51 protein-coding genes and 2 pseudogenes (1 of these 53 running past the window's edge) are annotated in these 57,671 nt (G+C 44.4%); 51 read left to right on the top strand and 2 right to left on the bottom strand.

Going from position 1 to position 57,671, the window contains the following annotated elements; genetic code table 11:
* Nucleotides 1-355: 355 nt before the first annotated feature.
* From ileS to holA, 5 genes and pseudogenes are all read left to right on the top strand, one after another.
* Nucleotides 356-2,901: pseudogene (gene ileS / locus ACOYW2_RS14490) on the top strand (isoleucine--tRNA ligase); the annotation flags it as partial.
* Nucleotides 2,890-3,231: a zinc finger domain-containing protein gene (locus tag ACOYW2_RS14485; protein WP_482771033.1), complete on the top strand. Its 342-nt coding sequence runs from the start codon at nt 2,890-2,892 to the stop codon at nt 3,229-3,231. The pseudogene ileS and the gene ACOYW2_RS14485, both read left to right, overlap by 12 nt.
* A gap of 889 nt (nt 3,232-4,120) precedes the next feature.
* Nucleotides 4,121-4,618: a signal peptidase II gene (gene lspA, locus ACOYW2_RS14480; RefSeq protein ID WP_482770885.1), complete on the top strand. Its 498-nt coding sequence runs from the start codon at nt 4,121-4,123 to the stop codon at nt 4,616-4,618.
* Entirely contained in the window at nt 4,618-5,394 is a 777-nt protein-coding gene (gene lgt / locus ACOYW2_RS14475) for a prolipoprotein diacylglyceryl transferase (RefSeq protein ID WP_482770884.1), read from the top strand. The genes lspA and lgt overlap by 1 nt, the downstream gene beginning before the upstream one ends.
* Entirely contained in the window at nt 5,387-6,793 is a 1,407-nt protein-coding gene (gene holA, locus ACOYW2_RS14470) for a DNA polymerase III subunit delta (protein WP_482770883.1), read from the top strand. Before lgt ends, holA begins: the two co-directional genes overlap by 8 nt.
* Before the next feature lie 516 nt (nt 6,794-7,309).
* Here the strand turns inward: holA and ACOYW2_RS14465 are convergent.
* A complete protein-coding gene (locus tag ACOYW2_RS14465) occupies nt 7,310-7,828 on the bottom strand; it encodes an O-acetyl-ADP-ribose deacetylase (RefSeq protein WP_482770882.1) in 519 nt (172 codons plus the stop codon).
* A gap of 167 nt (nt 7,829-7,995) precedes the next feature.
* Here ACOYW2_RS14465 and ACOYW2_RS14460 point away from each other — a divergent pair, with 167 nt between their 5' ends.
* The 4 genes from ACOYW2_RS14460 (at nt 7,996) to sppA (ending at nt 13,197) form a co-directional block, all read left to right on the top strand.
* Nucleotides 7,996-8,829 (top strand): cytidylate kinase family protein, encoded by an 834-nt coding sequence (locus ACOYW2_RS14460; protein WP_482415759.1) that lies wholly within the window; start codon nt 7,996-7,998, stop codon nt 8,827-8,829.
* Between the two features lie 319 nt (nt 8,830-9,148).
* Entirely contained in the window at nt 9,149-9,820 is a 672-nt protein-coding gene (cmk, locus tag ACOYW2_RS14455) for a (d)CMP kinase (protein ID WP_482770881.1), read from the top strand.
* A 104-nt stretch (nt 9,821-9,924) separates the two neighbouring features.
* Nucleotides 9,925-11,724, top strand: a complete 1,800-nt coding sequence (locus tag ACOYW2_RS14450) for a 30S ribosomal protein S1 (protein WP_180143487.1) — start codon at nt 9,925-9,927, stop codon at nt 11,722-11,724.
* Between the two features lie 717 nt (nt 11,725-12,441).
* Nucleotides 12,442-13,197 (top strand): signal peptide peptidase SppA, encoded by a 756-nt coding sequence (gene sppA / locus ACOYW2_RS14445; RefSeq protein WP_482770880.1) that lies wholly within the window; start codon nt 12,442-12,444, stop codon nt 13,195-13,197.
* Between the two features lie 259 nt (nt 13,198-13,456).
* Here the strand turns inward: sppA and ACOYW2_RS14440 are convergent, their stop codons facing one another.
* Nucleotides 13,457-14,065: an L-threonylcarbamoyladenylate synthase gene (locus ACOYW2_RS14440; RefSeq protein ID WP_482770879.1), complete on the bottom strand. Its 609-nt coding sequence runs from the start codon at nt 14,063-14,065 to the stop codon at nt 13,457-13,459.
* Nucleotides 14,066-14,547: 482 nt separating this feature from the next.
* Here ACOYW2_RS14440 and ACOYW2_RS14435 point away from each other — a divergent pair, with 482 nt between their 5' ends.
* The 42 genes and pseudogenes from ACOYW2_RS14435 to rfbD all read left to right on the top strand — a co-directional run.
* Entirely contained in the window at nt 14,548-15,702 is a 1,155-nt protein-coding gene (locus ACOYW2_RS14435) for a Wzz/FepE/Etk N-terminal domain-containing protein (RefSeq protein ID WP_482770878.1), read from the top strand.
* A 30-nt stretch (nt 15,703-15,732) separates the two neighbouring features.
* Nucleotides 15,733-17,004 (top strand): Vi polysaccharide biosynthesis UDP-N-acetylglucosamine C-6 dehydrogenase TviB, encoded by a 1,272-nt coding sequence (gene tviB, locus ACOYW2_RS14430; RefSeq protein WP_482770877.1) that lies wholly within the window; start codon nt 15,733-15,735, stop codon nt 17,002-17,004.
* 62 nt (nt 17,005-17,066) lie between these two features.
* Nucleotides 17,067-18,104, top strand: a complete 1,038-nt coding sequence (locus tag ACOYW2_RS14425) for an NAD-dependent epimerase/dehydratase family protein (RefSeq protein WP_482770876.1) — start codon at nt 17,067-17,069, stop codon at nt 18,102-18,104.
* A gap of 12 nt (nt 18,105-18,116) precedes the next feature.
* Nucleotides 18,117-19,448 (top strand): UDP-glucose dehydrogenase family protein, encoded by a 1,332-nt coding sequence (locus ACOYW2_RS14420; RefSeq protein ID WP_482770875.1) that lies wholly within the window; start codon nt 18,117-18,119, stop codon nt 19,446-19,448.
* 3 nt (nt 19,449-19,451) lie between these two features.
* Nucleotides 19,452-20,486: an NAD-dependent epimerase gene (locus tag ACOYW2_RS14415; RefSeq protein ID WP_482770874.1), complete on the top strand. Its 1,035-nt coding sequence runs from the start codon at nt 19,452-19,454 to the stop codon at nt 20,484-20,486.
* Between the two features lie 103 nt (nt 20,487-20,589).
* The gene (locus ACOYW2_RS14410) at nt 20,590-21,270 is read left to right on the top strand and encodes an acylneuraminate cytidylyltransferase family protein (protein WP_482770873.1); all 681 of its coding nucleotides are present in this window, start codon (nt 20,590-20,592) and stop codon (nt 21,268-21,270) included.
* A gap of 10 nt (nt 21,271-21,280) precedes the next feature.
* Nucleotides 21,281-22,309 carry an N-acetylneuraminate synthase family protein gene (locus ACOYW2_RS14405; protein ID WP_482771032.1) on the top strand — a complete coding sequence of 343 codons (1,029 nt, stop codon included), beginning with the start codon at nt 21,281-21,283 and terminating at the stop codon, nt 22,307-22,309.
* Between the two features lie 174 nt (nt 22,310-22,483).
* Nucleotides 22,484-23,311 (top strand): NAD-dependent epimerase/dehydratase family protein, encoded by an 828-nt coding sequence (locus tag ACOYW2_RS14400; RefSeq protein WP_482770872.1) that lies wholly within the window; start codon nt 22,484-22,486, stop codon nt 23,309-23,311.
* A 10-nt stretch (nt 23,312-23,321) separates the two neighbouring features.
* The gene (neuC, locus tag ACOYW2_RS14395; RefSeq protein WP_482770871.1) at nt 23,322-24,545 is read left to right on the top strand and encodes a UDP-N-acetylglucosamine 2-epimerase; all 1,224 of its coding nucleotides are present in this window, start codon (nt 23,322-23,324) and stop codon (nt 24,543-24,545) included.
* Nucleotides 24,542-25,604, top strand: a pseudogene (locus ACOYW2_RS14390) (nucleotidyltransferase family protein). Before neuC (ACOYW2_RS14395) ends, ACOYW2_RS14390 begins: the two are co-directional and overlap by 4 nt.
* Nucleotides 25,597-26,598, top strand: a complete 1,002-nt coding sequence (locus tag ACOYW2_RS14385) for a GDP-mannose 4,6-dehydratase (RefSeq protein ID WP_482770870.1) — start codon at nt 25,597-25,599, stop codon at nt 26,596-26,598. Before ACOYW2_RS14390 ends, ACOYW2_RS14385 begins: the two are co-directional and overlap by 8 nt.
* 53 nt (nt 26,599-26,651) lie before the next feature.
* A complete protein-coding gene (locus ACOYW2_RS14380) occupies nt 26,652-27,533 on the top strand; it encodes a surface carbohydrate biosynthesis protein (RefSeq protein WP_482770869.1) in 882 nt (293 codons plus the stop codon).
* 688 nt (nt 27,534-28,221) lie between these two features.
* Nucleotides 28,222-29,145 carry a hypothetical protein gene (locus ACOYW2_RS14375; RefSeq protein WP_482770868.1) on the top strand — a complete coding sequence of 308 codons (924 nt, stop codon included), beginning with the start codon at nt 28,222-28,224 and terminating at the stop codon, nt 29,143-29,145.
* A 260-nt stretch (nt 29,146-29,405) separates the two neighbouring features.
* A complete protein-coding gene (locus ACOYW2_RS14370; protein WP_482770867.1) occupies nt 29,406-30,080 on the top strand; it encodes a cytidylyltransferase domain-containing protein in 675 nt (224 codons plus the stop codon).
* A complete protein-coding gene (gene neuC / locus ACOYW2_RS14365; RefSeq protein WP_482770866.1) occupies nt 30,073-31,236 on the top strand; it encodes a UDP-N-acetylglucosamine 2-epimerase in 1,164 nt (387 codons plus the stop codon). The genes ACOYW2_RS14370 and neuC (ACOYW2_RS14365) overlap by 8 nt, the downstream gene beginning before the upstream one ends.
* Complete coding sequence (locus tag ACOYW2_RS14360; RefSeq protein WP_482770865.1) at nt 31,208-32,260, top strand: N-acetylneuraminate synthase family protein; 1,053 nt, start codon at nt 31,208-31,210, stop codon at nt 32,258-32,260. Before neuC (ACOYW2_RS14365) ends, ACOYW2_RS14360 begins: the two co-directional genes overlap by 29 nt.
* An 8-nt stretch (nt 32,261-32,268) precedes the next feature.
* Nucleotides 32,269-33,156 (top strand): NAD(P)-dependent oxidoreductase, encoded by an 888-nt coding sequence (locus ACOYW2_RS14355; protein ID WP_482770864.1) that lies wholly within the window; start codon nt 32,269-32,271, stop codon nt 33,154-33,156.
* Between the two features lie 11 nt (nt 33,157-33,167).
* Nucleotides 33,168-34,061, top strand: coding sequence for a glycosyltransferase family A protein (locus tag ACOYW2_RS14350; RefSeq protein WP_482770863.1), 894 nt, complete (start codon nt 33,168-33,170; stop codon nt 34,059-34,061).
* Between the two features lie 51 nt (nt 34,062-34,112).
* Nucleotides 34,113-35,102 carry a TIGR04372 family glycosyltransferase gene (locus tag ACOYW2_RS14345; RefSeq protein WP_482770862.1) on the top strand — a complete coding sequence of 330 codons (990 nt, stop codon included), beginning with the start codon at nt 34,113-34,115 and terminating at the stop codon, nt 35,100-35,102.
* Nucleotides 35,103-35,582: 480 nt separating this feature from the next.
* Nucleotides 35,583-36,332, top strand: a complete 750-nt coding sequence (locus tag ACOYW2_RS14340; RefSeq protein ID WP_482770861.1) for a class I SAM-dependent methyltransferase — start codon at nt 35,583-35,585, stop codon at nt 36,330-36,332.
* Between the two features lie 118 nt (nt 36,333-36,450).
* Complete coding sequence (locus ACOYW2_RS14335) at nt 36,451-37,440, top strand: SDR family oxidoreductase (RefSeq protein ID WP_482770860.1); 990 nt, start codon at nt 36,451-36,453, stop codon at nt 37,438-37,440.
* Complete coding sequence (locus tag ACOYW2_RS14330; protein WP_482770859.1) at nt 37,430-38,917, top strand: PfkB family carbohydrate kinase; 1,488 nt, start codon at nt 37,430-37,432, stop codon at nt 38,915-38,917. The genes ACOYW2_RS14335 and ACOYW2_RS14330 overlap by 11 nt, the downstream gene beginning before the upstream one ends.
* 18 nt (nt 38,918-38,935) lie before the next feature.
* A complete protein-coding gene (locus ACOYW2_RS14325) occupies nt 38,936-39,988 on the top strand; it encodes a nucleotidyltransferase family protein (RefSeq protein WP_482770858.1) in 1,053 nt (350 codons plus the stop codon).
* Between the two features lie 12 nt (nt 39,989-40,000).
* On the top strand, nt 40,001-40,441 hold the full coding sequence (locus ACOYW2_RS14320) for an SIS domain-containing protein (RefSeq protein WP_482770857.1): 441 nt from the start codon (nt 40,001-40,003) through the stop codon (nt 40,439-40,441).
* A gap of 371 nt (nt 40,442-40,812) precedes the next feature.
* The gene (locus tag ACOYW2_RS14315) at nt 40,813-41,943 is read left to right on the top strand and encodes an ABC transporter transmembrane domain-containing protein (RefSeq protein ID WP_482770856.1); all 1,131 of its coding nucleotides are present in this window, start codon (nt 40,813-40,815) and stop codon (nt 41,941-41,943) included.
* Nucleotides 41,944-41,963: 20 nt separating this feature from the next.
* Nucleotides 41,964-42,494 (top strand): ATP-binding cassette domain-containing protein, encoded by a 531-nt coding sequence (locus ACOYW2_RS14310; RefSeq protein ID WP_482771031.1) that lies wholly within the window; start codon nt 41,964-41,966, stop codon nt 42,492-42,494.
* A 54-nt stretch (nt 42,495-42,548) separates the two neighbouring features.
* On the top strand, nt 42,549-43,544 hold the full coding sequence (locus ACOYW2_RS14305) for a glycosyltransferase (protein WP_482770855.1): 996 nt from the start codon (nt 42,549-42,551) through the stop codon (nt 43,542-43,544).
* An 85-nt stretch (nt 43,545-43,629) separates the two neighbouring features.
* Nucleotides 43,630-44,946, top strand: a complete 1,317-nt coding sequence (locus ACOYW2_RS14300) for an O-antigen ligase family protein (RefSeq protein WP_482770854.1) — start codon at nt 43,630-43,632, stop codon at nt 44,944-44,946.
* A gap of 108 nt (nt 44,947-45,054) precedes the next feature.
* Nucleotides 45,055-46,215, top strand: a complete 1,161-nt coding sequence (locus ACOYW2_RS14295) for a hypothetical protein (RefSeq protein ID WP_482770853.1) — start codon at nt 45,055-45,057, stop codon at nt 46,213-46,215.
* A 109-nt stretch (nt 46,216-46,324) separates the two neighbouring features.
* Nucleotides 46,325-46,915 (top strand): hypothetical protein, encoded by a 591-nt coding sequence (locus ACOYW2_RS14290; RefSeq protein ID WP_482770852.1) that lies wholly within the window; start codon nt 46,325-46,327, stop codon nt 46,913-46,915.
* A 13-nt stretch (nt 46,916-46,928) separates the two neighbouring features.
* Nucleotides 46,929-47,408 carry a glycosyltransferase gene (locus ACOYW2_RS14285; RefSeq protein WP_482770851.1) on the top strand — a complete coding sequence of 160 codons (480 nt, stop codon included), beginning with the start codon at nt 46,929-46,931 and terminating at the stop codon, nt 47,406-47,408.
* Nucleotides 47,409-47,434: 26 nt separating this feature from the next.
* Nucleotides 47,435-48,277 (top strand): glycosyltransferase, encoded by an 843-nt coding sequence (locus tag ACOYW2_RS14280; RefSeq protein WP_482770850.1) that lies wholly within the window; start codon nt 47,435-47,437, stop codon nt 48,275-48,277.
* A gap of 394 nt (nt 48,278-48,671) precedes the next feature.
* The gene (locus ACOYW2_RS14275; RefSeq protein ID WP_482771030.1) at nt 48,672-49,064 is read left to right on the top strand and encodes a class I SAM-dependent methyltransferase; all 393 of its coding nucleotides are present in this window, start codon (nt 48,672-48,674) and stop codon (nt 49,062-49,064) included.
* Nucleotides 49,065-49,668: 604 nt separating this feature from the next.
* Complete coding sequence (locus ACOYW2_RS14270) at nt 49,669-50,541, top strand: glycosyltransferase family 2 protein (RefSeq protein WP_482770849.1); 873 nt, start codon at nt 49,669-49,671, stop codon at nt 50,539-50,541.
* A gap of 1 nt (nt 50,542) precedes the next feature.
* The gene (locus tag ACOYW2_RS14265) at nt 50,543-51,478 is read left to right on the top strand and encodes an NAD-dependent epimerase/dehydratase family protein (protein ID WP_482770848.1); all 936 of its coding nucleotides are present in this window, start codon (nt 50,543-50,545) and stop codon (nt 51,476-51,478) included.
* Nucleotides 51,478-52,470, top strand: coding sequence for an MraY family glycosyltransferase (locus ACOYW2_RS14260; protein ID WP_482770847.1), 993 nt, complete (start codon nt 51,478-51,480; stop codon nt 52,468-52,470). The genes ACOYW2_RS14265 and ACOYW2_RS14260 overlap by 1 nt, the downstream gene beginning before the upstream one ends.
* A 66-nt stretch (nt 52,471-52,536) precedes the next feature.
* Nucleotides 52,537-54,435: a polysaccharide biosynthesis protein gene (locus tag ACOYW2_RS14255; protein WP_482770846.1), complete on the top strand. Its 1,899-nt coding sequence runs from the start codon at nt 52,537-52,539 to the stop codon at nt 54,433-54,435.
* 146 nt (nt 54,436-54,581) lie between these two features.
* On the top strand, nt 54,582-54,881 hold the full coding sequence (locus tag ACOYW2_RS14250; RefSeq protein WP_482770845.1) for a ComEA family DNA-binding protein: 300 nt from the start codon (nt 54,582-54,584) through the stop codon (nt 54,879-54,881).
* 82 nt (nt 54,882-54,963) lie between these two features.
* A complete protein-coding gene (gene rfbB / locus ACOYW2_RS14245) occupies nt 54,964-56,022 on the top strand; it encodes a dTDP-glucose 4,6-dehydratase (RefSeq protein WP_482770844.1) in 1,059 nt (352 codons plus the stop codon).
* A gap of 33 nt (nt 56,023-56,055) precedes the next feature.
* On the top strand, nt 56,056-56,937 hold the full coding sequence (gene rfbA, locus ACOYW2_RS14240; protein ID WP_482770843.1) for a glucose-1-phosphate thymidylyltransferase RfbA: 882 nt from the start codon (nt 56,056-56,058) through the stop codon (nt 56,935-56,937).
* Complete coding sequence (gene rfbC / locus ACOYW2_RS14235) at nt 56,934-57,506, top strand: dTDP-4-dehydrorhamnose 3,5-epimerase (protein WP_482770842.1); 573 nt, start codon at nt 56,934-56,936, stop codon at nt 57,504-57,506. Before rfbA ends, rfbC begins: the two co-directional genes overlap by 4 nt.
* Nucleotides 57,503-57,671 carry the start of a dTDP-4-dehydrorhamnose reductase gene (gene rfbD / locus ACOYW2_RS14230; protein WP_482770841.1) on the top strand. The gene runs 737 nt beyond the window's last position, so 169 of the gene's 906 nt are visible here — the first part of the coding sequence; it begins with the start codon at nt 57,503-57,505; its stop codon lies off the right edge, out of view. Before rfbC ends, rfbD begins: the two co-directional genes overlap by 4 nt.

Below are 57,671 nucleotides of genomic sequence, written 5' to 3'. Positions count from 1 at the left end.
TTCCAAGGCGCTTCTCTTCAGTCCCGCAGGGGCTGAAGAGAAGCGCCTTGATTACCGGAACGTTTTTGCGGAGCTTTTTTCAAAAAGCGACCCGCCGGAGGCAACTGATTTGTTAAATGCGTTGGCCCTTTAAATGGGGTAATCCCATTGACATTGGGCGGTAGTATGCCATAAAGTTGGTGGTTATTTTGATGTGACAGCCCCGAAACGTGGGTTTCGGGGCCTTGTTTGCTGCATATTTCCATGCAGGAAGCCCTGAAGGCCCCTTAGGAAAAAGGGCGGTACCAAAGGAAGGGACGTACGGTGTCCTTCGTCCTTTTTCGTGCCGTTTTGTTTTTTTTATAAGGGCCGGGCGATGCATGGTGCGTTTCATTTCATGAAGACCAAAGTATATCTTGGTGCGACTAAGAAGTTCCACACGCTGGAGGAGATAATGGATTACAAGAAAACGCTGAACCTGCCACAGACGCGGTTCGCCATGAAGGCCAACCTGCCGACCAAAGAGCCTCAGCAGCTCAAGGCGTGGGAGGAGAGCGGACTCTATGCAAAAATCAGGGAAGAGTCCAAGGGTCGTGAACAGTTTATTCTGCATGACGGCCCTCCGTATGCCAACGGTAACCTTCATATCGGACACGCCCTGAACAAAATCCTCAAGGATATTATTATCCGCTCCAAGCAGATGGATGGTTTTGACGTGCCCTACGTGCCCGGCTGGGATTGCCACGGCCTTCCCATCGAGCACAACGTCGACGAGACTTCGACTACAAGAAAAAAGAGATGTCCAAGGCGGACATCCGCCGGAAGTGCCGCGAGTATGCGGGCAACTTCGTGAACATCCAGCGCGAGGAGTTCAAGCGCTTCGGCGTCATGGGTGAGTGGGAAGACCCCTACCTGACCATGAACTACCCCTTTGAGGCGCGCATCGCCAAGGAGTGCGGTGAATTTGCCGCCAACGGCGACATGTTCATCGGCAAAAAGCCTATCTATTGGTGCTGTAGCTGCCAGACCGCCCTTGCCGAAGCCGAGATCGAGTACGCGGATCATACCTCGCCGTCCATCTTCGTGAAGTTTCCCTTAAAGGGCGACGCCGGGGATATCGACGCCTCCCTTGCCGGGAAGAAGGTCTCTTTTGTTATCTGGACCACCACTCCCTGGACGATCCCTGCAAACCTTGCGGTATGTCTGAACGGTGAGTTCACCTATGCCTTTGTGGAAACCGACGGCGAGGTGATGGTGGTGGCCAAGGATCTTCTTGAAGGGCTCATGACTTCCTTTGGTAAAGAGTCTTACTCCGTCCTTTACGAGACCGACGGTGTTTCCCTTGAAAACAAGGTGTGCCGCCACCCCTTCATCGACAGGGATTCCGTGATCATCCTGGGAGACCACGTCACCCTGGAAGCTGGTACCGGCTGTGTTCACACCGCCCCCGGCCACGGTGCCGACGACTACATCACCGGCCTTAAGTACGGACTGGAGCCCTACTCACCCGTGGGCAACAACGGGTGCTATACCGAAGAAGTGGGAGAAGAGTTCGAAGGGAAATTCATCTTCAAGGCCAACGCCGAGCTCATCGAAAAGATGGATGCCTGCGGCGCCCTGGTGAAACACAACGAGATGAGCCACTCCTATCCCCACTGCTGGCGCTGCAAAAAGCCGGTGATCTTCCGGGCAACGCCCCAGTGGTTCCTCTCCATGGGCAACACCGGCCTGCGTGAAAAGGCCCTGGCCGAGATCGACAAGGTGGAGTGGATTCCCTCCTGGGGTCGTGAGCGCATCCACGGGATGATCGCAAACCGTCCGGACTGGTGCCTCTCCCGTCAGCGTTCCTGGGGTGTTCCTATCCCCGTGTTCTACTGCGAGAAGTGCGGTGAGGTCCATGCCGATCAGGCGTCCGTGGATAAGATCTACGACCTCTTCAAGGAGCACGGCGCAGACATCTGGTTCGAAAAAGAGGCGGCGGACCTGCTTCCCGAAGGCACCGTGTGCACCAAGTGCGGTCACGGCACCTTCACCAAGGACACCAACATCCTGGACGTCTGGTTTGACTCCGGGGTCACGCACTCTGCTGTCCTGAACGACCGCGACGGGCTCAGGCGCCCTGCGGATCTCTACCTTGAGGGTTCCGACCAGCACCGCGGGTGGTTTCACAGCTCCCTGCTCACCAGCGTGGGCAAAACCGGTAAAGCGCCTTACAAGGCGGTTCTTACCCACGGGTTCGTTGTGGACGCCAAGGGACACAAGATGTCCAAGTCCGTGGGCAACGTGGTGGCCCCCAAAGAGGTGATCAACAAGTACGGCGCGGAAGTACTGCGTTTGTGGGTGGCATCCACGGATTACCGTGACGATGTGCGCATCTCCGACAACATCCTGAAGCAGCTTAGCGACGCCTACCGCAAGATCAGGAACTCCTGCCGCTACATGCTGGGGAACCTGAGCGGGTTCAATCCGGACACCGACCGGGTGGCTTACGAGGATCTCCGGGACATCGACCGGTTTACCCTGGCCCGCCTGGCCGCCCTCATCGAGCGGGTGAACAAGGCTTACGAGACCTATGAGTTCCACACCATCTACCACAGCCTCAACAACTTCTGCACGGTGGACCTCTCCAGCTTCTACTTTGACATCGTTCGCGATGCCCTTTACGTGGAAGGCACGGATTCTGTTGTGAGAAGAGGTATTCAGACGGTGCTCTTCGATCTCGTGGACGCCATTGTCCGCATGATGGCTCCCATCCTCTGCTTCACCGCCGAGGAGATCTGGGGGCACGTGCCCGATTTCGAAGGCAAGAAAGAGAGCGTGCACCTCATGGCAGGTGCCGAGCCCAAGGCCGACTGGAAGAACGAGGCCATCATCGAGCGCTGGGAGCACCTGGTGACCCTGCGCGACGAGATGAACAAGGCCCTTGAAAAGGCCCGAAGCGAAAAACTCATCGGCCAGAACCTCGACGCGGCCGTCACCGTGACGGCCAAAGGCGAGACCCTGGCGTTCCTTGAAAGTTTTGCAGAGGAACTCAAGCAGGTACTCATCGTCTCCGACTTCACCCTGGCAGAGGGCGACGCCCCGGAAGGCGCCTTTGTGAGCGAGGAGGTGGAAGGCCTTGCCGTTCAGGTTGCCTCCGCTGCGGGCGACAAATGCGAGCGATGCTGGACCTGGAGCCCCTCCGTGGGCGAAGACGGCGAACGGCCCACCCTGTGCAGCCGCTGCCGCGGGATCCTTGACCGCACCGCCTAAAGCGTATAGCTAATAGAGGGGCTGGTGGCATGTAGCGTGCCCCTGCCAGGTTTGCACATGTGTGGTATTATGCAGGGCTGAGAGAAAAAGCAAAAAGCAATGCCTCCGGCGGGCAGGGGATAAATCCCCTGCACCCCAGATTTGCAAATGCTCCGCCCCTTCGTTCCTCGGGGGCGTCACATTTGCTGACGGGTATTCAAGCACCCCATTCGCCGGAGACGGCACGCCTGTTACACCGAACGGGTAGGAATAATTCAGGTCAGCGGTTGGTTGGAAATGGTGCACGGAGTGCACCCTACGGGCGTCGCCGGTGGATATGGTTAGAACCTTGTAGGATGGGCACGGATATAACCGCCCACGCCGGGGGACAGGTGTCCGGCATCAGATCTCTTGTGATTATCATTGTTGCGGGTACCCCGATGAAAGATGGGCACGCTTCGCGTTTTGCCCATCCTGCATGATCGTGGACGGATAATAATGATGGTGGTGGCTTAGAAGGGCGACGCTCTGGCCACACTGAATGGGTGGAAACAGCTCAGGCCGGTGCCTGGTTGAAAAGGGTTCACGGAGTGCATGCACCCTACGGGCCGAAGTATTTCGACATATTTCTTGATGCCCGTCTATGGGGTGCTGATCCTTCCCGAACCAACACGTACCGATGCGATGACCGCAACGCGTAGGGTGCATTCATGCACCAGGGACGACCCCGTGAGCATGCGCGATGTTGATGCATAGGGTCGGACAACCTGCGGCGCTACCCACGGGCGTAGCCCGCCAGGGAATGTGAAGGGCCTGAGGAACGAAGGCACGGAGCATTCCTGATTTGGGGTCCAGGGGATCATCCCCTGGCCGCCGGAGGCACGATTTTAATTACTGAAAGGATGATTGGATGACATGGTTTAAGCAAAAATGGCCCCGGCTTTTGTTGGTGGCCGGTCTGGTGGTGCTTCTGGATCAGCTCTCCAAGCAGCTGGTGTTGAACACCATGCCCGTGGGCAGCGGATTTCCCCTGATCGACGGGTTTTTCGACATTGTCCATGTGAGGAATCCGGGCGGGGCCTTTGGGTTTCTCTCCGGCCAGAGCCAGGCGGTGCGGGAGTTTTTTTTCCTCTTTGTGACCGGCGTTGCCACCATTTTCATTCTGTGGGTATACAACACCATTCCCGAAACCCACCGGATCCTGTCGGCGGGTCTTGCCATGGTGTTCGGCGGGGCCGTGGGGAACCTCATCGACCGGCTTCGGTTCGGCAACGTGGTGGACTTCATCGACTGGTACATTGGCGACATGCACTGGCCGGCCTTTAACCTGGCCGACAGCGCCATTTGCATCGGCGTGGGGATTCTTATCTTCCATATCCTTTTCAATCGCATGCCTGAGGAGAATTGATGCATCCGGTACTTTTTAAGCTCGGTCCGGTGGTGGTGCACACCTATGGATTGATGATGGCCCTGGCCTTTCTCGCGGCCATGGTGATTTCCAAACGCGAGGCCAGGGTGTTCGGCGAAGATCCCGAAAAGATCGCCGATTTGATTTTTTATATTCTGATTTGGGGGGTGATCGGTGCCCGGTTGTTTTATGTGGCCGTGAATCTTTCCTGGTTTGCCGCCCATCCCCTGGACGCGGTGAAGGTGTGGGAAGGCGGCCTCGTGTTTTACGGCGGGTTCATCGGCGGCCTGGGTGCGGCGCTTTATTGTGTGCGCAAGCGGCAGATCCCTTTCTGGAAGAGTTTCGACATCCTGACCCCGGCCCTTCCCTTTGGCCATTTTTTAGGGCGCATCGGGTGCTTCAACGCCGGGTGCTGTTACGGCAAAGTGTGTGATCTTCCCTGGGCCGTGACCTTTACGAACCCCGATTCCCTGGCGCCCCTTCACACCCCGCTTCATCCTACCCAGCTCTACGAGTCCCTTGCCAACCTGGCCCTGTTCGGGGTGATCATGGCGGTGCGCAAGAAAAAGCGATTCGAAGGGCAGCTTTTCTGGGGATATGTGGTGGCCTACGGCGTGATCCGTTTTCTCCTGGAGTTTGCCCGGGGGGATGAACGGGGATCGTATCTGTTGGGGCTTTCACCGGCCCAGCAGGTGGGTGTCCTCTTGTGCCTTTCCGGGGCTGTGATGCTCTTTGTCCTTTCCAGGCGAGGGCGCAGGGAGGTGGTTCGTGGCTGAGCTGGCGCATAATACCCTTCAAAAGGGGCTGGCCAAGGCATCGGACTCTCCTGTCTGGCTGATTTACGGGGAAGAGTTCCTTGTGGACCGGTCCCTGAAGGCCCTTGTGGGGACCCTGTTTCCCGGTGGCCTGGGGGATTCCTGCTGCGAAGTGGTGGAAGGCGATGCCGAACTTCGGGATGCCCTGGAGCAGGTGTCTACGTTTTCCCTCTTTTCCAGCGGCAAGGTGGTTGTGGTTCGTGATTCCCACATCTTTTATGCCAAAAAAGGGGAGAACAAGGAGCTTGCCAAGATCACCAAGGCCTTTGAAGAGGGCAAGATGAAGCTTGCGGCAAGGCGCCTTGCCCAGCTGCTCTCCAAGCTGAAGCTTCAGTTCAAGCACCTCTCCATGCCCAAGGGGCTGGACAAGCTCAAGGCCCTCTCCGAAGACGGCCAAGTGCCTCCCTGGGTGGGTGAAGTGGCGGCCTGGGCCGAAGCCAACAAAGTGGCGGTCCCCGAGCCCATGGACGACCAGAGCCTTGTGGAGCGCGCCATCCGCGCCGGGCTTCCCGCAGGGCATTACCTGGTGCTCACCACAGACCAGGCCGATAAGCGCAAGAGCCTTTTTAAGGCCTTTAAAGAGTGCGGCAGTATCGTGGATTGCTCGGCCCCAAAGGGGGAGCGCAAGGCCGACAAAGACCAGCAGGCCAAGATCATCGACGAAACCGTCAAGGCGGTGCTCTCCCGGTACGGGAAAAAGATGGAGCCCCGTGCGGTGAAGTATCTGGTGGAGATGGTGGGTTTTGACTTAAGGGCCCTTGTGGGTGATGTGGAGAAGCTCTGCTCCTTTGTGGGGGACAACCCGTCCATCACCTACGACGACGCCCGGCGCATCGCCAAAAAGACCAGGCAGGACCCCATCTATGAACTCACCGGCGCCATCTCCGAGCGCAACGGCCGGACGGCCCTGGCCTGCGTGCGCAACCTCCTTGCCAACGAGACCCACCCCCTTCAGGTGCTGGCCGCCCTGGTGAACCAGGTGCGCCGTCTTCTGCTGGCCCGGTCGTTTCTGGAGAGCCGTGAGGGCCGCTCCCTTGGTGGGCTCAGGGACTACAACCAGTTTCGTGCCAGCGGCATCAACGCCGTGAAAGCCGCCGACGAGATCATGGGAGGCCGGGTGGAGGCGTGGCAGGCATCGTTGGGCCTGTCCAAAAAAAAGAGCGATCTGTTGCTTAACCGCGGCGGAAGCCCATACCCACTGTTTCTTCTCCTGCAGAACGCGGCAAGGTTCTCCATGGCCGAGCTGACCTCCATCCACTCACTTCTTGCTGACTGCGACCGCACCATGAAAAGCAGTCCCGAAGACCCCACCGTGCTCCTTGACCGCATTATCCTGCGGATTTGTACCCGGGAGACGTAACCCAGGTTCGCACATGCTCCGTACCCTCGTTCCTCGGGTGCGTCACATGTGCTGACGGGCTTCGCCCGTTGAGGTCTCGGGCAAAGCCGAAATTGGCCAAGCCGCATTGGAGCGCCGCACTCCAGTGCGGCTTTTTCATTTCGTTCCCAGGCTCTGCCTCCCCACATCCTAAATGATTTATATTTTTAACCACTGACGAGCGCTTGAGCGCAATCACGTCATGGCTCCATCCATGGTCATGGTAGAACGCCTTCACGGCATCTTGCAGGGCAATGGCTCAGACCTTTATCAATCAGGGAGAATGTGGGACCACACGTCATCCCGTAGGGTGCGCTTGCGCACCATTGCCCTTGCAAGCTAATATCGCTTGCCGTTCAAGCAAGGGGGCGATACCGCCATCACCCTTTTATTTGTCTGCTGGTTCGGTTTATCGGCGGTGCGCAAACGCACCCTACCGTCGCTTGCCTCTTTTTTCATCGGAACGCAGCAATATCTCGAATGAAGAGTGTCGGAGATTCAAAGTGTTTCAAGGTGTTTCGTGTATACCTTGACATGCGCATCGGAAAAGAGCGCGAACACCACTTGTTCGATATCCGGGTACCGATTCAGCGCTTCAACTGTTTCTCGAAGGGCAATGGCGCAGGCCTCCTCCACGGGGTATCGGTACACCCCGCAGCTGATGGCCGGAAAGGCGATGGAAGAGAGGCCGTGTTCGGCGGCTAAGGCAAAACTGTTTTTGTAGCAGGCGGCAAGGAGGTCGGGATCGCTTGGGTTGTTGCTGTAGACAGGGCCCACGGTGTGGATGACGTGCCGGGCAGGGAGGCGGTAGCCTTTGGTGATTTTGGCCTCGCCCGTAGGGCAGCCCCCGAGGGTTTTGCATTCAGCCAGGAGCTCCGGCCCTGCGACCCGGTGGATGGCGCCGTCCACGCCGCCTCCGCCGAGCAGGGAGTTGTTGGCGGCGTTGACAATGGCATCCACATCAAGGGTGGTGATATCTGCTTGCCTGATAGCGATTTTTTGCGTAACATTTTTCATGGAAGTGCCTCGATTGGATAGGGTTCGTGATGATTTTCAAGTGTAGGCAACCCTGTTCTGAAAGGCAAGGGTAGGAATTCGAATGGGATTGTCCCCGGGAGGTTCCTTCCGGCGGTAGGGCGTTTCTGTAACTGCCGGGACTTCCGAGGCTTTCGAAAGGGGATGCCATGACCGTGATTACCGTATCCAGGCAGGTAGGGAGCCATGGCGGCACCATCGCCGCGCGGCTCGCCGAAGAGAAGGGTTACCAACTTTTCAACAAGGAACGATTTCACCGTGAGGCCGAGGGGTTTGACGGTCATTTTTCCCGGGAGGTGGAGGCTCTGACCAACGAGAGCCCGCCCAAGCTGTTTGAGAAGTTGTTCCACAACCATTGCGTGTACGGCAATATCATCGCCGCCATGGTGTATGAAGCGGCGGCCGCAGACCACGTGGTGGTGGTGGGCAGGGGAGGGCAGTTTATCCTTGAGGGGCTCAAGTGCGTTCTCAATGTGCGCGTGGTCTCGCCCGTTGAAGAGCGGATCCGAAACTACGCCGGGTTCAAGGGTATTGAGATCGGCATGGCCGGGGACATCATCAAGGCCTCGGACCGTGAGCGCAGCTCCTTTATCAAATACCTCCACAACCGGAACATCGCAGACCCGGATATCTACGACCTGATTATCAACACCCGGGTGGTCTCCAAAGACATGGCGGTAAGGCTCATTCACGAGACAGCCGAAGAGCTGAGCCGACTTCATCCGGTGACAGCTGAGATCAAGATGGAGTTCCGGCAGATGGCCATCTGCAAGCGGGCAGAGCTGATGCTGATGATGGAGATGGGCGAATCCAACGCCGTAAAGGTGTCCCCTTGCGAAAGCGGCAAGGTGATGCTCACCGGTTATCTTCCCACCGAGGGAGAACGGATTTCTGCGGAAAACATCGTCCGGAGCGTCAAGGGAATCCACAAGGTGGATAACCGCATTGTGGTGTCCCAGTTTCCTGTGCGGCCCTGGTATTGACGGAGCGGGTGCCGGTATGACGGGTTGTATTGTTATGGCTGTAGATTGATTTCTGGCTGTATCGCATTTGGGGCTCACGCCGCGTCCGAAGGGCTTCCGGGGCCGTGAAGGGTGTGAGGTGTGGCTTTGACCAGAAAAATTCTGCGGGGCAGGGGCTACTTTTTTTTCCCGTTTTCACATATACAGGTGCTGCAACAGCAACGCATGATTCATTTCGGGCGGCATCGCAGGGAGGTGGCCCCTCTCTGCTTCGGACCTGCAGACAAGGCCAAAGGCGCATGTGTCGTCGGGGATACGATCCAACCAACAGGAAGAGATTTTGAAAAAAGAACTGGTTATTACGATTGACGGGCCATCCGGTGCCGGCAAGACAACGGTGAGTAAGACGCTGGCAGCCAGGATCGGCTACCGATACATTGATACCGGGGCCCTCTATCGCGGGATTGCCCTTGAAACACTGGAACGTGGGATTGCAGCCGACGACGAGAAGGCCATGGAGGAGGCGTGCCGGACCATCGACCTTCGGTTTAGGATCGAAGAGGGCGAGCTTCGTCTCTACTCCGGTTCGCGGGATATCTCCGAGTTGATCCGCACCCCTGAGATCTCCATGCGCGCTTCGGCCGTGTCTGCCCTTGCGCCGGTACGTGCCTGGCGGTTCCGCTACGGCAACCTGGGGGAGGAGCGCTCGGTGGTGTTCGAGGGGCGGGACATGGGGACCGTGGTGTTTCCCGAGGCAGATGTGAAGTTTTTTCTTGATGCCGACACCGATATCCGTGCAGAACGCCGCTACCTTGAATTGAAGGCCCGGGGGGAAGACCTGGACTACGAAGAGGTGAAGCGGGACCTGATCACGCGGGACGCCAACGACAGCAGTCGCAAGCTGGCTCCGCTCAAGCCCGCGGAAGATGCCATCCATGTGGACGCAAGCCGCATCGGCGTCGACGAAGTGGTGGAAAAGATGGCAAAGGTTGTGGCTGAGATAAGAGCATAATTTTTCGTTGAATTTTTTTGAACCAACTGATATGTTGACCCGGATTACGCTCTCATTCATAACCGGTGGGGGCGTAAAATACATTGTTTAGGGGGTTAATATTAATGTCATTCAGTACAAACGAAACCAAGGGTAATAGGGAAGTGAAAACAGATCTTTTTGGTGATGCAATCGATGGTAATCTTACCACAGACGGGGAAGAGAGTTACGAGGATTTTCTCAAACTTTATGAGGAGAGCTTCAAATCTTTTTCCGAAGGCGAACTCGCAATTGGTAAGATCATTGCCGTAGACAAAGATTACGTCCTTGTTGATGTCGGATACAAATCCGAAGGTCTCATTTCCATCCACGAATTCAAAAATGAGAACGGCGAAGTTAACGTTGCCATTGGCGATGAAGTGGAGGTCATGGTTGAGCTTTGGGACGAAGAGGAAGAGCGTGTTGTCCTCTCCAAAGACAAAGCGGCCAAGATCAAGGTATGGGAGAAGATCAAAGAGATCTACGACGCAGAAGGCACCGTGGAAGGTGTTATCGCCAGCCGCGTCAAGGGTGGCTTCTCCGTCGACGTTGGACTTCAGGCTTTCCTTCCCGGGTCCCAGGCCGACCTGCGACCCATCCGCAATCTCGACGAGATGGTTGGCAAGACCTATACCTTCAAGGTTCTCAAGTACAACAGAAAACGCAGCAACATCGTCCTCTCCCGCAGGGTTATCCTTGAGGAAGAGCGTGAAAAGACCCGTTCCAAAACCCTCGAGACCATCGAGGAAGGAAAGGTCATGGACGGCGTTGTCAAGAACATCACCGAGTACGGTGTCTTCGTGGACCTCGGCGGCGTGGACGGTCTCCTCCACATCACCGATATCTCCTGGGGCCGTGTCAAGCATCCTTCCGAGCTCTTCTCCGTTGGTGACAACATCACCGTGAAGATCCTCTCCTTCGATCTTGAGAAGGAGCGTGTCTCCCTGGGTATGAAGCAGCTTTCCGAGGATCCCTGGGCATCTGCCGCAGAGAAGTACCCCGTGGGCTCCAAAGTGGGCGGTCGCGTGGTCAGCCTCACTGATTACGGTGTATTCGTTGAGCTCGAAGAGGGCATCGAAGGCCTCGTTCACGTGTCTGAAATGTCCTGGACCCGAAAGATCCGTCACCCTTCCAAGATCATCTCCGTGGGCGAAGAGATCGAGGCCATTGTTCTCGACATCAAGCCCGACAACCGCCGTATCTCTCTGGGTATGAAGCAGGTTGCGGAGAACCCCTGGGAGGTCATCAGCGACAAGTATCCCGTGGGTACCATCATCGAAGGCAAGATCAAGAACATCACCGACTTCGGTCTCTTCATCGGCATCGACGACGAGATCGACGGCCTGGTCCACATCTCAGATATCTCCTGGACCAAGCGCATCAAGCACCCCTCCGAAGTTTACAAGAAGGGCGATGTGGTGCAGGCGGTTGTTCTGGATATCGACAAGCAGAGCGAGCGTTTCTCCCTCGGCATCAAGCAGATCCAGGAAGATCCCTGGAAGAGTGTTGGCGAGCGTTACGCCGTGGGCACCGAGATCAACGGTACCGTGACCAATGTGACCGACTTCGGCGTGTTTGTTGAGCTGGAAGAGGGTATCGAAGGTCTGGTTCACGTTTCCGAGATCAGCAAAGAGAAGATCAAGACCCCCGTTGGTACCTACAACGTGGGCGACTCTCTGGTTGCCAAGGTGATGAATATCAACAGTGACGAGCGTCGTATCGGTCTCTCCATCAAACGTCTCGAGATGGAAGACGACAAGGCGATTCTGAGCGAATACATCAGCAACTCCAAGAAGCCCACTTCTGACTTCGGCGAGATCCTCCGTGAAAACCTGGCGGATCAGCTGAAAGGCGAAGAAGAAGGCGGTGATGACGCTGCTGAGTAGGCATATCCCATACGATTTGCCTGCAGGCTTTCTAAGGAGGGCCTGATAAAAGTGTGAAAAATGCCCCGGTCATGACGTGAGTCTTTCCGGGGCATTTTTTTTATTCGGTAAAACGCCCAGCGGCCGATTATTTCGGGTTTTGAGGCTTTGGTAGGGGCGGCCGCCGGGTAACTGAAATTAAGGGCAGGACTCAGAGATTTTGGTGTGTTTGTCGGGCTTGGTCATTGTTTGGGCCAACAGAGTGTTATTGATGATACGGTCCCAAAAGGCCGGCAGTCCGTAGGGTGAACTCTGTGCACCGTGTCCAGGTCGCCCAAGGTTTCTATTTTACTAAGGCGTTCGGAGTATGGCGGGTTTTGATTTTGGTGCACGGAGTGTATCCTAATATGATTGCCTGTGTGTCGATGATTTATCCCTTTTTTAAAAGCCGATGCGCTCGGGTGCCGAGGTTTAGGTAGGGTGCGCCGTGCGCACCGCCGAGTAGCCGAAACCAAGCGCAGGGCTCTGGGATTGACGTGTGTCGATTTTTTAGAATTATTATCACCCTTATAATGGTTTTTTATAGCCAAAGGTGAAACTATGTTTTCAAGACGTCATCCGATTCTGTTTTTTATCCTGATGTTGACCGGGATGTTTTCTGCGACCATTGTTGTGATCAGCGTAGGGGTGATGATTTCCCTGGCCCCCGAGGCGCCTGTGTTGGAGGAGGGGGTGGGGGTGGTGGAAATCACGGGCGTGATTTCCGACTCCCAGCAGGTGCTGGATGACCTGAAATATTTTCGAGATGCCGACGAGGTTAAGGCCATCGTTGTAAGGATTAATTCCCCCGGTGGCGGGGTTGGCCCGTCCCAGGAGATCTATCGCTCCCTCATGAGGTCTCGTGAGCTCAAGCCGGTCATTACCTCCATGGGTGGCGTAGCCGCATCTGGCGGCTATTACGCTGCCGCTGCCACAGATGGCATCGTGGCCAATTCCGGGACGATTACCGGGAGCATAGGGGTCATTATGGGCTATACCAATTTTCGTCAAATTTTGGACAAAATTGGCCTTGAACCCGTGGTTTTCAAAAGCGGTGACATGAAGGATGCCGGATCCCCCACCCGTGAGATGACCGAACAAGAGAGAGCCTATCTCCAGAAACTCGTCACGTCCCTCCATACCCAGTTCGTGCGCGACGTGGCCCAAGCCAGGGAACTTGAAGTGCCTGAGGTGGCCAAGCTTGCCGACGGCCGTATCTACACAGGTGAAGAGGCGCTGGCGCTTGGCCTTGTGGACCGCCTCGGTAATCTCGAAGATGCCCTGGAATGGGCCGCAGAGCTTGGAGGGCTCGAAGGAGAGCCCGAGCCCATCTATCCCCCACGTCCCAAAGAGAAAATGATCGATTATCTTCTTGATAACGCGGCGGTGCGGATTTCTTCGGCACTTCAGCCGTCGGAAATGGGGCCGTCGTTTTTGTTCAGGATGGGGAATTAAAACAGGTTATAGAATCTCAGCGAATAGATGATAGAAGGGAAGGTGCTGGACTGGTAATTTACCACGGATGAGTCTGACGTTGGTGAAGGCAGGCGGATAGCCTGGTTTTATGCATTTAATCTGTTTGTTGTTGGTGGTAGGGTGCACTTCACGTGTCAGACCATCAAAGGGAAAAGGCTTTCAATTGCCCCCAAAGGTACCCTGTATTTGACGGGATTGAACTCAGGTAAGAGTATGCACCCTGCTGACATATAACTGTCTATTCAAACATCGACACATCCCCAGCGCCTTTCCGGATGATCTCGGGCTCATCATTCAGAATCGAAATCACGCTGGAGTCTACCTCCGGCACATCCCCCCCATCGATGACGATATCCACCATGTGGCCAAATGTATCGTCAATCATCCAGGCATTGTTAAGAATCTCCTCACCAGGAAGCCCAGCTGACGTGGACAGGATCGGGTTTCCGAGTTCCCTGATAATCTCCATGCATATTGGGTTGTCAGGAACCCGGATGCCCGCAGTCTTGCGCTTGGTAAGCATCATTTTTGGGACCAGCTTTGTGCCTTCCAGAATGAATGTATATGGCCCCGGCAGAAGCTTTTTCAACATCCGGTACGCATAGTTAGAGACCTTTGCATAGTCACTGATATCTTTTAGATCCGAACAGATAAAGCTGAAGGGCTTGCTCTTGTCCCTCTGTTTTAGAAGGTAGACCTTCTCAATGGCCTTTTTGTTCATGATGTCACAGCCGATACCGTAGTGGGTGTCGGTTGGGTAGGCGATAAGCCCGCCGCTTTTCAAGCAGTCCACGACTCGGGAGACGTTACGGGGCTGTGGGTTCATTGGGTTGATGGTCAGGATCATTGCGATGCTCGCCTTTACGGAAATAGAATAAATTCGCTTTGTGAAATTTTTCATTTGTGGGCAACTCATTAGTTGATAAGATAAGTCCTCGCTCTTGTCAAAACAATAAATAAAAGGTGTTGCTGACGTTCTTTTTTTGTGGCTCGGTGGCTCGAAATATCCAGTGACTGAAGTTGTTTCGTGATATTCGGAAAATGTCTTTTTGGTTTGTGTATACAATGATTGCGAATGTGTCGTTTGTCTCAGAAATTCAACCAGCTGGTTGTGTGGGTGTGATATGTATATGCTCTGCAATACCGGCTGCCTTTTAGCCCGCTTTTGATAATGGTAGTTGGGAAGGTATAACTGTTGACATTGGCTTCCCCGAGAAGTAGTGTCATGACGATTTAAAACTCAAGCAGACTCAGGTAACTGCCGATGTTTCTTTAGTCTACCCCACCGATTCTCAAATCCGCTTACTGTAAGTGGAGGGGCGGAGCTATGTGCGCACCTTTACACCACAACAAAAATGTCAATCGCTTTCAGAATCAACATATCAAATCTTCCAAAACATGGAATCGAGAATGACTACTGAAACGAACAACGATCCGCAGCGATTCACTCACCCCATGTCGCCTTACCAGGCAATGCCCTATCCTGATGACGAAATTGACTTAAGAGAGGTCTTTGCGACTCTCTGGGCTCGTAAAAAATTTATCGGAATTGGTGTTCTTTTGATTGTGCTGGTTGCCACAGCGGTTGTTCTTTCCATGCCTGATATATACAGGGTTAAGACACTGGTGAGGCCAGGTATTATTTCTCAAAGACCGGAGGCAATGGCTACCTTTACGAAAAAATTGGTAAACTACAAGGGGCGGCTTGACGCTGGAGAATTCAGTGCTCAGATAAATAAACATCTTGAAGATAAATACCCAGATTTATCATATGTTCAAAATTTACTTAAGGTGGCTATACCTAACAATTCCGATGCTCTAAGCATATCTTATGATACACCGGTACCAGAGTTTGGAAAGGCTGTTTTAAGTCTCTTGATTTCTGAGTTGCGGAAAAAAGATAACGACAGAGTAAATTCTATTGTTATGGATTTGCAGTTAAGAGTGAAAAATAATAAAGAGTTTTTGTCTGAATGTAAAATAAAACAAGACAATATTGCGTATAGTATAGTCGAACTACAGAAACTGAATAATAATAGTAAAAAAGAAATTTTAGACTTATCAATAAAAAGAAAAAAATTTATTATTCAACCACTGAAAAATTTGTCTTCAGCTAAATCTTCCAATGTGAACTTTCAAAACGCACTTTTTCATAACAGCCTCGTGATTCAGAATAGGCAATACTTTTTAGATTTGAAGAGAGAGCAAAGATCGATCAGTACTGAGATCGGTTCGCTTGAGGATAGACTTCAATACACAAACGAATTGGTTAAAGAAATTAAGTCAAGTATAGATGAAGATATGCTTGCTATACAGAATATTAAAAACTTTAAAGAGATCGTGCCTGTGATTGTTGATAATGATCATGTTAGCCCGAATCGAAAAATCATTATTTTAATGAGCTTTGTCTGTGGCATTTTCGTTATGGTTTTTACCGCATTTGTGGTTGAGTATGTAATGCCTCACAATGACAAAGATTTTTAAATTGTTGTTTGCTATTCATAGAGAGTGATAATGCTAAATATTGACGAAATCAAACTTGCTATTGTTGGCCTTGGTTATGTAGGTCTTCCTCTTGCCGTTGAATTCGGAAAAAAAATCGATGTTATCGGTTTTGATATCGATGAAGCGAGAGTTGAAGAACTTACTGCCGGTAATGACTCTACACTTGAGGTTGAACCAGAACTTCTTAAACAGGCAGTTAAACTTACCTTTGGTTCAAAGATTGAGGCCCTGAACGATTCCAATGTATTCATCGTGACCGTTCCCACACCGATTGATGCTCACAAACAGCCAGACCTCACACCGCTTGTGAAAGCCAGTGAGATGCTCGGGAAGATATTGAAAAAGGGTGATCTTGTAATCTATGAATCCACAGTTTACCCCGGCGCCACAGAGGAAGTCTGTGTTCCTGAGTTGGAACGGTCCTCAGGCCTAACATTTAATGAGGACTTTTATGTTGGGTACAGCCCTGAGCGTATCAACCCCGGCGACAAGGAACACCGAGTTACTAATATTTTGAAAGTAACTTCGGGCTCAACTCCGGATATTGCCGATTTTGTGGATGCCCTCTACAAGATAATTATTGAGGCCGGCACCCACAAAGCAAGTTCTATCCGTGTGGCTGAGGCTGCAAAAGTAATCGAGAACACCCAGCGTGACTTAAACATCGCATTGATTAATGAACTCTCAATCATTTTCAACAAGCTGGGTATCAATACTGAAGAGGTCCTGAAAGCAGCAGGCACTAAATGGAATTTTTTGCCGTTTCGACCCGGTCTTGTTGGTGGGCACTGTATTGGTGTTGATCCTTACTATCTTACATTCAAGGCTCAGGAGATCGGTTACCATCCCGATGTGATTCTGGCCGGCAGGCGAATTAATGATGGCATGGGGGCTTACGTTGTCTCTCAGGTCGTCAAGTTGATGGTGAAAAAGCGAATTCAGGTCGAAGAAGCCAATATTCTTATTATGGGGCTTACCTTTAAAGAGAATTGCCCTGACCTCCGTAACACACGGGTGGTGGATATCATATCTGAGTTTAAGGATTACAATACCCGCGTTGATGTGTATGACCCTTGGGTAGATTCGGAAGAGGCCGAGAACGAATACGGTATTACTCCTGTAAAAGAGATGAAGCAGGGGTATTACGACGCAATTGTTTTAGCTGTTGCGCATGCTGAATTTAAGAATATTCAAGATATCAGAGTTTTTGGTAAAGACGTCAATGTTGTCTACGATGTCAAGTACCTTTTTTCTGCAGAATCAACAGATGGGCGACTGTAAAACACGAATAGCTTAAGTGTAAGCTGTTTTTTAAATCTTTCATAAAAATACGGTGATTTCTCGTGTCACGATTTGATCAGGTTAAGAGAATTCTAATTGAAAATGAATATAAATGGCTTATAACTGGCGTAGCAGGCTTTATCGGATCAAATTTACTTGAACATCTTCTACGGCTCAACCAGCGGGTTGTCGGACTCGATAATTTTGTAACGGGGTTTCAGAGGAACCTTGACGAAGTGAAAGGGCTTGTTACACGCGACCAGTGGGACCGATTCAGATTTATTGAAGGGGACATACAAAATGTCTCCTTATGTAATGACGCCTGTCAAGGTGTGGATTATGTTCTGCACCAGGCGGCATTGGGCTCTGTTCCTCGTTCTCTTGAAGACCCCATAACGACAAATGAAACAAATATATCGGGTTTTCTGAATATGCTGGTGGCAGCCCGTGACGCTAATGTCAAGAATTTTGTCTATGCCGCGTCGAGCTCAACCTATGGTGACCATCCTGCACTTCCCAAGGTCGAAGAGAATATTGGAAAGCCCTTGTCTCCGTATGCCGTGACCAAATATGTGAACGAGTTGTATGCGGACGTGTTCGCGAGATCTTATGGCTTTAAAACCATTGGGCTTCGATATTTTAATATTTTTGGCCCTCGCCAGGATCCCAATGGTGCCTACGCAGCGGTAATTCCAAAATGGATTGCGGCACTGTTAACTAAAGAACAGGTTTTTATAAATGGTGACGGCGAAACGAGCCGTGATTTTTGTTACATCAAAAATACAGTACAGGCTAACATCCTTGCATCATTAACAGAGAATTCCGAAGCTTTGAATCAGATCTATAATGTCGCGGTGGGTGACCGGACGACACTAAACCAGTTGTTTCGGGCAATTCAGGATAGACTTCTTACAACTGTAAAAAACATTGAAAAAGTTGAACCAAGTTATCGTGATTTCAGGGCTGGAGATGTAAAGCATTCTCAAGCCGATATCTCCAAAGCCGCTCACCTTCTTGGGTATGAACCAACCCATAACATTGACGCAGGACTGGATGAGTCAATGGGTTGGTATATCGATTTTCTTGGAAATATGTCGTAAGGATCTGAAAAAATGAAAATTACAGTGGTTGGAACTGGGTATGTTGGGCTTGTAACGGGTGCATGTTTTTCAGAGATGGGTAATACAGTCACCTGTGTCGATGTTGATAAGAAAAAATTGGAGAGCCTCGAAAAAGGGATTCTCCCGATTTATGAACCCGGACTTGATGGAATTGTTATCGACAATTATAAAAATGGTTTTTTGCAATTTTCTGATTCTCTCGAAGACTCAATGAAAGATACATCCATTGTGTTTATCGCGGTGGGCACCCCGCCGAAAGAGGATGGCTCTGCCGATCTTCAGCATGTTGTTGCCGTTGCTTCAGAAATTGGTAAGTATCTGAATGATTATACCGTTGTCGTGAATAAATCTACTGTTCCTGTTGGCACAGCTGAGCGTGTCACTGAGACGATAAACGAAGAATTGGAAAAAAGAGGGGTTCAGGTAGGATTTGATGTTGTGAGCAATCCTGAGTTTTTGAAAGAGGGGGATGCTGTCAATGATTTTATGAAACCCGACAGAATCATACTTGGTATAGAGTCTGCTAAAGCCGAAAACTATATGAAAGAGCTTTACAGCCCCTTTAACAGGAACCACGATAAAGTTCATGTCATGGGCGTCAAAGACGCTGAGATGACAAAATACGCAGCAAACTCGATGCTTGCCACCAAGATTTCTTTTATGAACGAAATAGCGGGCGTTTGTGAAAGACTTGGCGTCGATGTCGAGAACGTCAGGAAGGGGATAGGGTCCGATACGCGCATCGGGTATTCGTTTATTTATCCTGGTTGTGGTTACGGTGGTTCCTGCTTTCCTAAAGATGTAAAGGCGCTGATTCGAACAAGCCGGGAGAATGGATTTGAGCCGATACTTCTTGATGCTGTTGAGGCGAGAAATGCATCTCAGAAGCATGTTCTGTATAAAAAGATTGTATCAAAATTCGGTTCGGATCTTACGGGAAAGTGCTTTGGTATTTGGGGGCTTGCATTTAAGCCGGGAACAGATGATATGCGAGAAGCATCTTCAATTATCCTTATAAATAGCCTGATTGAGGCAGGTGCGACAGTCAGGGCCTATGACCCTCAGGCCATGGGGGAGGCTCTTGAGTGCTTTGAGCCTTCTTTTTTCAAAGACCAGAGACTGAGTCTCACTGAAAATCAGTATGACGCTGTCACGGGTGTCGATGCAATGGTTCTTGTGACAGAGTGGAAGCAGTTCCGTCAGCCTGATTACAAAGCGCTGAAAGAGTCAATGGCAGGCAATTTCATCTTTGATGGAAGGAACCTGTATTCTCCCGAATTTGTCAAATCTGTCGGTTTTCATTATATCGGAATTGGAAGATAAGTGATGATGGAAGTGTTTGCGCCCAAAAAATGCCTGATTACCGGAGCCGCAGGTTTTATCGGCTTTAGCCTCTCAAAAAGGTTGCTGGATGAGGGCATTGAGGTTGTCGGAGTCGATAATCTTAATGATTATTACGATATCGAACTTAAAAAAGCACGCCTTGCGATTTTAAACGGTTACGATTGGTTTACCTTTATAAAGGCCGATATTGCTGACCGTGATGCGACGGCTTCGCTCTTTGAAGAGCATACTTTCGAAGCCGTGATTAACATGGCGGCCCAGGCCGGTGTTCGCTATTCCATCGAAAATCCCAATGCCTATGTGGATTCCAATTTGGTGGGATTTGTTAATCTACTTGAAGGGTGCAGGCACACCTGCGTGAAGCATTTTCTTTATGCTTCATCAAGTTCTGTCTACGGGGCTAATACAAATATGCCTTTTTCGGTTCACGATAACGTAGATCATCCCGTCTCCCTTTATGCTGCTACGAAAAAGTCAAATGAGCTTCTTGCCCACTCCTACAGCCATCTTTATGGCCTCGCCTGTACTGGCCTTCGATTTTTTACTGTATACGGCCCTTGGGGACGTCCTGATATGGCGCTATTTCTTTTTACAAAGGCCATTTTGGATGGTGAGCCAATAGATGTCTTTAACCATGGAGACATGAAACGCGATTTTACATATATTGATGATATTGTAGAAGGTGTTTTCAGGGTGATAAAAAAAATCCCTGTTCCCTATGCTTCTTGGAATGGCGATAGACCTGATCCCGGAACATCCTACGCGCCATATAGGATCTACAATATTGGCAACAATGCATCTGTGGGCTTAAATGAGTTCATTTCTGAAATAGAGAAAGCTTTGGATAAGGAAGCTTTCAGGAATTTGATGCCCATGCAGAATGGAGATGTACCTGAAACATTTGCTGATGTCGAAGATCTGATTAGCGAGATTGGTTTCAAGCCAGCTACTTCAATAAGAGAAGGTGTCAGGAAATTTGTTGATTGGTATATGTCCTATTACAAATCGCGTGGATAGGCTAATTAATAGTTAAGGGTGTGACTTGCTGTTTGAATAGGTCTTTCAAGCGGCCTGGTTAAGACTGGTCTAATCTATCTATCAACTGAGGTGTTGGTATATTTTGAAAGTTTTGGCTATAATTCCAGCGCGCGGCGGCTCAAAAGGGATTCCGAATAAAAATATCATTGATTTGAATAATCGTCCTCTTGTGAGTTACTCGATTGCTTCGGCCCTAAATTCTAACTACGTATCCGAGGTGGTGGTAACTTCAGATGATGACCGAATACTCAGTGTTGGCGATCAATATGGGGCCAGATGTATAAAGAGACCTGATATTCTGGCAACCGATGAAGCGAAAATGGAGCCCGTGATTGATCATGCATTGAGGTCCGAGTTAAAAGCAGGAAATGAGTACCACTACTTTATCTTATTGCAGCCGACGTCGCCTTTAAGAAATTCATCAGATATTGACTCGGCAGTTGAGCAAATTATCGACAGCGGAGCCAATTCATTGATCAGTGTTTCTGAATTTGGTTATAAGCCATTCAAATGTTTCGTAATGACGGCGAAAGGGCGTTTGAAAGGGTTTGTCGATGATGAATCTCCATTTATGCGCAGGCAGGATCTACCCCAGACATATCTTCCAAATGGTGCAATATATATATGCAGAACAGATTTGTTTTTGAAATCAGGAAAAATTTTTAATAATCCATGTGTTCCCTATATAATGTCAAACGATAGAAGTATAGATGTCGACAGCCTCGATGATATTAAAACGATAGGAAAGATCTTGGGAGACTAACGTGGCAGAAATGAGAATTAACAACAGGAAGATTGGTCCGGAATATCCTCCACTTGTCATTGCGGAAATCGGCATCAACCACGAGGGGGCTTTTTTAAAGGCAAAACAGATGGTTGATGACGCGTATAACGCCGGATGCGAGTGCGTAAAGTTCCAGTGTCATGTCATTGAAGATGAAATGGTTCCAAATGATGTGATTCCCAAAAATGCAAATGAGTCCATATGGGATATCATGGACCGCTGCAAGCTGAGCGAACAGGAAGATCGGGAGCTACAGAGGTATGTCGAGTCAAAAGGCATGATCTATTTGTCAACACCTTTTTCAAGGGCAGCAGCCGACAGGCTCGAAGGCATGAATGTTCCAGCTTACAAAATCGGTTCTGGGGAGTGCAATAATTACCCTCTCATCGAGCATATAGCCAAGTTTGGCAAACCAGTTATTCTCAGCACAGGCATGAATGATATCAAGTCTGTTTCAAAGGCCGTGGGTATCCTTAGAGAAGCCAAGGTTCCGTACGCGCTATTGCATTGCACATCCATGTACCCGACACCTTATGAAAAGGTGAGGCTGGGAGGCATTTATGATTTGGCTCAGGCCTTTCCTGATGCGATTGTCGGGTTAAGCGACCACTCGATTGGTAATTATACCTGTTTTGGAGCTGTCGCTCTCGGTGGGTCTATACTGGAAAAGCATTTCACATCCGACAAGACGTGGCCGGGACCCGATGTACCAATCTCCATCGACCCGCAGGAACTGAAAGACCTCATTGTTGGCTCGCGTGCAATCCATGTAGCGTCGGGCGGTAACAAAACAATTATCCCCGAAGAACAGCCCACGATAGATTTTGCATATGCGTGCGTCGTAGCTATTAAAGATATTGGTAAAGGTGAAGTGTTCACAGAGGATAATATATGGGTTAAACGGCCGGGAACCGGTGAAATAAAAGCTGAATACTATAAAGATGTAATCGGGAAAATTGCAACTCACGGCATTAAGCAGAATAAACAGATAGAAAAGAAAGATATAGAAAAATTTTAGAGTTGTTCTTTCCTTGAGGTAGACTTGTTTGGTATGCATGTATGCAGGCATGGCTTTCAGATAGGCAGTGCCGGCTCAATTCTGAAAGATCATTTACAGGGTACCATGCTATATATTAATGGACATTTGGCGATTGTTTTGAAAAAGTGCCCTTAAACGATTTAGGTAAACATTTTGAGAATAGTTGTCACCGGTGCAAATGGCTTTATCGGAACAGCAGTGGTTAGAGAACTGCTAAAAAGGGATGTTGAGTGCATTCCTGTGTCACGATCAAAACAAGCTACTAATCCAAATCAGGTCATTGTCAAGCATTATGCCCATGCCCCCGAAGCAGATATTTTAATTCATCTCGCCGAGAATTCTAATGTCGCAGAAGTCACTAATTACGAAAAGTATATCGGATTGGCAAGGGATACCTTAAACCAGTTGATAGACAAACGTTATCGGAGAATTGTCTATGCATCTTCCTGTTTGGTTTATGGGGATAAAGGTCTAAAAAAGTGGAAAGAATCTGATTGCGTAGCGCCATATAACACATACACTAAGATGAAATTATCTTGCGAAGGCCTCATAAAAGAGAGAGTTGATAATTATGTCTGTGCCAGACTGAGTAATGTATATGGGCCTAGGATGTCATCTGTTAACGTATTTTCAGATATTATGAAACAAATTGATGGCTCAGGACCAATAATAGTCAGAAATGAAACTCCTCTGAGGGATTATATACATGTAGAGGATGTTGCTGTTGGTTTGGCCGATATGGCGATGGGGCGGCCCAAAGGGATATATAACATAGGAACAGGTCAGCTCTTTTCTGTAAGGGATATAGCTGAAAAGATAGCCTGTTTATCCAAAATTTCTAAGCATCGGGATATTAAGTCTATGGCAGAAAGCCGGGATGCCATATCATGCATCAGCATTGACGTATCTAAAGCGCAAAATGATTTTGGGTGGATGTCAAAAATAGATCTAAACCGTGGTATTAACCAGTTGATGAGTTAAGGTTATAAGAATGAGCTCAAAAAGAATAATTGCAGTATTTACTGGAAACAGGGCAGAATATGGACTGCAATATCCTATTCTCGAGGCTATTGATAAACATCCGAACTTGGATTATCGCTTGATTGTTTCCGGAGCACACTTGGACAAAAATTTTGGTGAAACCTTGAAAGAGATTGAACGCGATGGCTTTACTATTCATGCTGAGGCCAAAGTCGATCTCGAAGAGGATACGCTTTATGCAACATCAAAGGCAATCGGTTCAGGTATTCTTTCTATTACTGAAATTCTTAATGATATCAGGCCAGATGTGTTTGTCGTCTATGCTGATAGATTTGAAGGTTTTGCAGCTGTTATTGCTTCAACTCAAATGAATATACCCACAGCTCATATAGAAGGTGGAGACCTTACAGAAGGTGGAGCGCTGGATGATTCAGTGAGGCATGCAATGACAAAACTCTCGCATATCCATTTTACGACTAACCATCAGGCTAGTAACAGGTTATTGGCCATGGGCGAAGAATCATGGCGAGTGAATACTGTTGGGTTTCCAGCAATAGACATGATATCCAATGGGAACTATGCTTCAAAAGAGGAACTGGCAGCTTCCTACGGACTTGATTTTGCAAAACCGATTCTTCTTTTTACCCAACACTCTGTAACGACGGAGTTTGATTCTGCAGTCGATCAATTGATACCTTCAATTGATGCCTTGAAAGAACTTTCATTACAAGGGTGCCAGGTAATAATAACATACCCCAATAACGATGCTGGGGGGCGAGCCTGCATTGAAGAATTGAGTAAAATCGATTTGAATGAATATCCAAATATTCAGATACGCAGTTCCTTGGGGCGATACAACTACCATGGCGTTCTTGCTTTAGCACGCGAGGCGGGTATACGTATTGTATGTGTTGGTAACTCGTCATCTGGCATCAAGGAAACCCCGGCATTTGGTTGTCCTACCGTCAACATTGGGTCAAGGCAGAAGGGACGGTTGCGTGCCGCAAACGTGGTTGATGTCGGGTATGATAAGGAACAATTGATTAAGACTATCGACCACTGTCTGTCTGACGATGACTTTATAAAGAAATGTAATATGTGTGAGAATCCTTATGGTATTGGAAATGCGGGGCAAAAGATTGCACAGGTACTTACAGAAATTGAGATCAATCAAGCTCTTTTGAGAAAAGGAATGACCCTGGAAGGAAAATCCGACAAGGGATGGTTTAAATGATTGATTGTGAACTAAGCATCCAGGCAACTTTGAAGAATGCGGTGGATGTCATAGAAAAAAAGAGAAAAACCATAGCGGTCATAACAAACGACAGGATGGAGGTGGTTGGAACCATAAGTGACGGCGATATCCGCAGGGCTCTTCTCTCGGGGTATGATCTGGGCAGCCCTGTTACATGCGCTTTGAATGCCAATCCAGTTGTAGCGTCTGAGAACCAAACAAAATCTTATTATAAAAAAATAATCAAGGAGAATTACCTTGAGGCTGTCCCGGTCGTTGGAAACAATGGCCGGTATATCAAAACGATACATATTGCAGAACTTTCAGGTGGCTTGGAAAATGATGATGCGTCTGGCTTCTCCTGTGCAGTAATAATGGCAGGTGGAGAGGGGAGACGGCTGAGGCCATTTACAGAGACAATCCCAAAGCCCATGGTGCAGATTGGTGAAGTTCCACTTATAGAGTTACAGGTAAAACGACTCGTAAAATCGAAAATTACGCAAATATATATCTGTGAACTACCTGAGTCACGTGATTGAAGACTATCTTAAAGACGGGGCTCATCTGGGCGCTTCAATTACCTATATTCGGGAAACAAAAAAACTTGGGACTGCCGGTGCCTTGTCACTGATCGAAAACAAGCCTGATGGCCCAATCCTGCTTATGAACGGGGATGTCCTGACCAATTCGCAATTTGGGAATCTTTTAAAATTTCACAATGAGTATGAAGGTTTGATTACGGTTGCTTCTGTCGAGCATAATATTCAGATACCTTACGGGGTCATTCGTTCCGATGGGCCAAGAATTGTCGCGCTTGAGGAAAAGCCATCCCAAAGGTTTTTGTGCAATGCCGGAATATATGCTATGTCGCCGGATGTGATTAGTGCCATACCTTATAACACTTTTTTTGATATCACAGACCTAATTGAAGATTACATTGGAAATGAGAAGTGCGTCAATGTATTCCCGATTCATGAATACTGGGCAGATATTGGAACCCCATCGGATCTGAAAAGAGTTCGTAATGAAATAAACATTGAGGAGTTCGGGAATGCATAGTGAATTACAGGGTAAATCAGTATTGGTCACTGGTGCGGACGGTTTTATCGGAAGCCATCTTGTGGAGTTGCTTGTCCAATATGGCGCGTCGGTTAAAGCCTTCGTTTATTATAACTCATGGAATCAAATCGGTTGGCTCAGTGATATCAGGCCAGACTTTTTAAGTGCCATTGAGGTTGTTACGGGAGATATACGCGATTGCGAGCGTGTTCGAAACACCGTTGCGGGGTGTGATTATGTCTTTCACCTTTCAAGTCTTATAGCTATTCCTTACAGCTATCATGCGCCGAGGACCTATGTGGATACAAATGTCACCGGTGTATTGAATGTGCTTTCAGCGTGCCGTGAGTCTGATTCATTGACTCGGCTTGTACATGTTTCTACCTCTGAGGTGTACGGGTCAGCCCAGGTCGTCCCCATTGGAGAGTCGCATCCTCTCGTAGGACAGTCCCCATATTCTGCCAGCAAAATTGCTGCAGACAAGATGGCGGAAAGTTTTTATATGTCATTTGGCCTTCCTGTCGTAACAGCCCGCCCTTTTAATACCTTTGGTCCCAGGCAGACAGCCAGGGCCGTAATACCCACAATCGCGAGCCAGTTGGTGTCTGGTTGCAGTGAACTTACCCTGGGGGCTTTGTCACCGACGAGGGATTTCAACTATGTGACAGATACCGCTGAAGGTATGATTGCTTTGGCGCTTTGTAAAGAAGGCGAAGGCATGGTTGTGAATATTGGCAGTGGAAAAGAGTGGTCAATCGAAGAAACAGCTAATTTTTTGATGGATATTACAAGCAATAGGGTTCCAATTGTCTGCGATCAAGAGCGCTTGAGGCCAGAAAAAAGTGAAGTGAATAGGCTGCTTGCAGATAATAGAAAAATTATGCAATTGACTGCTTGGGAAAGTAGGATTGAGTTTCGCAAGGGCTTGGAACTGACTGTTGATTGGATAAGAGAGAATATTGATTTGTTTAATGCGACGCGCTATTCTCTGTAAGTTTCGTTTTGAACACCTTTTTGGCATTGCAATAGTGGTGAGAGTGTAAAAAAATGGCGAACTATAAAATTCTGATGCCCGTTGAGACAGCATCCAGAGAGTTGCCATATAAGCTGATGCTTGCGTCTCAGTTTTCTGCTCTGGGTTATCAATGCTACATCGGGTCAAAGAATGAAATATTTAAGTTAATAGATAAACTGAGCCCTGTTGTTTATTTTGACAAAGGTTACCATGAAGGTCAATCAGAATCGATTTATAGAAAAATTAAGTCACAAAATGGATTAATTATAAATCTCGATGAGGAAGGTGGTGTCGATTATGAGAACTGTACAACCATACTTTCTCGTTATTCGAAACCTGTATTTGACTATTGTGACCTGGTTTTTTTTTGGGGGGATTGCCAGAAGCGGATGATTGAGAATAGCGGTGCTTTTTTCGCTCCAGAAAAAGCTATTGTCACCGGCCACCCGCGTTTTGAAATGCTGAAGCCTTCATTTCATGGGCTGTATCAAAAGGAAGTTGATGAATTAAAGAGTTCCTATCAGGACTACATTCTTATAAATACAAACATGGGATTTGGAAACAACCTTAGAGGTGACGAATTTGTCCGCTTGAATTATGGAGACAGAATAAAAAATATTGAAAAAGTAATCAAGTATGACAAAGAAAAAATCTGGCATTATATCACCTTGGTTAAGGAATTGGCTGCAAAAAGCAATTTGAATATTGTAGTAAGGCCACATCCAGAGGAAAATATTCACGCCTATTCTTCAGAATTGAAGAACTTGTCTAACGTATACGTTGTGTACTACGGATCTGTTGTTCCTTGGATTTTGGGGGCAGAGGTTATGATCCATCCTGATTGCACTACTGGAATCGAAGCGTTTATGATGGGAAAAACTTCTGTCTGCATTCACGAAGCTCCTCAGAAATGAAGTATTTACCTATGTTCCTGTTGAGTTGAGTCATAAGTTAAGAAAAAAAGATGATGTCGTAACATTTTTGAAAAATAGTGATTTTAAGAAAAAATTGCCGGCAAAATCAAATGACTTGCTTAATGACTATTTTTCATACTCAACGGGTACCTCCCAGGATGTGATAAAGCATGTTACAGACCTGACAGCCCAAGTGTCTGATGTCAAATCAACTGACCTTTCATTGATGTATCAATTGCAATGTCGGATACGATACAATTTATCTGGATTTTATCATAATATGCTGAAGGATAATGCTTTTGTATTATCTAAGAACAAACTGAAAGGTCTGAACAGAGAGTGTATGCAGAAAATTATTGGTAAGTATGAGTCGACAGGAATATCCAGCAAAAAGATAATAATAAAGAAGGTTAATGGCGGATTATTTCTTTTACGGGAAAAAAGAGTCTGTTCTTTTTGATGTTTGGATGTTGGCGTGCTGACCATCTCAATATTTCAGATCAGCAGATGAATCATGCGATTTATTTAAGTTATTACGATTTGTCTTTTTTTATTGGAACTGATCCTGGCATTAATAATTAACAGGCTGCGAAGCAGTTATGGTATCCGTAGTTTACTTGGTGAGTGTTGAAAAGTTACATGGTAAAGCCTTAAGTTGCAAAGTAGCTCTTTTAGAGTAAATGATATAATGAAAACAACGTATGATCTGGTTTTGGTGCTGGGATACTTCAGGCGTTTGACCTCCTATTTTAGTATCATTAGGTACTTATCTAAGGAATTTCGCATTGGCTTGTTGCCTATACCTTTATTTGAGGAAGGTAGAAACAAGCAGATTTCAGCCCAAAAAGACTTCATCAAAAGGTGTGTTTCCTTGGGAGCTGAGGTTGTCCCTGAAGGAGACTATTCATCAGAACTCTTTTTGATACCTCAGGAGCATTATACTGAGGATGCTTACAGGTTAATTCAGGAACAGGTTGGAGACTCAAAGCGTGTGGGGATGTGTAATCTTGCTTGGGCTGGTCTTCATGACGATTTTATTTCTATCCTTAATATTCAGAAAGTTTTTGTTATTCATAAAGAATTTTTTAATTTTTTATTAGAGAAAAGAGACTCCTATCACAACTATTGTCTAGTTGGCCTGCCTTTTTTTAAATATCCAGTATTTCAAGAATTTCGTGCCGATTATTTGTTTGCAATGCCGACGCCGTACAGCTTTCCCCATGAAAAAGATAAGTGGCATTTTTTGGAAACAGCATCTTCCCTCCTTGATGAAATTCCAAAAACAGATGTGATTGCATACAAAACTCACAACGCATCAGAAGTAGAATATTTTTCAACACCTCCATACCGTTTCTTGTCAAAGGTATTCAGGCTTTTGCCTTTTATCGGCAAAAAGCTTCTGAGGTGGCTAGCTGAGAGCTCATCAGATAAGGTAACCAGTTTTTTTGGAAAGGTTTATTCAGGGTATCTGTTCGATGACATCATGAAACGTGTTGTTCCTATGATGAGAAAAACACCTGATTCCCATTATGCATTGGAAGCTTTTTTGCCGGGGATAAATAAAGGGATTATTGGGGGGCTCAGCAATACCATATGGGTCTACTCTAACTGAAACTTCCATATTACAACTGTATAGACATATCCCTTCAGGACCTTTACACGGAAAAAAACCTGTATAATAAACGGCCCCCTACGTCACTGTTGCATTTGAATTTGAGTTTTTTTGGGGTTCCTTATTGTAAGGGGCATTTGGATTTTGACAGGGATTTGTTTGATATAATCGATGAAGAATCTCGTAATCGAGACCTTCTGTTTGAAATCAAAAGCTTAATTGCAGATCAATAGAAACTTATTTAATAAAGTGGGATAAAGATGAAGCCAGTATCCGTTGTGATAAATGCACGTTTAGGATCAAGTCGGGTAAAAAATAAACTGACACGCCCGTTTGCAGGTGAAAGCCTGATAAAAATTGCTTTGGAAAAGTTGAACACAATGGATTTTTTCCAGAACAGGTATTTGGCCGTAGCTGAGCCCGAATTAATGAGGCTTGCTGAAGGGTATGACAATGTCGAAATTTTAGAACGAAAGCCCGAGTCTGTGAGACCTGGAGTCAACCCGCAAAATATAACTTTTGCGCATTATCTGAAGATTCCCACAAAATATATTTTTGTATTTAATCCGTGTTTGCCCTTGCTTAACGTTGAAACCGTTAAACGAGCTTATGACTATTTTCAAGAAACCGATTTTCCATCATATACCTCGAGTATTCCTACACGCGACTGGATTTTTGATGATGCGGGTAATGCTGTTACAAATGATGACCCCCGAAATTTAACGACGAATAAAGGCAAGCAGTTTTTTAAAGCAGCACATGCGTTCCATATTGTGAACCGCGATGTTTTAAAAAATGAAGGATATCATTGGACATTCACACCGAATGATCCGCATCTTATTCAGATTCCGGAAGCCGAATCCGTAGATGTTGATGAGGAGTTGGATTTTGAATTTGCCGAGTTCTGTTATAAAAAAGTGAGATTGCATGGATAGTACGCATAAAATAGCAGTAATAATTACCAATCGCACAAATTATTCAAAGCTTAAACTCATCCTGTTGGAGCTCTCTAAGCACAGCAATGTTTGTATAAAGATTATTGCCAGTTCATCTATTCTTCTCGAAAAGTACGGTGCCGCATATAAAGATCTGGAGGCAGACGGATTTCAAGTTGATGTGACCCTCGATTGTTTGATGATGAATGATAGTCATGAAGCAATGGTCAACACTGTTGGACTTTCCATGATCAAACACTCAAGCTATTTTGAGAGGTATAAGCCGGATATGTTATTAATTGTAGGGGATAGGTTTGACACCTTATCGCCTGCTCTGGCTGCCATGATGATGAATATACCCATTGCACATGTGCAAGGCGGAGAAGTAACAGGAACGATTGATGACAAGGTCAGAAATTTAATCACCATTGGATCCAATCTGCATTTTGTTTCTACAGAAGCAAGTAAGGAAAGATTGATTAATTTTGGCTGCAATGAATCCACCGTATTTAATTATGGATGCCCTGCCGTAGAATATATCAGTTCGCTTGATGTAGGCGAATCTCTTGATGCCGGAAGGCTTAAGAAAAAATTTAAGCGAAAAATCGAGATAAACTCCAATGAGGACTATTTTCTCGTAATGGCCCACCCAGACACAACCAATGCCAGGGATATCGATATGGATACGATATTAACTGCTGTGGAATCATTCGGGAAGAAAGCATTCGTGTTTTATCCAAACATTGATGCAAATAACTCAAAAATAATAGAAGGGATGTCAAGGCACAAGGCGAACCCTCACTTTTACAGTATCCGCCATATGCCGCTGGAGGGTTTTTCACATTTAATGGCTCATTGCTCCTGTATGATAGGAAATTCCAGTGCCGGAATACGGGAGGCAGCCTCTTTCGGTGTTCCTGTTGTTAATATCGGGGACCGTCAGTACGGAAGAGAACGCAATCACAATGTTATCGATGTGTTATGTGATTACGATGAGATAGTTTCTGCAGTCAGAATATCGCTGGAAACCAAATATTCGAAAGCGAACATATATCACAAACCCGGATGCGCAAAGCGCATTTCTGATCAGATCCTGTGTTATTCGGATGCACTAAAGGCGGAGAAAAGTGAGAATCACTGGTCAACTAAAAATTGAAGACAGGTCAATCGGGGGGGATTATCCTTCATTCGTTATCGCCGAAGTTGCCCAGGCTCATGAAGGTTCTCTTGGTATTGCGCACAGTTTTATTGACCGTGCGTCCGAAGTTGGTGCTGACGCCATTAAGTTTCAGACTCATATCGCTGATGCCGAAAGCACGGTGGATGAAGAATTCCGGGTTAGATTTTCATACGAAGACAAGTCCCGCTATGACTACTGGAAACGTATGGAGTTCACCCCAGAGCAGTGGGCTGGTCTTTACCAGCATGCGAAGGATTCCGGGATCGTTTTTCTGAGTTCAGCGTTTTCTGTCGAGGCAGTCAAAATGCTGGACGAAATCGGGATCCCTGCGTGGAAGGTTGGCTCGGGTGAAATCAACAACCCGCAACTTTTGAATGCAATGATCGATACCAAGAAACCCATTTTACTCAGTACCGGGATGAGTAATTGGGAGGAAGTGGATGCATCTGTAGAGTTGTTGAAGGCTGCACATATCGATTATGCTTTGTTTCAATGCACTAGCAAATATCCATCAAAGCTCAGCGAAGTTGGGCTTAATGTCCTTTCAGAAATGAAAGCCCGTTACGGTGTCGCGGTAGGCCTTTCCGATCATTCGGGTACTCTGTTTCCTTCTTTGGCGGCAATTGCGCAGAGTGCCAGTTTGGTTGAGGTTCACGTTACCTTTGATAAAGCGATGTTTGGCCCAGATGCACCGGTCTCGCTAACGTTCGATCAGCTGGAATTCCTGATAGAGTCCCGAGATGCTTTTTATGAAATGCACCAAAATCCTGTAGAGAAAAACGATCTCTATCATGATTTTAAACATATGAAATCGCTTTTCAATAAAAGTGTCGCGCTCAGGTGGGACATGGATGCGGGTACCATTCTCTTGAGTGATATGCTGACCACAAAAAAACCCGGGACTGGCATTCCAGCAAGTAGATTACAAGATTGTATCGGAAAGCGTCTCAAAAAAAGAATAAATGCAAACCGCGTTTTGAAATTCGACGATATTTATTGAGTTTTATTATGAAACTAAATTCAATCATTATTTATGTAAACGAACCTGATCTCTATCAGCATGTTGATTTCAGTCAATATCCTGAAATAAAGCATGTCTATTACCCAGATACATTGAATGGGGGTGGGGCAGAGGTCGATGCTGTATTCGTCGGTTTGAAGGATGTAATCGATGACCGATTTTTACACTCCTTTTTAAACGTGCGATATATTGTTTCCAGCACCACCGGTACAGATCATATAAAAACATCACGTGACATCGAAGTTGTCAATCTGGACCCGCGGGAAATAGAGGCTGTTTCTGCGACTGCAGAATTCAGTTTAGCCCTGCTTCTGGGGTTGGTGCGGAAAATTCCTTTCATCGATCATGACTGCGTGGATGACCGCCAGCTCTACAGGGGTGTTCAATTGCGTGGAAAGCGCATTGGGATATTCGGAATGGGACGCTTGGGCAAAAAAATGGCCAAATATGCCGAAGCCCTGGATATGGAATGGGTAGGCTTTGATCGTGAAGGGACTTCCAGTGAGAAGGAAGAAATCCTGAAGACCTCGGATATTATATCGATTCATCTGCCGCTTAGGCCCGAAACTATTGATTTCATTGATCAGAATTGCTTTGAAATGATGAAGAACAAACCTTATATTATCAACACGTCAAGACCGCAGATTATCTCAAAGAGTGCTTTGATTTATGCCCTAGATAACGATTTGATATCCGGTGCTGCCATGGATTTTATCAACTATGATGCAGATCATAAGTGGGACATGGCGTTGAAACCTCATACAAAGGATAAGTTGTTTCTAACACCACATATTGCAGGCAATACACATGATTCTATAGAGTACACCTCACGTGTTGTTTTAAATAAGCTAATGGCGATAATTACTGCGGTTTGAGGGGGCGTTGTATGAAATTATTGTATGCTGTCTTTACATACAACAGATATTATCTGACGAAAAATTGTATTGAATCAATTAAAGAATTCGGGCCGGAAGCAGATCTTCTTGTTGTTGATGATGGAAGTTCAGACAAAAGGCTCTTGGAGTATTTACAAACATTAGAAGGCAATGAAAATACGAAGGTACTATACAGGTCTAATCGCTTAAAAGAATTGCATGGCGGTGTATACTTTAATATGGATGCAGCCGTTGAATATGCACATGACAGAGGCTATAGTCATATATTTTTTATTCAGGATGATACTCAGTTTATGTGGAAAGATCATTCTTTTATAGAGCGAGTTGAAAAGATATTTGAATACCATTCTGATGCGGCAATGGTTGGGAGCATATTTCAAAAAGGCATAGTATTTCCATCGGCATCTGTACGATTTATCGCGTATGAAGAAACGGAGTGCTGGCATCTAAGGCCTTACGCATTAACTGACATAGGGATAATGCCAGTCGGTTTGATCAAGAAGCATGGGTTTAGCTTCTCCGATGTAAGTCATGAAAGCAAGAATAGCTTGTTTTGGAAAAATAAGGGCTACAAATTTTATACGACTTCATCACCTGTGATGGCTTGGGTTCCCTGGCCCATGGTTGTCAGATATAATAAGGAGAGTTCGGAAAGAAGCCCTGTAAACAAATATTTCCTTAAGCCATTAACAGTTCAACAGGTCGGGTTGCTTAGCGAAGCTAGAGTATCAGCGATACCAACTCACGAAAAGTTCTGTCAAACGTGGGGATGGCGAGCTTTGAAGCCCTATTGGTTTACGAAAGATTATTGGGGGTATCTTAAGTGGTTGAAAAGATGGATGATAGAGAATAAGAAGATCCCCTGTTTTTCAAAAGTGAATTGAATTTGCTGTGATTCGATTTATTATTAATTGTTTTGAAAAGGCGACTTTGGCTTGAGTCTTATTTATAATAAAATTAGAAGTCTTTTATTACATTTTATCACGCTTTATCAGATTATCCATTTTCTAAAAAAGCATAAAAATGAAATTTTTGATAATGAAATAATATATCCCTTTTTCCGAAATAGCTTTGGTCATCAAATCGTGGGGTTTGATTACGCATCCAGGCTTTACTATCCTCATCGAGTTTCTGTTGTATACATCCAGAGTCCACGTTCAAACCCATATCTTCCGTTATGTTTTGAACACAATATGGATGTATTTCAATTCAGTGGGGTAAAAAATACCAATATTCAGTTTCGTATACTAAAATTTTTGCTAATTTCGATTAGTGCTTTTTCCAATAAACATTTTGTTGTCCTTTGGGAGTCATTGTTTAAACAACTTTCCATTTCTGGTGGTAACCTGCAGTGCGGTTATGAAGATAACTCACTAATAACAGATTATAAAGACTATACAGGATATGCTAGGGTTGTTAGGTTGGGGCTCGGTGAATCTCCAAAGCTTCCAGATTTCCTGATAAGCGAAGTCGAGTTAAAGATTAAAGCTGTATACCCAAACTTCTTGAGTAAACCGTTTGTTACAATGCTTCTCAGAGGAAAAGGAAAGGGGGGACGGTTTGATGATTACATCAGAAGCTCAGGACCACAGGGAAATTATGTTAGCACCGTTAAATTTTTAACTGTTAGTGGATATCATGTGGTAGGAACCGGTGAAATCCAACATTCACATTTTGAAGCCATTCATGGCTACTATTCACTTTCTGATGTCGATGTTGATCCAAAATTGCTGAATCTATATTTGATTATGCGGTCAGCTATTTTTATTAATCAGCATTCTGGACCATATCATTTGGCAGAAGCCTGCGGGATACCTGTAGTTCTTTGCGATGTTATGCCATATTGGCAGGGTGCTTTGAATCCAAGCAATATAGTTTTAAAAATAAACAAAATCGAGCAAGATCACAAGCGAATTCTTCGATGAGTTACATTTATAAGACCCATCATGATTTAGTATTGGGCATAAACTATAAAAGAAAAGATATTCATGTGCTACCTAATGATTCTGAAGAAATATATGAAGCAACCAAAGAAACTGTTTTAATATTGAATAAAGAAAAGAAGTATACAAACGATGAACTGTGTATACAAAAAAAATTCAGAGGTCTATTTACTCAAAAAAATATTTTAGTTACTTATACTCTGAATTGCCCGCCAATATTTGTTTTAAACAAGCTAAAAGATGAACTTGCGAATATTTAAATAATTCAATTTGGTTTTTAGTTGGGTATGAGAGTAAAATATTTCTATAGCAACTAAGCCAGAATATAACCCTCACTCTAATTATCCTTTTATTGGGTATTAATTGTTTTGGTGTCTAATTCACTGTAAGCACAGTTTTTTTTTTGTTGATTTCATAGTGAATGACTTGAATACTATATGATGTTTTTATGGAGATAGCATAATGCGAAAATTATATGATTTGTTGAATAAAGTTCGTAGGAATATTGCAGAAAGACTACTTCCAGATGACTGTTATGTTCAACACAATCCAAATTTTAATTATGTATTGAACTATTATCCCGATTTTATGAGTGATATGGAAGAATTTAATAATCATAGTGAAAAATTGTTACGTGATGGAAATAGATGGTTAATGATTAACCTCTTGTGTGATATTGCCAATAACTGCAAAGAGGGGGACTATGCAGAATTAGGTACATATAGGGGGGCTTCTGCACGTTTGCTGTTTAATCGAAAGAATAGTGAATCAACTTTGTACTGCTTTGATACCTTTGAAGGATTTCAGTCTTTTGACCTAAGAGTTGAACAGGAAACAACTAATTTGAATCTACAAGAGGGAAAGTTTTCTGATACGTCTATCGAATCGGTTATCAAAACAATATCAGGTGAGAATTGCCATGATCGCTTGGTGGTAAAAAAAGGTCTTTTTCCAGAGACATATACCGGCCTTAGCGGGCATAAATGGCGTTTGGTTCATTTAGACTGTGATTTATATTCTCCTATGAAATCTGGGCTCGAAAAGTTTTGGCCCGATATTGTTCCGGGAGGTGTTTTATTGGTTCATGACTATAATTCAGCCTATAGTGGTGTTAAGAAGGCCGTAGACGAATACTTTAAAACGATGGGAGTCATACCTGTTCCACTGTGTGACAAAGTTGGAAGTGCTGTTATTATTAAGAATCAACGATAGTAATTATGATGAGATTTGGTATTATTTGCTTCTTGTGTAAATGAATAAATTTCAGATATCTGTCTTGTCGTTAAATCAAAATTTACTGTTATATAAATTGATTATATTTTGGAGGAGTATGAAGTCGATTGTAACTGGTGGCTGTGGGTTTATTGGAAGTCATTTAGTTGATCTGTTGGTTGCTGAAGGACATCAAGTTACTGTTCTGGATAATCTCAGCACTGGAAGATTAGGTAACATTAGTCATATTAATGATAAAATCAATTTTATCAAATGTGACCTATCTATAGCTGGGGATTGGCAAAATGTTTTCAGTGATGTTGATTGGGTGTTCCATTTGGCAGCTTTGGCTGATATTGTTCCGTCAATTCAGAATCCCCATGATTATTATATGTCCAATGTAAATGGAACGTTTAATGTCATGCAGTCCTGTCGTCAGCATAACGTTAAAAAGGTAGTTTATTCTGCTTCATCATCTTGCTATGGGATACCAAAAACACGAGTAACCCCTGAAACGGAAAGCATAAGTCCCCAATACCCCTACGCCCTTACCAAGCTGTTAGGAGAAGAGATTGTTCTACATTGGAGTAAAGTATACGGTATTGATGCAGTATCTTTGAGGTTTTTCAATGTGTATGGGACCCGTTCACGAACATCGGGTACGTATGGCGCTGTATTTGGGGTCTTTTTAGCTCAAAAGCTTGCTGGGAAACCTTACACTGTTGTTGGTGATGGCGAGCAGACACGTGATTTTACATACGTTACAGATGTTGCGGATGCGATGATTGCTGCAGCTAAGAGCGAAAAAACCAATACAGTCTATAATGTTGGAAGCGGTGAAACCATTTCTGTAAATAGGATTGTGGAGCTTCTTGGCGGAGAAAAAGTCTATATACCCAAGCGTCCCGGTGAGCCCGACTGCACCTTTGCTGATATTTCGAAAATCCAAAGCGAACTGGGGTGGAATCCAACGGTAAAAATCGAAGATGGTGTTCAGAAACTTTTAGATAATATAGATTACTGGCGAGAGGCACCCGTGTGGGACCCCGAAAGTATCGGAGAACAGACGAAAGATTGGTTTAAATACCTTGGGAATAATGATGGATAAATTCAATCCACCACGTGTGCAGAGCTTTAAGCGCGATCTTAACAAGCAACAAAAGGTTGTCTTTGTTTCTGGAAACTTTAACTCATCCGCATCCCGAAACCAACTGCGCCTGTTGAAGTTTGCATCCCAATGTGGGGATTATCTTGTTGTGGGTGTGAACGCTCAAGAAGATAACGAAGCCTTTTTGCCTGCTGATTTGAGATATGAATCAGTATCTTCCGTTAGTTTTGTTGATGAGGCTGTTTGTCTCAATGAACATCCAATTGATTACATCAAAAAATCGAAACCGGATGTCGTGGTTAAAGGGAAGGAGTTTGAGGACAAATACAACGAAGAACTCGAGGTGCTCCAGAGTTATGGCGGGAAGTTAATTTTTTCTTCGGGAGAAGTGACATTTTCGTCCTTGGATTTGTTGAGGTCTCAAATTAAAAATCCATCTGTAGCAGGTATTATCACGCCCCATGATTTTATTCAGAGACATAAAATATCTTCCATAAGTCTATGTCAAACTGTTCGTCAAATGAGTCAGTTGAAGGTCTGTGTCATAGGAGATGTTATCGTTGATGAGTATATATCGTGTGATCCTTTGGGGATGTCCCAAGAAGACCCTACAATTGTTGTAACTCCCGTTATGAATCAGCTCTTCTTAGGAGGAGCTGGTATTGTTGCAGCTCATGCAAAGGGCTTGGGGGCACGGGTGACATACGTGACGGTGGTTGGTAAAGATGAGCAAGGGGACTATGTAAAAAGATCTCTTCAGGACTATGGGGTTGAAAGCATTCTTTTCGAAGATGAAAGCAGGCCGACAACCCTTAAACAGAGGTTCAGGGCTCATGATAAGACTCTGTTGCGAGTCAACCATTTGATCCAGCGGTCAGTAGGAAAAGACATTCAAGAAAAGATAAAAGAAAAGCTCAGATCGGTTATTGAAAATATGGATCTGGTTATCTTTTCTGATTTTAACTACGGGTGTTTGCCCCAGGAGATAGTGAACTATCTGTCCAATCTTTGCATGGAAAATGATATCCCGATGGTAGCTGACAGCCAGTGTTCCTCCCAGGTCGGTGATGTGTCTCGATTTAAAAACATGGCTTTTATAACCCCTACCGAGCGAGAAGCACGAATTGCAACCAAGAATTATGAAGAAGGTCTCGTGATAATGACCGAAGCGCTGAGGCAAAAAACACAATCAGATAGTGTTTTGGTTACTTTGGGGGCCGAAGGGGTTTTAATCCACACGAATGAAAACTCAAGTACTCCTTATGTCACTGATCGCATTCCTGCACTCAACCTCAGCCCGAGAGATCCAGCAGGTGCCGGAGACTCTTTGCTGACCTGTTCTTCTTTGGCAATGGCTCTCGGTTGTGATATATGGCAATGCGCATATCTTGGCTCTGTTGCGGCTGCGTGTCAGGTTGGGCGGCTCGGTAACGTTCCATTGAGTCAAAACGATCTCCTCGGCCAAATTAAGTTTTGATGAAGGATTAATAGGTAAGTGAAAGCAATTCTATTGGCATCTGGTTTCGGGACCAGGTTAAGGCCGTTGACGGATCATATTCCGAAGTGCCTTGCGCCTATCAATGGTAGGCCCCTTCTCGATTATTGGATATCACTTCTAAAAAGCTCGGGTGTTGATGAGGTATTAATCAACCTGCATTACTTTCATGATCAGGTTGCAGAGTTTGTTCAAGACTATCCGTCAGACTTGAATATTACCACAGTGTATGAGCACGAACTGCTGGGCACAGGTGGAACCCTTCTTGCAAATCGGGACTTTTGCCATGATGAGCCTATCCTCCTCATTCACGCTGATAATTTGTGTTACTGTGATCTGAGAGGTTTCATGGCTTCACACGAGAAGCGTCCTTCTGGTACAGAAATCAGCATGATGACGTTTCATACGGATCACCCCGAGTCGTGCGGAATTGTTAAACTAAACGCCCAAAATATCGTTACAGATTTTTTCGAAAAGTCCAGTGAACCCCACGGCAATTTGGCAAACGCTGCAGTATATATTGTTGAGCCTACAGTGATTGACTTTATTGAAGGTTTAAGTAAACAGCAAGTGGATTTCAGTACTGAGGTGCTGCCGAGATATGTCAATAGGATACATTCTTACCTTAACGATATGTACTTAAGGGATATTGGCAATATCCATCATCTTCTTCTGGCTCAGAATGAGTTTGACTATGAAGTTAGTTGTCATACTGAAAATAAATCCTGGTTTAGAAAGCTTAATGCTGATGGGCTGCATATCTCGACTGACCTGCTTAATGCTTTAGCCGCTTTTTATCAGGCCGAAATCATTTATGCTGATGAAAATGTTCAAAATAAACCATTGTCAAGTAAATCCCCTGTGATTTTATGTTGTGAGCGTTATTCAGAGGAATTGGCAACAGCTATTGTTGATTTTGGTTCAGTCTACGACATTGTTTTGGTGCTTTTTAAAACCGTACCACATCATTTTTCTGCTCATAGATTTTACAATCGATTTAAACTGAACTGTTTTGCTGTGTCGAAAGACACAGATGAAATGGAAATTAATTAGGAGTCTTCAAGCATGAATCCATCACAGTGGTTGCGTGAGCTTTCTGCCGCAATTGACAATACCAATTCGAAAATTAGCGGCGTAGAAACTTCGTTAGAGGCGTCGTTTAAGCATCTTGCAGACATTTTTCGAACTGTTCGTGATAACGGTAAGGCTGTATGGTGGGTAGGGAATGGCGGTAGCTCTGCAATGTGCTCACATCTTTCACAGGACATGATGAATAAATTGAGTATAAGGTCCATGACTTTGAGCGACTCGGCAATGATAACTTGTATGGCAAATGATTTTACGTACAGTAATGTTTATTCTCGGCCATTAGAAACGCTTGCAAAAAGTGGTGATTTGATTATCGCTATTTCGAGTTCTGGTAATTCAGAAAATATTTTAAATTGTGCTAAGCTTGCATGTGAAAAACATGTATTGTCACTTGTATTGCACGTTACAGTCAAATAAACTGTGGAATTATCCTGCAGATATTTCTTTCTATACTCCATGCGAGTACTATGGCCAGGTTGAAGTAGCGCATGAGGCCATCTTTCATTCTGTAATTGAAACCATGTGGATAAGTGAGCAGTGATTGATATTTAGTTGCTTAGCTTATGGGCCAATTTGTCTCAATGCTTTAATTACCTTTGAAAGTTCGTTTCATATCCGCTGCTTGAAGCGTAGAGAGTAGGTGTCACATCATTAATTTGCAAGATCATAGCAAGCACATCCATTTTTATAAACGATTAGTTCAATATTATCTTCTCTTTTATAACTATGTAGGGTGCAAGATTCTGTACTTTGTAGGCTTAAATGTTCTGACCTCCATATTGGATGTTGTGGGCGTCTCCCTGTTTTTTCCGCTTATACAGCAACTGGATACCGGAACTGCGTCAACTGGGGATAAAGTTACAGAACTGTTTAACAGCATATTGGTATATGTTGGGCTGGATATTAATCTGAAAAATGTTTTGATCGTTATCGGTCTTGTATATGGCTGTAAAGCGATTCTCTATTTTTTTACATGTGTTTCCCGATATTTTATTTTATACGTTTTCGAAAAAGACTTGAGGGAAACTTTAAATTCGTCTTTTTCCGGGATGGCCTACGGTTATTATATTCAAAATAACTTAGGCTATTACTCTAATCTTGCGACGACAGAAATACGAAAAACCATATCTTGCTTTTCACATTATACAGAAATGTTGGGGGGGGTGGTTCAGGCCCTGATCCTCTGTATCGCTTCGTTTTATATAAACCAGAGTTTCACGATTATCGCTATTTCATCAGGCGCGTTTATTTTACTCTTGTTTAAGATCCTGTCGAAGTTGTCCTTAAAATACTCGTACCGAGCTGTCCAGGAAAATGCAACCTTGAACAACTTGGTTATTCAAAAACTATCAGCGTTTAAGTATTTGGTTGCTACAAATAAAATCTTTAAACTCAGGGACAAGATCAATGATACCATAAAAACTGTTGCGATGATCCAACTGAAGTTCGGTATCATTGCTTCGGTGCTAAAATCTATCAAAGAGCCCTTAGTGGTAATGGTTGTTGTGGTGATCGTCTATTACCAGTTAGTCGGTGGGCACAGTTCGGTCGGTGGAGTTGTTATTTCAACGCTTTTTGTCGGTAAAATACTACAGTCAATCCTGGCATTCCAGCTGAGCTGGCAGCGTTTTTTGGGGACCTCTGCTGGGCCGCAAGTTTTGCATAATTGTATTACAGAAATCTCAAGAGAAAATGTTGAGGTGACCGGAAAAAGCAAGGATGCTGATTATATATCCGGTATTGCTTTCAACAATGTTTCTTTTGCATACAAGAAAGGCACGCCTGTCATTAATGACCTGACGATGAACATTAAGAAAAATGCGATGGTTGGAATCGTTGGGGCTTCTGGTGCAGGTAAATCCACGATCGTCGATTTAATTACGCCGTATTTCGAAGTTCAAAAGGTAATATCTGCATAGACGGTGTTCCTTTGACAGATATGGATACAGTCAAATACAGGGACCTTATTGGTTATGTGACTCAGGATAGCTACTTGTTTGATGATAACATTCTAAATAATATAAGCTTCTGGGAAACAGAGTTAAGCCCGGTAGAAGTCGAGAGCAAAGTATCCGATGTAACGAAAATGGCAAACTGTGACGAATTTATACGTGCTATGCCAAACAAGTTTTTGACCAATGTAGGGGACCGTGGAGTTAAAGTTTCGGGTGGGCAAAAGCAAAGACTCTCATTTGCCCGTGAACTGTATACTAAGCCCGAGATTTTGATATTGGACGAAGCGACAAGTGCTTTAGATACTGAGTCAGAAAAATATATACAAAAAAGCATAGAATCCCTAAAAGGAACAATTACAATAATAACCATCGCCCATAGATTGTCCACGATAAGAAACTGTGACTACATATATGTTATAGACAATGGGTATGTGGTTGAAGAAGGGACATACAGTCAACTAAAAACGAATAATGATTCAAAGTTTTCACGGATGTGTGAAATGCAGAATCTTTAGTATCATCAAAGTATAATATTAGGTCATTTTTGTTTGTATTTATCAGGGGTCTTTATGGTAGCCAACAATAAAATAAAGATATATTTCAACTACAAGCACATTGATTCACCTTGGGGGGGGGCGAATAATTTTATTAAAACGTTGCATAAGGCCCTATCCATCAGCGATGATTTTGCCATTGCTGATGATATACAAGATGATTATGACATACTTTTCATGAACGATCTCGGAATGGGGCCCCTTAACGGCAGCAAGAGAATTCCCTTGGAAAAGGTTTTAAAACTCAGGGAGGAGAAGAGAAAGAAGGGGATTGATTTGAAAATAGTGGTGAGGCTTGTCAACTTAAAGCGACATGCACACAAGCTTGGTCCCCGCAGTTATATATATGCCTGTATGGACGATCGAAAGACTTTGAAACTTGCCAATATGGCTGACTTTGTAATTTTTCAAAGCGAGTATCAACGCAGTTTTTTTAAGAAATACGGTTATAAAAATCATCAAGATGTCGTTATTCATAATGGCGCTGATGAAAGATTTTTTAATTCTGAACCTCGCCCCCCTTTAGGAGACGGTACAATAAGGCTCGTTTCAGCCACTGCAACTGATAACGATATCAAGAAACACGATTGGATTGCAAAAATATCCGAGCATCAAGGTGTGGAAATGGTTCACCTTGGCAGGTGGCCTAAGAACAAAGATAAAAAAAAAGTAATAACAAAAGGATTGTTGGACAGTTCGGAGATGGCAAAAATATATTCTGGAACTCATTATTTCGTCCATACTGCAATTAAAGATGCCTGTCCGAATGTTATATTTGAAGCAATTTTATCCGGCTTACCTGTAATTTATAATCCCAATGAGGGAAGCAGCCAGGAAATTGTCAAAACAAACGGTTTTCCTGTTGATATTGAAAATATTTCAAAAACAATCCACCAGGCAAGATCGAATTATAATCACTATGTGGACAATGTGAATGTTTCTCGAAATTATTACTCAATAGATCGAGCATCTCGTAATTATATGGATATTTTTAAATCTATATGTTCATAGCTTATTTTTAGTTTTCTATTCCGTTTTTTGGAGGGGTGTTTTCCCGACAACAAAATATACACATTTGATTCGATAAGCAAATTATATGATAATAAATAAGCGATTTTGCGAAAAGATAATTGTCTTCACAGGATTGATTTTTCTCTTTTTTTGTCTTTCGTTTCAGTTTAAAGTTAATGGACAACAAGCGCTCAGGCCTTTGCACTATCCTGGTATATTTATGATGATGGGTATAGGAGGTGGCCTTTTCCTAAAATCGCTTCTTCTCAATACAAAATTTAAATCACCGTTAGTATCATGGATTCTTACAATCCTTCTCTTTTTTTATGCCTATATTCTGCTGAGTACTATCGGTGGGCCTATGAGAGCAATAAAAGACAATATTATTGGTTCGTCAGTTGATATATTAATAATTGCTCTTAGTGTATACTATCTTGCAAAAGATACCAATAACCTGAAACGATTAACTGTGCTGGTCTCGAAAGTGGTTATAATGGTTGCTGCGATGTCTGTTTTCATAGGCATTGCAGTTTTGTATTTTGGGGTTAATATAAACATTGGGCCAGTTCTGGTCGCGCAATCAGTATCTTACGGTCGAATACACGGGTTTGTAGGTGATCCAACCCACTTCGGGGCATTGATGGGGTTGGGCGTCTTGTTTTCGATATATCTCTACTCAGTCTATAAACAGAAACGTTATGTTTTTACAGGTGTAATTTTGTTTGGCTTTCTGGTTTACTCTGGAAGCAGGAGTGGTGTGTTAGCGCTTTGTGCTAGCCTTGCTTGTTCCTTAAAACTGAAAATTAAAAAATCACATCTTCAAATGTGCATTTTGATTTTTTTTCTTTTATCGGGCATCCTTTCGGTTTTAACTTTTGCTTTTTTTGATGAAATTGTGGGTTTCATGAATATAAAGTTCAGGTTAAATGATCCCAATGCCTGGGACCGAATACGGTTTTGGATGAATACGATCGACTTTTTTGAGAATGGATCTATTGTTAACTCCCTTTTTGGGCATGGCTATAACGCTTTGGCAATGAATGGTATAGCGTGTTTCAATACCTACCTCAGTTTTATGGTTAATTATGGAATCATATTTCTATGTTCATTTTTTGTTTTTGTGATTTTGGTCATACTGTTTTTAATGCAGGCTATGGCAAGTGGAATGGGTAATGAACTCAAGCGTTTATCTATGATGCTAATCGTCTACTCCTGTTCTTTCGGGATGTTCATTGAACTCATTTTTTCCGGTTTTTTCCATTTCATAAACTTTGCCTTTATTCTGGGCCTAATTATAGCCGATAGGGTAATCGGATTCGAAAAAACATTATTCCGAGAGGCTGCACAGAAGAGATGTGTCAGGGATTCTTTAACTGAAGATAGCGTTTTAGGATATTGCTAAATATGCCCAAGTGCCAAATTTTATGATTGTCATTATGATCAGAAGTGATAGATGATTCGAAGAGTCTAAATTATTAATTAAAACCTTAATCACATGTGAGCAGAGAAGTTGAAGAACATAAATGGAATAAAGTTGGCGAATGCCCAACAGGGTTACTCATCGTACATACACGCGTGCAAAACCGGAGAAGCACAATTTCGGTTCACACTCAACTCTGAAACAACGCCCTTTGCTCTGTGCTTTGCTATCTTTGGTCTTCACTTGCTGCGTGACCTTAAGTCATTTGAATCAAATAATGATGTGTTGTCCGAGGTGTTGATCAATAACCTCTTCAAATATAAAAAGGCGAGAGAGAGATACTACGAGCTGGTATATGACAAGCCATTTTTGCAACTGCTCACTTTTACACTGAGTTCCCTTTGGATCATTGATAGGCTTAACGATAACCGATTGGAAGAGTTGGTTCGGTTGCTGATGCGCCGTGACGTCAAGAATTACCTGACATCAATAGGGGCTTTTGACGGAAGGCCTCAAAGTGGTAATATGGCCATGTTTATGGCTATTCTTTATATCTATAGTCGGGATTATCTCGGTATAAATACGCAGGTACTCATAGATCAGTGGGTCGATCTACATATTCAAAACATGAATCCCAACGGGTTTTGGGGGAATTGTAAAGATATGTCTTATCTCCAATTTCAGAATGGATTCCACCAATATGAAATTTTAGAATATCTGAATATCGATAACCCGAAATCAAGGATAGCAGCTCAAGGTGTGTTGGCGTTGTCAGACGATAAGGGGCACTATGCACCTTATTATGGTGGTGGTGGATGCTATGATTATGATGCCATCAGTATAATTACAGGTGGTTTTTCCAAACTCAATGACAGCATCAAGCTTCACTTGTTGTTAACAAGCACTACGCTTCTTGGTGAGCAGAATGCTGATGGTGGATTTGCAGAAAATCATTATGTAAGACCCAGGTCAAAGACTCTTTTATATCATAATCTTAAGAAACTTGCTAAGCTTAAGGGTAAAAGAGCAGTGTATGAAGCATTAAGATCTTTCATAACGCTACAAAGGCCCGTGAACAATCGGGTTCACACTCATTGGAGCAGGTATTCCCGTAACTGGTACGAATCTAATTTATGGGACTCATGGTTCCGTATGCTGACGATTGCAAGGATAGATTGTACTTTAAATAAAACCCCATTGTTTCCCTGGGGTTTCATTCAATTTCCTGGGATTGGTTTTCACTCTAAGTAAATTAGTTAGTAAATTTATTATGCGTATAATATACATATCACCCTCTTTGATGCCTTCTAAAAGTGCGAATTCAATTCATGTAGCGAGGATGTGCGAGGCCTTTTCTAATTTGGGGTACAGAGTTGATCTTTACTATGCCCATAATCAGGCATTTTCTCCTTTTTCAAAACATGTCCTTGAAAATTTTTATGGCGTGGACTTGAAACATGTGACCTGCAAGCCGGTTGTTTGCAACGAAATAACCCCGGGGATCAATGCGCGTATTGCGTTTAAGTCATTTGTTGACATTGTATGCTCCTTAATGCGTTTCAGTTTCAAAGATAATCTTTTGATTTCCAGGAACTTATACGCTGTTTTTTTTCTCCAATGGATAAAAATGAAAAATATAATATTCGAAACGCATCATTTGGAGTATGGCTTTCGGAAAGTTTTTCAGTCGATTCTATTGAAGAATAAAAAGGTTAAAACAGTCGTAATATCGGAAGCATTGCATGACGATTTGGAGAAGCATGTTGGTTTACGGCTTTGCGATATAGTCGTACTTCCTGATGCAGCCCCTTCAGGAATAACGCGCGTTGAATCTCAACACAAGCCTGGAGAGCGTAGAAATATAATTGGTTGTGAAAAACTTGATCGGTTTTCATTGGTTTCAGGTTATTTTGGGCATTTATACGAAGGCCGCAGCAGTACGATAAACTAGTTCTCTATTATCATTGAAGAATCCGGATAAATGCTTTTTGATATTCGGAGGGAACGAACAGGATGTTATCGAAAGCCGAAAAAAATATCAGTCAGACAATTTAAAAATCATGGGGCATGTATCACATGAAAAAGCAATTCGTATCATGAGTTTAATGGACGTGCTTTTGATGCCCTATCAAAAAAGTGTCTCCATTGGAAGCAAGAAAGGGCATGACACATCAAAGTGGATGTCTCCAATGAAAATGTTTGAGTACATGGCAACAGGGGTACCGATTATAGCTTCCGATTTGCCTGTTATTCGGGAAATCCTGCACGACAAGCACAACTGTCTGCTGGCTCATCCTGAAAATGATGAAGAGTGGAATACGTGCCTAAAACTCTTGGCTCAAGATAGTTCTATTTATAGTAAGATTGGTTGTACTGCGCATAAAGAATATTTGGAATCATACAATTGGGACTCACGGGCAAATAGTCTTTTGGGTTTAAGCTAATCTAATAGAATACCTCTGGAATAAGAATGAAAAAAACGGTATTTATCATTGTTCCCTCCTTCACGCTTGCTGGCCCTGTAAAGGGGGCTATTGCTTTATCTAACAGTCTTGTTGATCATGTTAATGTCAATATTGTCCCACTGAAGAGTGATACAATCGATAACTCATTATGCTTAGATCCTAGAGTCAGTATTATTTCACTTGCAAAGATTCGTGGTTGGAGACATAAATTTCAATTTTTCAAAAAGGTGATAAATGCAAATGGTGGAAAAAAATGTACTGTTACGGTTTCATTTTCCTTTTCTGCAGACCTTTTTAGCTCTTTTTTAGTTTCCTATACAATGATTGTTAGCAGTGTTCGTGGAAACCTCATAAAAAACTATTTTTATGATTATGGTTTAAGAGGGGTTCTTCTTGCCGTGTCTCATTATTTGCTCTTGCATCGATTTGATACTGTTGTCGCTATGTCCTATACAATGCGAAAACAGCTAAGGGTTTTGGGGCTCAGGCGAATAGTTGTTATTGGAAATTTTATTGACGAATATAGTATATCAAAATACAAGGTAACGCATCAAAAAAATGATGAAAATCAAGGTTTCAAGTTCTTGTTTCTTGGGAGTTTAACAAGTAGAAAAAATCCTTTGCTCCTTATTGAAGCGATTCATAAACTCAAAGTATCTGGGTTTCCATGTGAAATTGATTTTGTTGGCGTAGGCCCTCTTCTGCCAAGTCTTCAGGAGAAGTGCGTTCAATTGCATGTCCAAAAAAATGTTAATTTTCATGGTTTTGTCAAGTGTCCCTATGAGCTTATCACAAAAGCTGACTGCATGGTCTTGCCCTCATATTCGGAAGGAGTGTCAGGGAAGTGATGAGTGATTATCAGTATCACCTGCTGAAGTGATGTGAATGGTGAAATAGGTGCATGAGGAGTTAATGGAGAGCTTTTTACTTATGACGGTGAGATTGTCGATGCAATGAAAAAGATGATTGTCAATAAAAATAAGTTTAATCCAAAAATGAATGTTCTGTTGCCAGAGATGTTTAGGCAGTATGAGTCAGTTTCTCGATTTATCCAACTTTTCGAAAGTGCTTGAAATGAATTTTAAAGAATACAATACATATTTGTTATCAAGAAGTAGGTTGGGTAAGCTGTATAAGTTATGGTATTTATATCCTCGTATTAATAAGTATTTACCAGGAAAGGTATTAGATGTTGGCTGTGGTATTAGAAACTATTAATCATGAGGCGCTGTTGGAGTCGATATTAACCCATATAACGTTGACTATTGTAGACTGAATTCCTGTGATGCGCGTATTATGCGTAAGGATATATTGCCTTTTTCTGATAGTTCTTTTGATGGTGTCATACTTGACAATGTTTTAGAGCATTTAAGTGATCCAAATGGCTTGTTATCGGAAATCAAAAGGGTCTTGGCTGATAGTGGTTTTTTTGTTGCCGGAGTTCCTGGCAAATATGCTTATAACACCGATGAAGATCACAAGAAGTTTTATGATGAAGACCTTTTGGTTAAAACAATGTGCTCACATGGATTTGAAAAGATGCGCATTATGCATATGCCTGTAAAATCTCGTTGGCTTGAACAAAATATATCTCAATACTGTTTGTATGGTTTTTTTCAGAATAGAAAAAAATAATAAATTGTACAGTCAGCTTGTATGTCCTCACTTGTCATGGTGGCGCTCCAAGCTAAACCGCTCCAATCGTGCCGTTTGAATCCCCGCCCTGAATTTTCAGGTCAAAGACCAGAAAGGAAGATAAAAAAAAACTACAAAACCTGAAATCATTTTAAGTGTGAATTTTAAAGTAGCTCATCGTAAAATGCCCACTTCCTAAAGGCTCTTGTTTTCGGGTGAAACAATTTGCGTTGGGTGAGGTATCGTATGGGTTGGATAGGGAGATGTGGAGAAGTGGCTCACAGCGTTCATACTTTGATTACAGTTCTGTCAACTTTCTCTGTCCTCAGTGGTGTTGATTGTTGGACGTAAAAACTATATACATTATGTATACACATCGTTGTTTATTGGGCAGCTTCAATAAACCGGAGACAGGTTTTGGGTTTGAGAATATTTCGCTACGACCGCAGAGGACTTGCGCAAATTACTTGGAATTATATGCACCATAAGAATACGAAGATAGGCATGAAAGCTAACAGGTTCTGTACATGGGGATCGCTTAGAGTGAGTAATATTCAAGCTCTCCGTTATGCTGGGGAATGATAACAAAAGAAAGATTGGTGTTATGGATTTATCAATTATTATTATTAACTATAATACAAAGAAACTAACCCATGAATGTGTGGACTCCATATATGCTCTGACGGAGGATATCGATTTTGAGGTCATAGTTATTGATAACGCATCTACAGACGGGTCATATCACGAACTTTCAAACTTAGCATACGATAACTATACATATATTTATAACGATTTAAATGTCGGCTTCTCAAAAGCAAACAATAAAGCAGCTCAGCACGCAAAAGGGGCTTACATTTTTTTTATGAATAGCGACATGGTGTTTGAAAATAATGTCCCAGGAAAATTGCATTCTTTTTTGTGTAAAAACAAGAATGCCGGAGTCGTAGGGCCAAAGTTTTTGAATAAAGATAAAAGTCTTCAGGTTTCATGTCGTGATTTTCCCTCAATTAAGTTTGGGTTTATTAAGTTCTTTCCTTTTCTTAAATTGTTTTTTTCTGATGAGTATAGCAGTTATTACAAGAAGTCTTATGAGTTTGAAGAAATTCAAGCAGTTGATACTATATCGGCAGGCGCTCTTATGATTTCAAGAGACTATTTTAATCAAATCGGTAAGTTTGATGAGTTTAGTTTTATGTATGGAGAAGATGCTGATATTTGCCGGAGGGTTCGTGACGATGGGAAAGATGTGATGTATTTTCCTCATGCGGTTTTGGTTCACTATGGTGGTCAAAGCAGCAAGCTCAATAGTACCAAAGCAATTTGGTCCTACTATATGGCATTTTACTTCTTGTATAAGAAATATCACTTTAGCAAGGTGGGTGTGCTTTTTAAACCTATGTTTATTGGACGGGCCATCGTTGAAATAGGAATAAGTTATTTCCGCTCCGACAAACGTATTACATGGAATACAAAGTAAATTGAGAAAAAAAAATATTTTGATTACCGGGGGGGGGGGGCAAATTGGTACAGGCTTGCTACGGCTTCTCCTGAAAAGTTGCTCTTTCAATGTTCTTCGAGTGATTGCTAAAGATAAAGCCGATGCAGATCGAATTTCTCAAGTGGGAGAGTTCAATATTGTGCATGCTGATATTTCACGAGGTTTTACCCAAATCGCCAAAGAACATTTTGAAGACATTGATACTGCTATCCACTTGGCCGCTTTGGTCCATACACCTAAGGCGAGAGAAGAAGAATATTATGACACTAATTTTTCCGGTACTGTTGAGTTGATCAATCTATTCAATAAATACTCTAAGGCAAGTGTAAAACAGTTTGTCTATGTATCAACGGTAGCCGTCTATGGTAATTACAAAAATTCAGTCTACTCTGAAAAAGATGAATGTTATCCCGAATCTCCGTATGCAAGAAGCAAGCTTCTGGCAGAAAAGGCTTTGCAAGATATATGTGAAAAGCATGATTCCCTAAAATATTCCATTGTTCGCCCTGCAACAATCTATTGCAAAAACGATAAAGGTAATGTGGGAAAAATGATTGCTTTTGTGAGAAAAATGCATTTTTTTCCGGTGTTTGGTAGGGGGGACAACAGGAAGACGTTAATTCATATTGATGACATCATCGGTGGTATTTATAACTGTATTGGCAATTCAAAAGCCTATAATGAGCTTTTTGTTTTTGGTGGCGAAGGATATACTATTTACGAAATACTAACGTCCATAAAGCGCGCTTACAAACTTAAGGCGATATTCGTTTTTTTGCCTATGGTATTTACCGATAAGATCGATGTTGTAAAAAAACTTACTTTAAACAGTATTTATTCATATAAAAAGGCTGAATCGCTTTTGGGCTACAAACCTGTTGCCTTGGATAAAGGCTTAGAGAAAATATCGAAATAATGATGCTTTATATTGTTTGTTTAACATCCCTTCTTGTTGGCTTGTCGGGGGCCTTTGTAATAAGAACTTATGGTCGAAAGTTTGATATTATTGATATTCCTACAGATCGAAGTTCTCATGTTAAACCTGTTCCGAAAGGTGGTGGGATAGGAATACTGTTGAGTTTTGTTTTTTGGGCATTGTGTAGCGATGTATCTATTGCTTATGTTTTTGCTGTTTTGACTTTGGCTATGATCAGTTTTTGGGGGGACCGACAGGAGCTCTCACCCCGGTTTAGATTGTTTGTACAATTTGTGTGTGCGCTGATAGTAGTTATTTGCGATTGTTATCCTATGTGCGCGTACCTGGCGGGGGATGTTTTGTTTATTCCAATGTTAATATACCTTGTTGGGACCTCAAATTTTTATAACTTTATGGATGGAATCAATGGTATTGCAGGTATCACTGGTGTTATTGCCTTTGCCTTGTTATCAGTCTATTCTGTTGTATCTGGATTTGAGCCTAACTATATTTTTCTGTCTCTTTGTATTTCTTTTTCGTGTTTGGGTTTTCTTCCATTTAATATGCCGACTGCCAAGGTTTTCATGGGGGATATTGGAAGTATTCTTTTAGGCTTTGCTTTTGGAAGTATGGTTCTTTTCTTGGCTCTTGATTTCGGTGACTTTGTCTGTATGAGTGGCTTTCTGTTTTTGTTTTATTCTGACGTTTTGACGACGATGGCTATTCGAATAAAAGACGGTGAGTCTCTTAGCAAGCCTCATCGTAGGCATTTGTATCAGATCCTTGCAAATGAATTGCAAATAGACCACTGGAAGGTTTCAGCCGGATACGGCGTTGTGCAGTTAGGGGTAGGAATCGTTTTAATTGTATGTCGATCTGACACTCCTTTATGTATTTGTTTTTTAGTTCTTGGCTTTATAGTTTTTTCCATTACCTCTTTATATATCCGTAACGTGAAATGGTCCAATGAGTTCAATGGGAAAACAGAATAAGATTTTTGAATTTGCCTAACATTTCGCAACCACTTTGTTTAGACGATAGCTTTTCGAAAGATTGTCATGAATAAATATATAAAATCTCTCCCAAATCTTCTTATAGTTCTTTTTGCCGATCTCTGTATAGTGTGCATGGCTTATTACCTCTCATATTTTATACGATTTGATTTTGATATTCCTGTTCAAATGGCTGTGCGCTTCAAGGAGAGTTTGTTCTGGGTTGTAAGTATAAAGATCGCCTCATTTGCAAATTTTAAGTTGTACAGGGGCATGTGGCGATTTACAAGCATAACGGACCTCTTTAATGTTCTTAAAGCATCCACTTTCGGGTCGGCATTCCTCGTCTTGTTTATTCTTTATATAAACCGCTTTAATGGTTTTTCTCGATCAATTTTTATAATCGATTGGTTTTTAACTGTATTATTTGTCTCTGGGTTTCGAGTGCTTGTTCGTATTTATTTCGAAGGGCGATTCAAAGCTTGGGCACGCTTGATTTTTCCAGCGCTATTTAAGTGCCAAGGCAAATCGGTTTGGAAGCAGAAACAAAAATTGTTGATTATCGGCGCCGGGAATAGTGGCGAAAAAATATTTCGAGAAATCAAAGACAATGTCGGGCTTGATTATCGAGTTGTTGGTTTTGTCGATGATCATCCGGTAAAGAAAGGGAAGTATATCCACGGTAGAAAGGTTTTTGGCGGTGTCAGCGATCTGCCTGACATAGTACGGAAAACAAACGCCGAAGTGCTTTTGATAGCTATCGCTTCAGCAACCTCCAAACAGATGAGGCGAATCATTGCTGAATGCAAAGGGACTGGTCTTCCTTATAAGACCATCCCGGGCATCGGTGAAATTATTACTGGTGATGTTTCTGTCAGTACAATTCGGGATGTTTCATATAATGATCTGCTTGGGCGGGATAATGTAAAACTGGACACCGGACTGATCAATACAATGTTGCATAGAAGTACGGTTCTCGTTACCGGTGCCGGGGGCTCTATAGGGGCTGAACTTTGTCGTCAGATCTGCCGGTTCAATCCCAAGCAAATCATTCTTTTTGAAAGAGCTGAAAGCCCTCTTTACTCGATAGATATTGAGCTGAAACATCTTTTCCCGCAACTTGATATCGTTCCTCTGCTTGCCGATATCCAATACCCGAATCAGCTAGAGATGGCGTTTGAAAAGTATCATCCTGAAATTGTTTTTCATGCAGCTGCTTACAAACATGTGCCAATGATGGAGCAATACGCTTGGAAGGCCGTGAAAAACAATGTTATCGGATCTCAAAATGTTGTTGATGTTTCTCTCAGCTATGGTGTGAAGCGTTTTGTGCTGGTTTCCACGGACAAGGCCGTGCGGCCTACCAATGTCATGGGCACGACCAAGAGGGTTGCCGAGATGATGGTTTTAAACCAGATGCATAAAGAGGGGTGCCAGACCAAGTTTATGGCAGTGCGCTTTGGCAATGTGGTTGGTAGTGCGGGAAGCGTTTTGCCGCTTTTCAAGAAGCAGGTCAAGGAGGGCGGCCCCATTACCGTCACCCATAAAGAGATAACCCGCTATTTTATGACCATTCCCGAGGCGGCTCAGTTGATTCTCCAGGCTGGTGCCATGGGCGAGGGCGGTGAAATATTTGTACTGGACATGGGCGAGCCTGTGAGAATCGATGCTTTGGCACGTGATTTTATCCGCCTGTCTGGTTTTGAGCCGGATGTGGATATTGAGATCAAGTATATTGGTCTACGGCCAGGGGAAAAGCTTTATGAGGAGCTGATTACGGAAGGCGAAGGGATTGTTCCCACGGAACACCGAAAAATTATGGTGTTGAAAGGGCGGCAAAAGGACCTCGTCAAATTAAACGGGAATATCGATAGTCTAAGCGCGTTGTCGGAAGAGTATCGTGGGGATGACATTCGGGCAAAGTTGATGGAAATTGTTCCAGAATATAAGCCAGCTTCGCACTAATTGGGCGATTGTATAAAAAAGCTTTTAAAAAACTTGTCTGGGTGGTAAAAGAATCAAAAAGCAGTGGGTTAGTTCGATGCTTGTGGAGTCTTTGGAATGCCTTTCTGATCATCATGAATGATTTACAAGACTTTAAGGAGAACCAAATGAGACGATTTGTACTTGCTATTCTATCTATCCTCACCCTGGTATGCTTTTTTTCTTTTTCAGCGGCTGCCTCTACTAACGCGAAAGTTAATATCAATACCGCCTCTGTTAAAGAGTTGTCTACCCTAAAAAAAATTGGTGAGAAGGTTTCTCAACGTATCATCGAGTTCAGGGACACCGTGGGCCCCTTTGAAAACCCTCAAGATATCATGAAAGTGAAGGGGATCAGCAACAAGATATTTGAGATGAACAAGGACCGGATTGTTGTGAGGGATGAACCTGCCCCCAAAAAATCCTGATACAATCCGTTAGAAATTTCATAAAAGCCATATCGTGTACCGGTGTGGCTTTTATATTTTAAATAATCATTATAGGGAAGATATGAAGAATCATATTCTTGTGACGGGTGGAGCCGGGTTTATCGGATCAAATTTTATCAGTTACCTGCTTTCTGAAGACAAAGACACTCATATTGTTAATTTGGATGCCCTGACCTATGCCGGGAACCCCTTAAGTCTTTCTCATTGCGAGTACAATGATCGCTATACCTTTGTACATGGTGATATTCTGGACAGGGAACTTCTTGAAACTCTGTTTCAAAAATACGCCTTTACCGGCGTGATTCATTTTGCAGCAGAATCCCACGTGGATCGTTCCATTCTCGGGCCCGAGGCCTTTATTGACAACAATATCAAGGGTACCTTCAATCTGCTGGATGTGGCATACCGTAACTGGAAAGAGGGCCGGGGGCTCACCCGGTTTCACCATATCTCCACGGATGAGGTGTATGGCAGCTTGGGAGAGTCGGGGGCATTTACCGAAACGACCCCCTACGATCCATCCAGCCCTTATTCTGCGTCAAAGGCCTCCTCGGACCACCTTGTGAAGGCCTATCATCGGACCTATGGGTTCCCTGCTCTTGTTACGAACTGCTCGAACAACTACGGCCCTTATCAGTTTCCGGAAAAACTGATTCCCTTGATGATACTTAGTGTCATGGATCAAAAGCCTCTTCCAGTGTATGGCAAAGGACTGAATGTCAGGGACTGGCTTTATGTGGAAGACCACTGCAGCGCCATTTGGAAGGTGTACAGTGATGGAAAAGATGGGGAGACATACAATATTGGCGGGGGGGCTGAGCGGAAGAATATCGAGATCGTGCATCTTCTCTGCGATTTGGTGGATCAAAAACTGGGGCGCAGTGACTGTGCTTCGAGCCGAAATCTCATTGTGTACGTCAAAGACAGGCCCGGGCATGACTTCCGCTATGCCATCGATGCATCTAAACTCAAAAATGAACTGGGTTGGGAGCCTGCGTTTACCTTTGAAGATGCCCTTGAAAAGACAGTGGACTGGTACTTGAGCAATATGGAGTGGGTGGACAATGTGAGAAGTGGAGCTTACAGACAGTGGATTGATACAAATTATGCAAAAAGGTAATGTTGAGTTAACCACGGCTTCAAGGAGAAAACCATGAAAGGTATTATTCTGGCCGGTGGTTCGGGGACACGGCTTTATCCCATTACAAAGGTTGTGAGCAAGCAACTTCTTCCCGTCTACGACAAACCCATGATCTATTACCCCTTGTCTATTCTGATGCTGGGGGGAATTCGGGAAATTTTGATTATTTCCACACCTGAAGATCTTCCACGGTTTCGTGCGCTTTTAGGGGACGGAAGCCAGTGGGGACTTGATTTTTCTTATGTAGAACAGCCGCGACCCGAAGGGTTGGCCCAGGCGTTCACATTGGGACGCTCTTTCATCGGGGGTAGCCCTGTCGCCCTTATTTTGGGGGATAATATCTATTATGGACAGGGGTTGACCGGCCAACTGAAGGCGGCTGTTGAGCGAACCAATGGTGCCACAGTGTTCGGGTACTGGGTTTCGGACCCCGAACGTTACGGTGTCGTGAGCTTTGACGGGCAAGGACGGGTGACGGGCATTGAAGAAAAACCCGAAATACCGAAGTCGAACTGGGCGGTGACTGGGCTCTATTTCTATGACAACCGTGTTGTTGAGTTCGCCTCTGAACTGAAACCCTCAGCCCGTGGGGAGTTGGAAATAACGGATATCAACCGAATGTATTTGAAAGAGAACGCTCTTCATGTGGAAAAATTGTCTCGCGGGACTGCTTGGCTGGATACAGGGACCCACACCAGTCTTATGCAGGCCGGAAGCTTTATCGAGACCATCGAGGCCCGGCAAGGGCTTAAAGTCGCATGTCTTGAAGAAATTGCATACAAAAAACAGTACATCGACGCTGAGCAGGTCGAACGTCTTGCACAGCCTATGCTGAAAACGGGCTACGGTCAGTATCTGCTGTCGATGCTTTCATATGGGATTGAAGAGGTATGAAGATTCTTTCTACGTCCATTAAGGACATTAAACTCATCGAACCGACAAGGTATGGCGACCAGCGAGGCTATTTTTTTGAATCCTGGCATCAGGAACGGTACAACTCGTTCGGCATTACCTCGCGTTTTGTTCAGGACAATTGTTCCATGTCTAAAGCCGGAACGGTTCGTGGGTTGCATTTCCAGCTGACCCATCCTCAGGCCAAACTGGTTCATGTGCTTAAAGGCGCTGTCTACGATGTGGCGGTGGATATCCGTGTGGGCTCGCCCACCTTTGGTCAATGGGTGGGGGCTGAGCTGTCCGAGGAGAATGGCCGCCAACTCTACATTCCTGAAGGCTTTGCCCACGGTTTTTGCGTCCTTAGTGACGAGGCAGTGTTCTCCTATAAATGCAGTGACTACTACATGCCGCAAGATGAGGGGGGGGTCCTTTGGTCGGATGCCCAGATCGGCATTGAGTGGCCTGTTTCAGATCCTATCCTTTCGGAAAAAGACAAAGTCTATCCGTGCCTTGCGGAAGTGGAACCTTGCAGGCTTCCTGTGTACGAGGCGCTGGGAGGTGGGGCGTGAAGATACTCCTGCTTGGTGCTGGTGGACAGCTCGGAAAGGATATCCAAGCTCGTTGCGGGCATCATGGTCTGGATATCGAGGCCGTTGGCCATGGCAGGTGCGACATTGCCTCAAAGGAACAGCTTCGTGCCGTGTTTGGTGAGGTCTCCTGCCATGGTGTGATCA

Source organism: Desulfoluna sp. CLI2B (assembly GCF_056847375.1).
Note: the sequence above shows the minus strand (reverse complement) of the source record. Positions and strands in the feature narration are given on the sequence as shown.

Bases quoted from the DNA above. Each gene is read 5' to 3' on its own strand.
- ACOYW2_RS14485 (WP_482771033.1), top strand. From the start codon at position 2,890: ATGAACAAGGCCCTTGAAAAGGCCCGAAGCGAAAAACTCATCGGCCAG.
- lspA (WP_482770885.1), top strand. From the start codon at position 4,121: ATGACATGGTTTAAGCAAAAATGGCCCCGGCTTTTGTTGGTGGCCGGT.
- lgt (WP_482770884.1), top strand. From the start codon at position 4,618: ATGCATCCGGTACTTTTTAAGCTCGGTCCGGTGGTGGTGCACACCTAT.
- ACOYW2_RS14465 (WP_482770882.1), bottom strand. From the start codon at position 7,828: ATGAAAAATGTTACGCAAAAAATCGCTATCAGGCAAGCAGATATCACC.
- ACOYW2_RS14460 (WP_482415759.1), top strand. From the start codon at position 7,996: ATGACCGTGATTACCGTATCCAGGCAGGTAGGGAGCCATGGCGGCACC.
- ACOYW2_RS14450 (WP_180143487.1), top strand. From the start codon at position 9,925: ATGTCATTCAGTACAAACGAAACCAAGGGTAATAGGGAAGTGAAAACA.
- ACOYW2_RS14440 (WP_482770879.1), bottom strand. From the start codon at position 14,065: ATGATCCTGACCATCAACCCAATGAACCCACAGCCCCGTAACGTCTCC.
- tviB (WP_482770877.1), top strand. From the start codon at position 15,733: ATGCTAAATATTGACGAAATCAAACTTGCTATTGTTGGCCTTGGTTAT.
- ACOYW2_RS14420 (WP_482770875.1), top strand. From the start codon at position 18,117: ATGAAAATTACAGTGGTTGGAACTGGGTATGTTGGGCTTGTAACGGGT.
- ACOYW2_RS14415 (WP_482770874.1), top strand. From the start codon at position 19,452: ATGATGGAAGTGTTTGCGCCCAAAAAATGCCTGATTACCGGAGCCGCA.
- ACOYW2_RS14405 (WP_482771032.1), top strand. From the start codon at position 21,281: ATGAGAATTAACAACAGGAAGATTGGTCCGGAATATCCTCCACTTGTC.
- neuC (WP_482770871.1), top strand. From the start codon at position 23,322: ATGAGCTCAAAAAGAATAATTGCAGTATTTACTGGAAACAGGGCAGAA.
- ACOYW2_RS14385 (WP_482770870.1), top strand. From the start codon at position 25,597: ATGCATAGTGAATTACAGGGTAAATCAGTATTGGTCACTGGTGCGGAC.
- ACOYW2_RS14380 (WP_482770869.1), top strand. From the start codon at position 26,652: ATGGCGAACTATAAAATTCTGATGCCCGTTGAGACAGCATCCAGAGAG.
- ACOYW2_RS14375 (WP_482770868.1), top strand. From the start codon at position 28,222: ATGAAAACAACGTATGATCTGGTTTTGGTGCTGGGATACTTCAGGCGT.
- ACOYW2_RS14370 (WP_482770867.1), top strand. From the start codon at position 29,406: ATGAAGCCAGTATCCGTTGTGATAAATGCACGTTTAGGATCAAGTCGG.
- neuC (WP_482770866.1), top strand. From the start codon at position 30,073: ATGGATAGTACGCATAAAATAGCAGTAATAATTACCAATCGCACAAAT.
- ACOYW2_RS14355 (WP_482770864.1), top strand. From the start codon at position 32,269: ATGAAACTAAATTCAATCATTATTTATGTAAACGAACCTGATCTCTAT.
- ACOYW2_RS14350 (WP_482770863.1), top strand. From the start codon at position 33,168: ATGAAATTATTGTATGCTGTCTTTACATACAACAGATATTATCTGACG.
- ACOYW2_RS14340 (WP_482770861.1), top strand. From the start codon at position 35,583: ATGCGAAAATTATATGATTTGTTGAATAAAGTTCGTAGGAATATTGCA.
- ACOYW2_RS14335 (WP_482770860.1), top strand. From the start codon at position 36,451: ATGAAGTCGATTGTAACTGGTGGCTGTGGGTTTATTGGAAGTCATTTA.
- ACOYW2_RS14330 (WP_482770859.1), top strand. From the start codon at position 37,430: ATGATGGATAAATTCAATCCACCACGTGTGCAGAGCTTTAAGCGCGAT.
- ACOYW2_RS14320 (WP_482770857.1), top strand. From the start codon at position 40,001: ATGAATCCATCACAGTGGTTGCGTGAGCTTTCTGCCGCAATTGACAAT.
- ACOYW2_RS14310 (WP_482771031.1), top strand. From the start codon at position 41,964: ATGGATACAGTCAAATACAGGGACCTTATTGGTTATGTGACTCAGGAT.
- ACOYW2_RS14305 (WP_482770855.1), top strand. From the start codon at position 42,549: ATGGTAGCCAACAATAAAATAAAGATATATTTCAACTACAAGCACATT.
- ACOYW2_RS14300 (WP_482770854.1), top strand. From the start codon at position 43,630: ATGATAATAAATAAGCGATTTTGCGAAAAGATAATTGTCTTCACAGGA.
- ACOYW2_RS14280 (WP_482770850.1), top strand. From the start codon at position 47,435: ATGAAAAAAACGGTATTTATCATTGTTCCCTCCTTCACGCTTGCTGGC.
- ACOYW2_RS14270 (WP_482770849.1), top strand. From the start codon at position 49,669: ATGGATTTATCAATTATTATTATTAACTATAATACAAAGAAACTAACC.
- ACOYW2_RS14260 (WP_482770847.1), top strand. From the start codon at position 51,478: ATGATGCTTTATATTGTTTGTTTAACATCCCTTCTTGTTGGCTTGTCG.
- ACOYW2_RS14255 (WP_482770846.1), top strand. From the start codon at position 52,537: ATGAATAAATATATAAAATCTCTCCCAAATCTTCTTATAGTTCTTTTT.
- ACOYW2_RS14250 (WP_482770845.1), top strand. From the start codon at position 54,582: ATGAGACGATTTGTACTTGCTATTCTATCTATCCTCACCCTGGTATGC.
- rfbB (WP_482770844.1), top strand. From the start codon at position 54,964: ATGAAGAATCATATTCTTGTGACGGGTGGAGCCGGGTTTATCGGATCA.
- rfbA (WP_482770843.1), top strand. From the start codon at position 56,056: ATGAAAGGTATTATTCTGGCCGGTGGTTCGGGGACACGGCTTTATCCC.
- rfbC (WP_482770842.1), top strand. From the start codon at position 56,934: ATGAAGATTCTTTCTACGTCCATTAAGGACATTAAACTCATCGAACCG.